Raw genomic sequence first — 54,236 nt, 5'->3', positions numbered from 1 at the left:
CGGCGACGACGACGTGGTAATAGGGACGCTTCTTCGAGCCCGCACGGGCCAGTCGGATTTTCAGTGGCATTTCTTTTCTCCTAAAAAGCTCTGATTTGGTTGATCGGTTGGTGGCTGGTCCTCAGCCGGTTTTCGTTATGCCGTTGGATGCGGCGATCTGCTCGTGATGGCGGATCACTTCGCGGACGACGAAGTTCAGGAATTTTTCCGCGAAATCCGGGTCGAGATGGGCGTCCTTCGCCAGTTGGCGAAGACGGGCGATCTGCTGCTGCTCGCGTGCCGGATCGGCAGGCGGCAGGCCATGCTCCGCCTTCAGCACGCCGACCGCCTTGGTGCAGCGGAAGCGCTCGGCCAGCATGTGGATCAGCGCCGCGTCGATGTTGTCGATCGAGGCGCGATAATTGACCAGCGCCGCGCGCGCGTCAGCCATGTCCTTTTCTTCGTTCATGGCGCCCTCATTTCTTCTTGCCGAGGCCAGGCAGCCCGCCGCCGGATCCCGGCAAACCAGGGAGCTTCATGCCGCCGGGCAAGCCAGGCAGGCCACCGCCAGCGGGAAAGCCGCCGGGCAGGCCCTTCATGCCGCCGAGCCCGGCCGCCTGTGCCTGCTTCTGCAAGGCCTCGAGCTGCTTGGGGTCCATCTTGGACAGATCGGGCATGCCGCCGCCCATCATGCCGCCTTGGCCGCCCATGCCGGGCATCATGCCGCCGAGCCCCATCTTGGAAGCGAGGCCGCCCATCATGCCGCGCATCAGGCCGCTACCTTTGCCCTTGCCGCCCATCGCCTTCATCATGTCGGCCATGCCGCGATGCATCTTCAACAGCTTGTTGATTTCGGCCGCGTCGGTGCCCGAGCCGGCGGCGATGCGCTTCTTGCGCGAGTGCTTCAGAATATCGGGATTGGCGCGCTCGGCCTTGGTCATCGACGAGATGATGGCGAGCTGGCGGCCGAACATCTTGTCGTCGAGACCGGCGGCGGCCATCTGGTCCTTCATCTTGCCCATGCCCGGCATCATGCCCATGATGCCGCCCATGCCACCCATTTTCGACATTTGCTGAAGCTGGCCGGCGAGGTCGTTCAGGTCGAACTTGCCCGACTGCATCTTCTTGGCCATCGCCGCCGCCTGCTCGGCGTCGATGTTCTCGGCTGCCTTTTCGACGAGGCTGACGATGTCGCCCATGCCGAGGATGCGGTCGGCGATGCGCTTGGGGTGGAATTCCTCCAGCGCGTCCATTTTTTCGCCGATGCCGATCAGCTTGATCGGCTTGCCGGTGACGGCGCGCATCGAGAGTGCTGCGCCACCGCGACCGTCGCCGTCCATGCGGGTCAGCACGAGGCCGGTGATGCCAACACGCTCATCGAAGCTTTTCGCCAGATTGACGGCGTCCTGGCCGGTCAGCGAATCGGCAACCAGCAGGATCTCGTGCGGCGACGACACCTTCTTGATGTCGGCCATCTCGACCATCAACGGCTCGTCGATGTGCGTACGGCCGGCGGTGTCGAGGATGACGATGTCATGGCCGCCGAGCTTTGCCGCCTGCACGGCGCGGCGGGCGATGTCGACTGGCGTCTGGCCGGCGACGATCGGCAGCGTCGCGACCTTGACCTGCTCGCCGAGCTGACGGAGCTGCTCTTGCGCGGCGGGACGCCGCGTGTCGAGCGAGGCCATCAAGACCTTCTTGTTCTGGCGCTCGGCCAACCGCTTGGCGATCTTGGCCGAGGTCGTCGTCTTGCCGGAACCTTGCAGGCCGACCATCATGATGACGACCGGAGCCGGCGCATTGAGGTCGATGGCGACGCCCTCGGCGCCGAGCATCTCGACCAGCTCGTCATGGACGATCTTGACGACCATCTGGCCGGGCTTGATCGACTTGACCACGGCGGCGCCGACGGCCTTCTCGCGCACCTTGTCGGTGAAGGAACGCACCACTTCCAGCGCCACGTCGGCCTCGAGCAGCGCGCGGCGCACCTCGCGCAGCGCCGCCGAGACATCCGCCTCCGACAAGGCGCCGCGGCCGGTGAGGCCGTTCAGGATCGAACCAAGACGTTCCTGTAGCGATTCAAACATTCTTTTTCCTTTTCCCTGGCACCCGGATGATGCCCGAGAGGTAATGCGTTCGCGCCAGCTGTCCAAGCAAAAGCCGGTCCGGGCAAAAGCCCAAAGCCAAAAAGCACCCGGGGGCGCACAGCGCTGCCGGGTGTTGGCCTCCGGGATCGATTTACAGCACTTCACCTCAAAGAGGTTTCGGCGTCCCGGTCGGTTTGCTCGGAGGAATACTCGTCGCGGAATTTCGCGGCGTGTAGACAGGAAATCGGCCGCGGAGTCAAGCTTTGGTCAGGCTTTGCGCCAAATATGCTCAGGACAACCAGGCAAGGCGCATCAGCGCACGCTGCTGGCGCGCGCCATATCCGGCTCGACCTTCAGCGGGGAGCGCGGATGCAAAAGCAGCAGAACGGTCAACAGGCTGCTGACGATGCCGATCGCGGCGATGAGGACGGCGTCTGAAGTCGTCCAGCCGGCGGCTTCGAGCGGCTTGGCGTTGAACAGGGCGAAGGAATTATAGCTTTGCTGGGTGCGAAATCAGCAGGAAGCCGGTCAGATTGTTGCCGAGATGGGCGCCGAAGCCGGCACCGAGATTGCCGGTTGCATAGACCAGAAGCGTCAGCAGCAGCGCAAAGGCGGCGATCGAGGCCAGCACGCAGGCATTGATCGCGGCGCTCGAGCCTGGGCTCCAATGTAGCGAGGTGAACAGCAATCCCGGCAGCAGCGCCCAGATGAAAGGGTTCTGGAACCGGCTCGCCAGGCCCCTGAGCAGATAACCGCGAAACAGCATCTCCTCCGACGAGGTCTGCAGAAAGGTCAGCGCAGCGATCGGGATCAGGAACAAAAGCCACGAGGACAGGCCGATCGTACCGCGCGCAATATCGGGCTGCAGGCCGTAAAGCAGGATCTCGGAAAGCAGCGAGGTGATCAGCACGGCGGCCAGCCCTTTCAGGAACCCCGACCATGAAATGCGCCGGCTGACGCCGATCAGGGCCGTCAGCTTCTCGCGATGGATCCAGCGCATGGCAGCCCAAAGGCCGAGCCAGATTCCGGCAAACGAAGCCAGCGCCGCGAGGATGCCCGCTGGAGAGGCCATGAAATCCTGCACCGCTCCTCCACCTGGCGGGGCGGTGCCAGACGACGCCTGCCAAACGGCAAAGGCATAGGTGCCGCCGAACAGCACGGCGGCAGTGATTCCGAGCCAGAACAGGATGACGACGACCGTTCCAAGCAGAAGGCGCGGCAAAGTGGTCTTCTCGTTGGCGGTGTGCCGGTACTGTTGGAAGGCGGTCGGGTCGATCGTCACGCGGGCTCGCTGGCTGGTGCTTCGGCTCGCATGATCTAGAGCATCGGACGCAAAAGTGGAAACCGGTATTGCAGCGGCAATGCCGGCTTGTGGCAATGTCGGGGTGTGAGCGGCCGCCATTACAGGGCGACCGCCCTGTTTTGCGCGTCAGCGCACGACGTACACGATACGCCGGCTGCTCGGATCGACCAGCGCCGGCTGGCCGTTCACATAGACGTAGCGATAATCATAATCGGGTATCTCGCGCAGCTCGACGGTGTCGGGCAACATCGCGCCGGTAACCACCTCGCCTTCGAGATAGACCGGATCGAGCCGGTTCGTTTCGACATAGGTGCGGATTTCCGCCGGCGGCCGCCGGATGGGCTCGATCGCCTCGCCGGCAACGATCGCTCCGGTATAGCTGTCGGAATATTCGGCGCTATCGGCAGGCGGTGTCACGACGGCAATGTCGGCGCCGGCCGGACGCTGTGTCAGGACCACACGGCTGCCGCCGAAATCGGCCGTCACATAGTCGGAATAGACCCAGCCCTGGCCGTTGGCCTCGGCGATGGTGCACCATTTGCTGTTGGCGATGCAGCCGTCGAGCGTCGCCGACTGGCCGGCCGCGAGTACCCCGATGACCGGATATTGCGGGCCGGGGCCGGCGCGTACATTGAGATCGGTGATGGCCGAGACGGCGGTTTCGGCCAAAGCAGAGCCCGACATCGCTATGAGCGCTCCGGCCACCGCCGGAAACAATATGCGTTTCATGGTTTTCTCTCCGTTTCACAGTCCCTCGGGACCGAAAACGAAGCAAAGCGGCATGCGTTCCGGCTAAAAAGCCTCCGCCGGCTCACGATTTGTTCCAATAGTTTTCGGCAGGTCAGTCAAAAGCTCGTGAACAAAAGCAAGCTTTTGCGCCGCCACGTCGGAGATTACGAAGGGATACAGATCGGGCAGGCCCATGCAGCGGTTGATCGAGTTGGAAGCTTCCGACAGCACCAGCCAGCGGTCGAGGATCTTTTCGAAAGGCTCCGGCCTGGTGGCGGGTTCCGATGGTGCCGGCTGCAGCTCGCCGCCGGTATCGGCGCGCGGCAGCTCGTTGGCTTCGACGGTCTCCAGCCGGCCGAGCGGGAAATTCAGCGCATGCACCATCTCCAGCGTGTCGGTGATGTGCATGTGATGCGCCCATGTCTCGGCCCAGTCCTCCCACGGGTGCGACGTCGCATAGGCCGAGATATGGCGCTGCTGCCAGTCGGGCGGCGCGCCATCGGCGTAATAGGTCTTCAGCGCTTGTTCGTAGCCGGCGCGTTCGTCGCCGAACAAAGCGCGAAAACCGGCAAGCTTTTGCGGATCGTCACGGATCAGGCGGTCCCAATAGTAATGGCCGAGCTCATGGCGGAAATGGCCGAGCAGCGTGCGGTAGTTCTCGCCCATCTCGACGCGCCGCCGCTCGCGCTCAGCCGAGTCCGCCTCGGCGACGTTGAGCGTGATCAGGCCGTTGTCATGGCCGGTCAGGATACGCTCGCCACCGGGACCGCCACCGATAGGATCGGCAAGAAAATCGAAAGCGAGGCCGATCTCGTCGCCGGGATTCTGCTTGGATGCGACCGGCAGGCCGAAGGCGAGCAGCGAATAGACGGCACGCTTCTTTGCCGCCTCGACACGGATCCAGCGGCGGCGATTGCCGTCGACCGACAGATCCGGGATCAGCTGGTTCAGCGTGCAGGCGCGGCAGAAGGCGTGGCCAGGCTCCGCCATCCAGTTGCAGGCGCATTCGTCGGCGTTGGTGCATTGGAAGATGTCGTCGATGCCGGACAGCACAAAACGCGCATGCTCGGGATCATAGAGCACGAGGCTGGCGCAGTTCAGGCATTGCGCGTTCTCGAAATAGAGACGGTGGCCGCAATGCGGGCAGTCGAAAAGCTTCATTGGCGTCTCAAATCATTCGAAATGCGGAGGACGAGGCGAACAGGACAAGGCCAAACGCCTGTCACCGGCCCACGTTCCTGCCGGCCGATGCTATTTTGCCGCAAGCTGGGCCACGACCTCCCTGGCCACTGCCTCGCCCGACAATCTGGCGCCGCCGCAGGTCTGCATCAGCGGACCGGCCAAATGCTCGCCGGCGAAGAAGATCTTTTCCGCCACCGGCTGCATCAGCGTGGCGCGCGCTTGCGAGCGGCCGGGCCGCGCCGCCGCATAGGCGCCGCGCACAAACCGCTCAGCGCCCCAATTGGTCATCATTGCGCGTCCGACATGCTTTCGTACGTCGCCGCCAAAGATGCCGCAGAGCCGGTCGACGACGAAGTCGATGCCGGCCGCCTCGCCCGCCGCCGACATCTCCCAAGCGAAATCGCCGCCGACGAAACCGACCATCAAATCGAAGTCGAAGGGAAAGCAGAGGAAGTAGATGTCGTGCCGGGCCAGCCGCTCGATCAGCAAATCGTCGAACGGCTCCAAGCCAAGCCTCGTGCCGGATATTTCGACCGGCAGCTTGGTCAGCATGCCCATCGGCAGATCGAAGAAGGCAGCGAAATGCCCATCGGGGAGTGCGGGCGAGAACGCAATCTCCTCGAAGGCGAGCACTGCCGGCGAGGCGGTGACGATGACAGCCTTGGCGCGGATGGTACCGCGATCCGTGACGCAGGCTACGCCCGGCCCATCCCAGAGGATCTTGCGCACCGGCGTCGACAGCTCCACCGGCACGTCGGCGCCGAAGCGCGCAACCAGCGTGCCGAAGCCTTCCCTGGTGAAATAGTTCGGATCGAGATCGGCGGCGGCCTGAAAGTCGCGGATCGATATCTCGTCCTCGTCGGCGCCGAAATCCATCGGCCCCGCGAAGGTTGCGGCGGCGCGCGGCGCGTGGCCTTTGGCGAGCAATGCCGAAAGGCGGTCATCGTCGCCTTCCCTCACCTGACGTGCCGCCACCAGTTCGAGCAGTCTTGCGTCGGCCACCTTCATCGCGGCCTCTTCGGCTTCGCTTGCCTTTCGCTCGCGGTAGTAGAGATGATCGACATTCATGTCGTGGTGATGAAGCGTCCAGGCGGCGGCTTTCGCCTCGGGAAAGTAGGGATTGCGGTCTGCCGCATGCAGCCAGGCGCAGCCGATGTCGAACGGCACGCCGAAATGCTGGTCGCTGGTCCAGGCGCGGCCGCCGACGCGGTTCATCGCTTCTAACAATTTGAAGGAAAAACCGGCGGCGCGCAGGGTCTTGGCAGCCGAAAGTCCGGCCGAACCGGCGCCGACGATCACGACATCAACGTCTTTCATGCTTATTCTGTCCCCGCCACAATAATTACTTGATCGTAGGCAAATTCCCGGGCATCCGCCAGTGTGGTGGATTTGAAGTTCCTGCTGTATTGAGTGCATCGGCGCAGCGCCGGGACAGTGACAAGCAGGTGTTTCGCTGGCAAATTCGCAATTGGGAACGTGATTCAGGCAACCAGGAGAGCAGCATGGCATTTCTTGCCAAGGGGAAGATGTTTGTAGTGGCCACGGTGGTGGCGGTGCTTGCGCTGGCGACGGGCGCGCAGGCGGCGGCCAGTTGTGGCAAAAACGGCGCCGGCTTCGAGGCGTGGAAACCGGAGTTTGCCGCGGAGGCCAAGGCCGACGGTGTCGGCTCGAAGGGTCTGGCCGCTCTGGCTCGCGCAACCTACGCGACAAAGACGATCTCCGTCGACCGCGCCATCCATAAGGCTTTCAGCGGCTCGGTCGAAGCTTTCATGAAGCGCCGTGGCGCGTCCGCGATCATTGCCAGGGGCCGTGCGCTGAAGAAGGCCAATGCGGCGCTGTTCGACAAGATCGAACGGAATTACGGCGTGTCGCCGGGTGTGTTGATCGCCATCTGGGGTATGGAGACGGGCTTCGGTTCCGCCATGGGCAACCAGAATACGGTCTCTGCCATTTTAACGCTCGCCTATGATTGCCGCCGTCCGGAGTTCTTCTATCCCCATGCCATTGCAGCCCTGAAGCTGGTCGATCGCGGAGCGTTGAGCGCCTCGTCGGTCGGTGCCGCACATGGCGAGATCGGCCACACGCAGTTCCTGCCCGGAAATGTTTTGACGTATGGCGTCGGCAACAAAAATCTGCGCGACAAGAGCACTGCGTTGGCTTCCACGGCCAACTTCCTCAAGGGCCATGGTTGGCGGGCCGGAGCGAGCGCGCAGGCGAATATGGGCGCAATCGCTGGCTGGAATTCCGCTAGCGTCTATCAACAGGCCATCGCCCGCATGGCCACAGCCATCGATGCCGACTGACAGAAATCTCTATTCGATAGAATGATTCGACAGAAAGCCCGGCCATGCGCCGGGCTTTCTATTTCACGTCGAGCGCGTAGGAGCAGCCGGCGAGAACCTTGCCGGGATGTGAATTAACGGTTGAGACATTGAGCGCAATGTGCGTGGAAAATGTCATGCCGTCGGCTTCCTCGCTGCTTTCGACGAGCACCTTCTCGCCAAGGAATTTGTCCGGTGTCGAGATTTGCGCTGTGACGCCGAGCGCTCGAGCGAGATCGGGCGCGGAAACATCGTCAAACACCGCCATCGGCCCGGTCGCGGTAAGGACGACGGCCGCCGTTTCGCGCCCGAAGACGCCGACCGTGGCCGGCAGCTCGTATTGCCTGAGGAAAGGATTGCCGGCGGTGACTTCCTTCCAGCCAAGTTTTTCCGCCGCGCCGGGCTCACCGCTCAGCCACAAGGCGAATCCGTTATAGGCCGGCACGTCGGCCCTGCATTCAATCAGCGCGGCGAGGTCGAGCGAGGTGGGATCGAATTCCTCCGCTCCGGCTGCTGCCAGGCCCGCCAGCAACATCAGCGGAAGTCGCGTGGCGCGTCGCAAACTAACCATCGCCGACCTGTCACTTGCCTTTGATGACCTTCCAGATGTCGGTGGATTGGTCGAGCTGAAGGCTGTTTATGTCGGAGAAGCCAATTCGGCCGCTGCGCACCGCATCGCCCAAGCGCCGGCAGAAGAGGCTCGGCATGCGTTCCTGAGAAACGCCCATGAAGGCTGCGATCTCATGTTTGAACGTAATGGTCCATGTAGCGACAGCGGCGATGCATCCCGCCTGGGGATCCTTCTTCGTGATGTCCTGTCCGGTCTGGCAGCCCGCCAGAATGCCGATCATCGCCGTCAAAATCAAAAGACCAAGTCGCATTATTACAGCCCCATTGCCCAAAAAAACAATTGGACAATCCGGCCATGAGGTCAAGCAAGAAAAGCTCTGCAGCTGTCATTAGAAACAACTACATTAGCTCACTAAGAGTATGGATCCAGGCTAAGCAGGATTTTCATGAATATATACTTAGCCTTTACGACCACGCGCCGCCAGCGTGCGCAGCCTCAGCGCATTGAGGCGGATGAAACCTTCGGCATCTTTCTGGTCGTAGGCGCCGCGGTCGTCCTCGAAGGTGACCAGCGCGTCGGAATAGAGCGTCTTCCTCGACTTGCGGCCGGTGACAATGACGTTGCCCTTGTAGAGCTTCAGCCGCACGATGCCTTCGACGTCTTCCTGGCTGTTGTCGATCATCGCCTGCAGCATCAGCCGCTCGGGCGCGAACCAGAAGCCGTTATAGATCAGCTCGGCATAACGCGGCATGAACTCGTCCTTGAGATGGGCGGCACCGCGGTCCAGCGTGATCGATTCGATCGCCCGGTGGGCCGATATCAGGATGGTGCCGCCGGGGGTCTCGTAGACGCCGCGCGATTTCATGCCGACGAAACGGTTCTCGACCAGATCGAGCCGGCCGATGCCATTGTCGCGGCCGAGATCGTTCAGCGCCGCCAGCATCGTTGCCGGCGACAGTTTCTTGCCGTTGAGCGCGACGGGATCGCCCTTGAGGAATTCGATTTCGATCTCTGTGACCTCATCCGGCGCATCCATCGGCGAGATGGTGCGCTGGTGGACGAATTCCGGCGGCTCGCTCCACGGGTCTTCCAGCACCTTGCCCTCGGAGGAGGAATGCAGCAGGTTGGCGTCGACCGAGAACGGCGCATCGCCCTTCTTGTCCTTCGGCACCGGAATCTGGTGCTGCTCGGCGAAATTGATCAGATCGGTGCGCGACTTGAACGACCAGTCGCGCCAGGGCGCGATGACCTTGATGTCGGGGTTGAGCGCATAGGCCGAGAGTTCGAAACGCACCTGATCGTTGCCCTTGCCGGTGGCGCCATGGGCGATCGCATCGGCGCCGGTCTCCCTGGCGATCTCGACAAGATGTTTCGAGATCAGTGGCCGGGCGATCGAGGTGCCGAGCAGATAGGTGCCTTCATAGACAGCGTTGGCGCGGAACATCGGAAAGACGAAATCGGATACGAACTCCTCGCGGACATCGACGATGCGAATATCCTTGATGCCCATCATCTCGGCCTTGCGCCTAGCCGGCTCCAGTTCGCCACCCTGGCCTAGATCGGCGGTGAAGGTCACGACCTCGGCGCCGAGCTCGGTCTGCAGCCATTTCAGGATGATCGAGGTGTCAAGGCCGCCAGAATAGGCGAGCACGACTTTCTTGACGGCTTTTGCTTTCGACATGGTGGGCGGTTCCGCGACAGGATTCTTGCGGGCGAGGTATCACGGCGTTTCGGGGCTGCGCAAGGGAGGAACAGGCGCCTGGGAGCCGCAAGCGCTGGACCGGACGCCGTGGCGGCGAGATGCTGGCGTCGGCGAGGCGCCTGCGCTATAGGCTGCGCCTTCTTGTCCGAGGCCGCCAATGTCCTTCATTCCCGACAACGCTACGCTTATCCAATTCGCCATCGCGACGGTGATCCTGGCGATTACGCCTGGGCCGGACATGACGCTGTTCGTGTCGCGCACGCTGAGCCAGGGCCGCGCCACCGGCTTCGCCTCGATGGCCGGCGCGCTGTGCGGCACGCTGATCCACACCACGTTGGTGGTGGTCGGCGTCTCGGCGCTGATCGTCGCCTCGCCGATGGCGTTCTTCGTGCTGAAGATTTTCGGCGCCGGCTATCTGGTCTTCCTGGCCTGGCAGGCGATCACAAAAGGGTCGGCGTTTTCACCGGAGAAGAAGAGCGGGCCGCAGATATCGCTGGTTCGCAGCTGGGCGGCGGGGCTCGGCGTCAATCTGCTCAATCCGAAGATCATCCTGTTCTTCATGACCTTCCTGCCGCAATTCGTCTCCGCGCATGATCCCAATGCGCCGGGAAAGCTGTTCTTCCTCGGCGCGATGTTCGTCGTGCTGTCGGTCCCGGTGACAGCGCCGATGGTGCTGGCGGCGGAAAAATTCTCGGCGGCGATGAAAGCCAGCCCGCGCGTGACGCGCGTCGTCGACTATCTGTTTGCCGGAGTTTTTTCGGCCTTCGCGCTCAAGATCCTGACGGCCCAGGCGAAATAGGGCGTCCGATTTGACGCCAGCTCCCAGCCGAGCGGCCGGCGCTCAGCCAGTAGAAAATACCGCCGACCATGCCGCAGCCGATCACCGCCAGCATGACGCTTGTGTTGGTAACCTCGAAATTGGCGTCGTTCGTCTGGTGGACGAAGCCGAGGAAGACCGCCGCCACCGCCGCGCCCGCCAGTGCATAGAACAGCCAGTCGCGCCGGCCGAGGATTTCGGAAACCAGGATGGCGATCGCCGCCGGCATGAAAGCGAAATAGGCGACGAACAGCGCGACGAAGGGGACGGAAAAATAGAGGGAAGCCGTCGCCGCCGGCGGTGCCTGCTCCGGCGTGTAGCCCAGGGACGCCAGAAACATGATATTGAGAAATGCGCTGGCCGCCAGCGAGGCGACGCCATAACCGATCAGGATGACGGCGAAGCGGATCAGATAGGCGACGACGCGATTCACGCCTCGCCGTGCCCTGCGATCATCATCGCTTCCAGCGCCAGCCGGTCGACTTTGCGCATGCGCTCGGAGTCCGATTTGAGCTGGCCGCAGGCGGCGAGGATGTCGCGGCCGCGCGGCGTGCGGATCGGCGAGGCATAGCCGGCATTGTTGATGTAGTCGGCGAATTTCTCGATCGTCTCCCAGTCCGAGCACTGGTAGTTGGTGCCCGGCCACGGATTGAACGGGATCAGATTGATCTTGGCCGGGATGCCCTTGAGCAGCTTGATCAGCGCCTTGGCGTCCTCGATGGAATCATTGACGTCCTTTAGCATCACATATTCGAAGGTGATGCGCTTGGCGTTGGACAGGCCGGGATAGGCACGGCAGGCAGCGATCAGCTCGTTGAGCGGATACTTCTTGTTGATCGGTACCAAAAGGTCACGCAGATCGTCATTGGTAGCGTGCAGCGAGATTGCCAGCATGACGCCGATCTCTTCGCCGGTGCGGAAGATTTCGGGCACGACGCCCGAGGTCGACAGCGTGATGCGCCTCTTCGACAGGGAAAGCCCGTCGCCGTCGGATGCAATCAGCAGCGCCTTCTTCACCGCCTCGAAATTGTAGAGCGGCTCACCCATGCCCATCATGACGACGTTGGACACTTTCCGGCCCTCGGCCGGCACGATGGCGCCGTCGGGCGTGTCGCGGTCGGGGAAATCGCCGAGCCGGTCGCGAGCTGTCAAAAGCTGGGCGAGGATTTCTTCCGCCGTCAGGTTGCGCACCAGCTTTTGCGTGCCGGTGTGGCAGAAGGAGCAGGTCAGGGTGCAGCCGACCTGCGAGGAGATGCAGAGCGTGCCGCGGCCTTCTTCGGGAATGTAGACGGTCTCGATCTCGACCGGCCGGCCGGCGCCGCGCGGCGGAAAGCGGAACAGCCATTTGCGCGTGCCGTCGGAGGAAATCTGCTCCTCGACGATCTCGGGCCTGGCAACGGTGAAATGCCTGTCCAGTGCGGCGCGCAAATCCTTGGAGATGTTGAACATGCCGGCAAAATCGGAAACGCCGCGCACATAGATCCAGTGCCAGAGCTGCTGGGCGCGCATCTTCGCCTGGCGCTCCGGCACGATGCCGGCGGCGACGAGGGCGGCCCCGAGTTCGGCGCGCGTCAAGCCGATCAGCGACGGCTTTTCAGGCGTCGTGCGGGTGCGCAACGCGTCACGCGCGCCTTCGGCGGTAAGATCGAATGAAAGGGTCATTGTTGCGCCAATATAAGCGATTTGGGGCCGATTACAGCATCGTGCCCGAAATGAAGCGCGGCGCATAGCACAGGTTGATGGCGGAGTCATGCAGGGGGTTCTTCCTTCTCCCCTTGTGGGAGAAGGTGGCCGAGCGAAGCTCGGTCGGATGAGGGGTGTTCCAGCTTGGCATCCCCTGCACTCCGTCCAGCACCCCTCAACCCTCTTGGCGCTGCGCGCCAATCCACCTTCTCCCACAAGGAGAGAAGGCAAGACCGCACGAACGCTGGTTCTTTACGTCGCTGTGTTAGGTGGTGAACGTCCCGGACGAGGACTTTACTTGCACTTGGCGATCGAGGCCAGCGCCGCCGAGATGCCCTTCAGCGAGAAGACGTAGGTGGTGGTATTGCCGCGGCCGGACTTGGCTGACACCTTCATGTCGGTGCCGGTCTTCATCGCGGCGATCAGCACCGGCTCCTCGGCGGCGTTCTCGACCCAGGCCGACTTGCCGCGCGTGAACATCGAAAAAGACTTCTTGTCGATGGTGACGGTGGCCTTGGAACCTTCCTGGAAGGTATAGCCGGCGATGAATTGCGGCTCGTAGGACACTTGCTGCCCCGGCCGCTGGCTGACGAAGAAGAACATGTCGCCATGATCGAGCGTCGGCGGCTGCTTGTCGGTTGGCACGGTCAGGACATAGCAGACCTTGCCGCCGCCCGACGCCTGGTAGCTGTAGGTGCCCCAGGCATTGTGCTGGCCGATCTTGGTTGCCGACTGCGCCAGCGCGGGCGCCGTCAAGGCCACCAGGGCCAGGCTGGAAACTATAGCAATCAATCCGCGCATCGCTTTTCCCGTATTCCACTGGTGCGGCGGCAGGCCGGCTCGGCGTCCTGCCCGTCGCTTCATTTTGATTTAATCTGGGTTACCAAACGGTGAATTTCCCCTGAGAAAAGGATGTTCACGCCAGGAAACCGCCGCCGTCTTCGCGCTGCCGCTTGAAAAAGCGGCTGGCGCAATGTCCCTGCCGCGACTTGGAGGCCACGAAAACGGCAAGAGTTTGACTTTTCAAGCAGCTAGGTCTTGCAGCGATTCTCGCTTTTCTGAGAGCTACGTGACGAATTTCCCGCCAGGCGGTATATGTCTGCGTTCGGCTCCACGGCACTCGGCCAGGGTGCCCTCCTTGGCGGCTTACGGGAGATTTGGCCATGGCCATTTCCGAGACAGTTCTGATCCTGGCGGGCGGCACAGTCGTCCTGGCGATCGTGTTCGGCATTCGTGTCGCCGTCCGCGCGGTGGCCAGCGGCGCGGTGCCCCGGTCGGATGGCGGAGAGGTGGCGGGCGGACCGGGCGCGCCCGACGTGGCGGGGGTCATTGCGCTGCCGCCTTTGATCTTCCTCGGCTTCCTGGCGGCGGCAACCGTGCTCGAGGTGCTCGCGCCGCTCTCGGTCATGGCCGGGCAGGCCCTCGCCCGCTATCTGGCCGGCGCCGTGCTCGCGGTGTGCGGCTTGGTGCTCATCTTTATGGCGGCGGGCCGCTTTCAGGCCGCTGGAACCAACATACCACCGACCTCGCCAACGACGGCGCTGGTCGTCGACGGTATCTATCGGTGGACCAGAAATCCGTTCTATCTGGGAGCGACCCTTATCTATCTGGGCCTCGGTGTCGCGGCCGGAAGTCTTTGGGGTATCGCGCTCGTCATTCCCTTGCTGTGGGTGATCAATACGGGCGTCATCGCGCCGGAAGAGCGTTATCTCGAGCGTAAGTTCGGAGACGCCTATCGCGCCTACAAGACGCGGGTGCGGCGGTGGCTTTGACGGCCGGAAAGTCGGTTCCCGCGCGATTTTTTGCGCCGTACCGGCTCAGCTCTTGTCGGCGATGGCCTGCCTGGCGGCGAGCCGGTGCGCCGGCGTGATGTGGGCGCTGACGGTTGTGATCGCCGCGGTCAGCACAGCGATGTCGTCGGTGAAGCCAAGCCCAAAGATGAAATCGGGGATGACGTCCGTCGGCAGCACGAAATAGCCGAGCGCAGCCAGCAATGTGCCCTTGGCGCGCAGCGGCGTCTTCTTGTCCATGGCGCAGTAATAGGCGGCGACCACCTCCTCCATGAACGGGATCTGCCGGGCAGCCTTCTTCGCCGTACGCCAGAACTTTTCGCGTACTTCGCTCTCATTGCCCAGCTTGCTGCCGAGGCCGAAGAAATCAAAACCGGATTTTTGCGCCATCAACCTCTCCTTGCCGCCGTCGCGTGACTTCACGCGTGACCGCGAGGCAAAATGTGGTGAAAGCCGAACCTCGCTGCAAGGTGCAGATAACGTCAGGTGCCGAAATAGCGGTTCATCTTCCTGGCCAGATCGAAATCCAGCGCGGTCAGGCCGCCGACGTCGTGGGTGTTGAGGGTCACGTTTACCGTCTTGTAGACGTTCGACCAGTCGGGGTGGTGGTCCATCTTCTCCGCAGCCAGGGCAACGCGGGTCATGAAGGCAAAGGCTTCCGAGAAATTCTTGAAAGTGAAGCTGCGGCTGATCGAACCACCATCCTTGGCCAGCGACCAGCCGTCGAGGCCGGCAAGTTCGGCGCTGATCGCCTCTTTTGCTAGTTTCTCCCTGGCCATGTCCGTCTACCGCATGATCCGCGAAGCGTCGGCGGCGCCGGCCAAACGGCTGGCGACGCGGTTGTCGGCACCTGAAAGCGGCCAAGCCTCCTCGACGACGTAAGGCCCGCCGCCGACCGAGTCGCGCGACGACATCAGCACGAAGCGGCCGACCCGGAACGGCAGCGTCGAAAAATTGCCGCGCGCCGACAGATACTGGGCGACGTCGAGCGGGCTCGCATTGCGCAGGCGGGCCAGCGTCACATGCGGCATGAACTTGCGCGGGTCGGCCGGGATGCCGAGCCGCTGGCAGATGCGCTCGATTTCGCTTTGCAGAGCGGAAAGATCGGGCGAAGCGGCGACCCCGGCCCACACCGCATGCGGCTTCTTCTGGCCGAAGGCGCCGACGCCGGACAGCGTCAGCGGGAAGGACGGGCGGTGAACGCGGTCGAGCGCGTTGGCGATTTCGTCGGCGACATGGCCCTCGACATCGCCAATGAAGCGCAGCGTCAGATGATAGTTTTCGACGTCGATCCAGCGGGCTCCGGGCAGGCCGCCCCTGAGCAGGGACAGCGAAAGAGCGGCATCACGCGGTATTTCGAGGGCGGTAAAAAGACGCGGCATGGCAAGCCTCCTGTCCTCGAATCGAACTCTTGCCCCTAGCGAATCATCGATATTCAAACGGGGCAAGGGGTTTGTTGGTCGCAGGCCTGCCTAAAAGCTTCCCCGCGGAAGGTGTTGCGGCGGCGAACCCTCGCCTTCAGGAATTGCCCCGGATCGCTTCAATGGTCTTCTCCACGCTGGGCAGGATACCCTCGACGATGCGGTCGACGCCTCGGGCGTTTGGATGAAGACCGTCTTCGAGCTGCAGGACGGATTGGCCGGCGATGCCCTCGAGAAAGAAAGGATAGAGCGGCACGCCGTATTTTTCAGCCAGTCTCGGAAAGGTCGCGTCGAAGGCCCTCTGGTAATCGGCGCCGAGATTCGGCGCCGCGCGCATCCCGGCCAGCAACACGGCGATCTTGCGCTGCTTCAGCTTTGCCAGCATGGCGTCCAGGTTCTTTTCCGCTATGGCGGGCGAAACGCCGCGCAGCATGTCGTTGGCGCCGAGCTCCAGGATGACCAGCTGCGTGCCGTCCGGCACCGACCAGTCGAGCCGCGACAGGCCGCCGCTCGTCGTATCGCCGGAAACGCCGGCATTGGCGACCGTGACATCGTAGCCCTTGGCGCGAAGCGCGGCCTGCAGCTTTTCGGTGAACCCCTGACCCGGCCCAAGGCCATAACCCGCCATCAAGCTGTCGCCGAAGCCAACGATGGTGAAGGGCTCGGCGCGCGCCGACGAAATGGCGCTGCAGATCGCGAGGAAAAGGGCGAAGGCTGCGGCAAAAGTGTGTTTGAAAGCCATGCGGCAGGCCCCATATGACCAGGAACATCTGTTGGCGAAGGCAGGTTTTCGTCTTTGTCGAGCATCGGATGCTCTAGCCCTCTTTCCCCCATATAGGACGATTTGATTTTGGAAGAAGCCGTCATTTCGCTGAAAGACGTATCGCTGACGCTCGGCGAAGGCGCATCCTCGGTGCATGTGCTGAAGGGCGTCAGCCTTGATGTGGCGAGCGGCGAAGCGACAGGCATCGTTGGACCTTCGGGTTCGGGAAAGTCGACATTGCTGATGGTTTTGGCCGGGCTTGAAAGGGTCGATTCGGGTGCGGTACGAATTGCCGGCGAGCTGCTCAACGGCAAAAGCGAAGACCAGATCGCATCGTTTCGAGGGCGAAACATCGGCATCGTGTTCCAGTCGTTCCACCTCATCCCCAATATGACGGCGCTGGAAAACGTCGCCGTCCCGCTTGAGCTTGCCGGCCATGCCGATCCGTTCGGCGTGGCGGCGCGCGAACTGGCGGCGGTCGGCCTTAGCGATCGCATCACCCATTATCCCGGCGAATTGTCTGGCGGCGAGCAGCAGCGCGTGGCGATCGCCCGGGCGCTGGCGCCGTCGCCACGCATCCTGATCGCCGACGAGCCGACCGGCAATCTCGACCAGGCGACGGGACGGCACGTCGCCGACCTGCTGTTCGCCAAGGCGGCCGAACGCGGCATGACGCTGGTGCTGGTCACGCATGACCCGGTGCTCGCGGCGCGCTGCTCGCGCCAGGTGTCGATGCGGTCGGGGCTGATCGAGGACGCATCCAAGCCGGCCTCCAGGGCCGGCAAGGTGACCGCCTGATGCCGCTGTCGCAAACGCTGAGGCTGGCCTTCAAGTTCTCGCTGCGCGAAATGCGCGGCGGGCTGTCCGGTTTCCTGATCTTCCTTGCCTGCATTGCGCTCGGCGTCGCGGCAATCGGCGGCGTCAATTCGGTGGCGCAGGCGATTTCCGCCGGTGTTGCCGACCAGGGTCAGACGCTGCTCGGCGGCGATCTCCGCTTCCAGATCAACCAGCGCGATCCGACCAGAGCCGAACGCAGCTTCCTCGGCCGGCTTGGCACGGTTTCGCACAGCGCCAACATGCGCTCGATGGCGAGGCTCGAGGACGGCTCCGACCAGGCGCTGGTCGAGGCCAAGGCGGTCGACGGCGCCTATCCGCTCTATGGCGCGCTGGAGACCCAGCCGGTGCTGTCGCGAGAGGATTTGTTCGGCGAAAAATCCGGTGTCTTCGGCGCCGCCGCCCCGGACCTTCTGTTCGAGCGGCTGAACCTTGGCATCGGTGACCGGTTGAAGCTCGGCAGCGCGACATTCGAGCTGCGCGCCAAGCTGGTCAACGAGCCAGATGCGGTGTCGGATGGCTTCGGTTTTGCGCCGCGGCTGATGGTGTCGACCGACGGGCTTGCCGCTTCAGGCCTGATCCAGCCGGGCAGCCTGGTCGAGAACGCCTATAAGGTCCGCCTGCCCGGCGGCACCACTGAAGTACAGATCAAGGCGATCCAGGAGCAGGCCGCGAAAGAGTTCCCGCAGGCCGGCTGGTCGATCCGCACGCGCAGCAACGCAGCGCCGGCGCTGTCCTCGAACATCGAGCGGTTCTCGCAATTCCTGACGTTGGTCGGGCTGACGGCGCTGGTGGTCGGCGGCGTCGGCGTGGCCAATGCGGTGCGTGCCTATCTCGACGGCAAGCGCGGCGTCATCGCCACCTTCAAGAGCCTGGGGGCTTCGGGCGGGTTCGTCTTTGCCGTCTACCTGGTGCAGATCCTGATGATTGCCGCCCTCGGTATCACGCTGGGCCTTGTGCTTGGCGCGCTGATGCCGTTCGCGGCCAGCGCGGCACTCCAGTCGGTTATTCCGGTGCCGGCGGAAGGTGGGTTCTATCCCGGCGCCCTCGGCATGGCAGCGCTGTTCGGGCTGCTGGTGACGCTGGCCTTCGCCCTGCTGCCGCTCGGCCGTGCTCGCGACGTGCCAGCGACGGCGCTGTTTCGCGAAATGGGTTTTGAGGGCCGCGGTTTTCCCCGCCCGCTCTATGTCGCCGCGGCAATGGCCATCGCGCTGCTGCTCGCGGTGCTGGCGATCCTGTTTTCCGGCGACCGCCGTATTGCCTCGATCTTCGTCGGCGCCACGGTCTTTTCGTTCCTGGTGCTGCGTGTCGTCGGTACGCTGGTGCAGTGGGCGGCGAAGAGAAGTCCGCGTGTGCGCTCGACGGCGCTCAGGCTCGCCATCGGCAACATCCATCGGCCTGGCGCCTTGACGCCGTCCGTGGTGCTGTCGCTGGGTCTCGGGCTGACGCTCCTGGTGACGCTGGCGCTGATCGATGGCAATCTCAGGCGGCAGATTTCCGGCAGCCTGCCGGAACGGGCGCCGAACTTCTTCTTCGTCGATATCCAGAGCGGCGACGTCGATGCCTTCTCCGCGCTGGTCGGCAAAGAGGCGCCGCAGGGCACGCTGATCAAGGTGCCGATGCTGCGCGGCCGGGTGATGGCGCTCAACGGCGTCGATGTCGACAAGGTCAAGGTTCCGGCCGAAGGCGCCTGGGTGCTGCGCGGCGACCGTGGGCTGACCTATGACGCACAATTGCCGGAGAATGCAACGCTGACCGAGGGCAGCTGGTGGCCGGGGAATTATTCCGGCGAACCGCTGGTCTCGTTTTCCGCCGAGGAGGGCAAGGAGATCGGGCTGAAGCTCGGCGACACCATCACCGTCAACGTGCTCGGCCGCAATATCACGGCCAAGATCGCCAATTTCCGCCAGGTCGAATGGGAAACCATGGGCATCAATTTCGTCATGGTGTTCTCGCCCAACACATTCGCCGGGGCGCCGCATGGCTGGTTGGCGACGCTGACCGAGACGAATGCGTCGGCGGCCGACGACGCGCATCTTCTCAATGCCGTCACCCGGGCTTTTCCCGCGGTGACGACGGTCAGGGTCAAGGACGCGCTCGACATCGTCAACCGGCTGGTGGTGCAGCTCGGCACCGCGATCAGGGCCGCGGCGGGCGTGGCGTTGATCGCCTCGGTGCTGGTGCTGGCCGGGGCGCTCGCCGCCGGCAACCGGGCCCGCATCCACGACGCGGTGGTGCTGAAGACCCTGGGTGCGACCAGGAAAACGCTGATCGCGGCCTTTTCGCTGGAATACATGCTGATCGGCCTTGCGACCGCGATCTTCGCGCTGGCGGCGGGCGGTGTGGCGGCGTGGTACGTCGTCGCGCGCATCATGACGCTGCCATCGCACTTCATGCCCGAGGTAGCGGTGGCGACCATCGGCTTTTCACTGGTGGTCACGGTGGGTATCGGCCTGGCCGGCACGTGGCGGGTGCTGGGCCACAAGGCGGCGCCGGTGCTGCGGAATCTTTGAGCCAGAGCCGGTTTTGATTAAATCTCGTTAATGTTTCGACCGGCAAGGCCAATAAAACCGGATCTCCGGCACTTCACGGAGCATTACGTCCGGTTACGGTCTTGTCCTTTACGCCAAGAACCATCATATTTCGGCGCAGGCATGCTGGAGCCCCGCCAGCGGCGCCTGGGTTCAAAAGGACCTGACACCGGACGGGGCAGAAGCAATATGAGGATTTCCATGGCTGATCCCGTTCGCAATTATCAGACGCGCGCCGTGCCCGGCGCCGGCGTCGATGCTGCCATCGACCAGGGCCTGCGCGCCTACATGATCAAAGTCTACAACCTGATGGGGCTTGGCCTCCTCATCACCGGCCTTGCCGCGGTCGGCACAATCATGCTGGCCACCACCAGCGATCCCGCCTCGGCGGTTGCCACGTTGCCAAGCGGCGAGATGCTGACCTCGTTCGGCTACGCGATCTTCGGCTCGCCGCTGAAATGGCTGGTGATCTTTGCCCCGCTGGCAGCGGTGATGTTCCTGTCGTTCCGGGTCCAATCGATGAGCGTTTCGGCGGCGCAGACGACGTTCTGGGTTTACGCCGGCCTTGTCGGCCTGTCGCTGTCGTCGATCTTCCTGGTCTACACCACCGCCAGTATCTCGCAGACCTTCTTCGCCACCGCCGCCGCGTTTGGCGGGCTGTCGCTCTACGGCTACACGACCAAGCGCGACCTTTCCGCGTTCGGCTCGTTCCTGGTCATGGGCCTGGTCGGCCTGATCATCGCGATGGTGATCAACATCTTCCTGCAGTCGTCGGCGCTTTCCTTCGCCGTTTCGGCGATCGGCGTGCTGATCTTCGCAGGCCTCACCGCCTATGACACGCAGAACATCAAGGAGATGTATTTCGAGGGTGACGAGACTGATGTCGCCGGCCGCAAGGCGATCATGGGCGCGCTGAGGCTCTATCTCGACTTCATCAACCTGTTCATGTTCCTGCTGCAGTTCATGGGCGACCGTCGCTAGTACGGCGTTCTTTGTTGACCATGATCTGTTCCGAAAACCGGTTTCCACTTTTCGGGATCATGGTCTGACTCCAGCGAGTTTGGAAAGGGCGGCCCAATGGCCGCCCTTTTCTTTTGTGCCGGCTTTTGCTGTGATATAGGGCAGATGAACGACGTGCATAAATTATGAGCAGCATCACCTTGCGGGCCGCGACGTCGGCCGATCTCGACCGGATCACGGAAATCTATGCCGACGCGGTGACAAACGGCACGGCGAGCTATGAACTCGACCCGCCAAGTCGTATCGAGATGGGAGCGCGCTTCGACAGTTTGGTAGCGGGTGGCTTTCCCTATCTCGTGGCGGAAAAAGGCGGCATTGTGCTCGGCTATGCCTATGCCGGCGCTTTCCGGCCGCGCCCGGCATACCGCTTCGTGGTTGAGGATTCCGTCTATGTCGCGCCCGACGCCAAGGGGCAGGGCGTCGGGCTGCTCCTGATGCAAAGGCTGATCGAGGCAGCCAAGGCGGCGGGCTTTCGCCAGATCATCGCGGTGATTGGCGATGGCCGGCCCGACAGCGCCTCGGTGCGGTTGCACGAGAAGCTCGGCTTTCACCATTCCGGCCGCCTGGAAGGCTCCGGCTACAAGCACGGACGCTGGCTGGACACGGTGTTCATGCAACTGCCGATCAACGGTGGAGCGTCGGTCCCGCCCGATCCGAAATCGCTGCCCGAGCGGAAGTTCCGAAAACAAAAATAAGGGGTTACGCCTCGACCAGCTTCAGCGTTCGGTCGAACACGCCAAGCACCCGGCCGAGTTCCTGGCCACGCTTGAGGATGCGTCCGCCGGCGGCGATGACGGCGAATGCGCCTTGCCGGCGCGCCAGCTTCGGATCCTTGACGATCTGGAAAAGCGGCACTTCGCTGGTGCGACGGAAGACGGAAAAAACGGCGCGGTCGGTGAGATGGTCAATAGCATAGTCGCGCCATTCATTGGCGGCGACCATACGGCCGTAGAGCCTGAGGATCTGGTCCAGTTCGCGGCGGTCGAACCGCACCGGCTGGTCGAGGCGTTCGTGTCTTGCCTCGTGCAGCGGGATCAATATTGCGGATGCGTCCCCATCCTCCGTCCCGCTGCTGCGATCAGTCATGCCTGGATCCTCGCAATGAATCGTACGCCGACCAAAGTTGGCGCTTTCGTTGCCGAATTGCAAGGCCCGGCCGGGCAACGGCAGCACCGCGCGGTTTCTCCAACGTCCAGTCACGTTTGCGAAACGCCTGTTGGAATTGGTGATGCTTCGCCACAATCCTGCCTTTTTTTATCCGTGCTCATGCCCCAATGTCCGACGAATTTACCGGCGTTGCCTGAGACGGTTCGGTCCGGCACCGGCTCGTAAACCCCAAGCCCCCCGCCCACGGGTCTGCGTCGGATCGAACCAACCTCGGTCTTTCCTTGGAAAGATCGGGTGCGACGATCCCAAAACCTAAATGACCGGCGTCAGAAGCAAGCTGACGCCGGTTTTTTATTGGCTGGAGCCGTGGCGGCGCGATCCATCCGGATAGGCTGTCGTCGGAGGCTTGAGCGCGGCTATCCCTTCTCCCCTTGTTGTGGAAGAAGGTGGATCGGCGCGCAGCGCCGAGACAGATGAGGGGTGTTGGACGGAGTGAGGCGTTGGCGTTCCCTGGAACACCCTCATCCGTCGCCTTCGGCGACACCTTCTCCCACAAGGGAGAAGGGAGAGCGCTCCATCTAAGGCTTGCGGATAAAGGCTGCACCCAGGATCGGACCGGGCACGCCGTCCTTGCCGACCGACTGCAGCAGCACGGCGCAGCCGCCCTTCTTGGCGATCTCGCTCATCGGCAGTTCGTAGCGCTGCGCCTTGCCGTGCCACATGCCGGCGGTCTGGATGCTGGAGACGGCGTTCCAGTAGGTCATGCTGCGGCCGGTGTTTTCACCCTTGCCGATCTTGATCGTCTGCGGCGGGTTGAAATAGACGATGACGACATGCGCGTCGGCGGGGCCGGTCACGGCGTCGCCGGCATCGATCATGACGCGATCGCTGGTCCGGCTGACCTTGATGCCGACGCGCATGCCTTCGCCGACCCTCTCCATGCGGGCCAGCGCGCCGTCGACTTCCTTGCGGCTGGCGCCATTGACATGGCTGCGGCCGTTGATGACGGCTTGCGGGGTGTAGACGGAACGGCTGCCGAAGGCGCGCATATACTCATATTGCCGCTCGGTATTTTCCTTGCGGCTCAGCGTATCCTGCCAGCCGAGGTAATCCCAATAGTCGACATGATAGGCGAGCGCGACGATGTTCTCCTTGGCGGCGAGCTCGGCGAAGAATTCGTCGGCCGGCGGACAGGAATTACATCCCTGGCTGGTGAAGAGCTCGACGACGCCTAATGGCTTGTCGGCCTGCTCGGCGAAGGCGCTTCCGGCAAACGCCGAGAGAGCCAGCGCAACGGCCGCAAGCCGCAATGGTCTTCGAGATGACATGGCCGTTCCGATCCCGCCGGTGATGCCGGCTTTGTTCTGATTGTCGAAATATGTGGCAGAAGCGGCAGTCAACGGGAAGTCACGTTGCGGTGAAATTTTGCCGTTGCAACCGCTGGCAAGGGCGCAATAGGTGGACGCGCACTTCACGATGGAAGCGATTCGGGCGGCAATCAGCATGTGGCAATCTCTCCTGGCGCCGGTCGACCTCTATTGCGAACGGACGGGGCCGGAATTCTGGGCTGAACCGCTCAATGCGCTGAACAATCTGGCTTTTTTTGCCGCCGGGCTATGGGGTGTCTGGCAGGTGCGCAAGCGCGGCACCGGCGCCTTCGCCGAAGTGCTGGCCTGGTGGGTGGTGGCGATCGGCGTCGGCTCGTCGCTGTTCCACACCTTTGCCACAAGGGGAATGATCCTGGCCGACGTGCTGCCGATTGCAGGGTTCACGCTGGCCTACACGCTGTTCAACCTGCGACGTTTTCTCGGCATGAAATGGGGCAAGGCGATCGTCATCTTCGTCGCCTTTTTACGCCGTTGCCGGGCTGGTGACCTTTGCCGTGCCGGACTGGCTGCGCCAAGCGTCGAACGGCACGACCGGCTACCTGCCGCCCTTCCTGGCGCTTGCCTTCTTCGGCGCCTGGGTGGCGGCCAGCGGCAATCGTGCCGGCTGGTACAATCTGGCGGGTTCGGCGATCTTCGTCGTGTCGGTCGTCTGCCGGATGATCGATCCGCTGGTCTGCGGCGGCTTTCCGCTCGGCACGCATTTCCTGTGGCACATCCTCAACGGGCTGATGCTCGGCGTGCTGCTGGCGGCGACAGCGCGGTTTGGAAAGCCAAAGTAGGGCAGTAGGGCAGTAGGTGCTTGTCCTTGCTTCCCCTACTGCCCTACTCCCTTATTGCCCTACTCCCTTAAGCCGCAAGGTCGCGCAGCACGTATTGCAGGATGCCGCCATTCTTGAAGTAGTCGAGCTCGTCCAGCGTATCGATGCGGCAGATGATCGGAACCTCTTTGACGCTGTCGTCGCCATAGGTGATCCTGGCGATCATCTTCTGCCGCGGCTTGATGTTGCTCAGTCCGTCGATCTCGACCAGTTCGTCGCCCTTGAGGTTGAGCGAGGCCCACGAGGTGCCTTCCTCGAAGACGAAGGGGATTACGCCCATGCCGACCAGGTTGGAGCGGTGGATGCGCTCGAAGGACTGGGCGATGACCGCGCGGACACCGAGCAGATTCGTACCCTTGGCCGCCCAGTCGCGCGACGAGCCGTTGCCATATTCGACGCCGGCGAAGATGACCAGCGGCACGCCCTCCTTCTTGTAGTGCATGGCGGCGTCGTAGATCGATTCCTCTTCCTTCGACGGGTAATGGATGGTGTAGCCGCCCTCGCGGCCGTTCTCGCCCAGCATGTGGTTGCGGATGCGGATGTTGGCGAAGGTGCCGCGCATCATCACCTCGTGGTTGCCGCGGCGCGTGCCATACTGGTTGAAATCGGCGACGCCGACGCCGTGGTCGGTGAGGTACTTGCCGGCCGGGGAGGCCGCCTTGATCGAACCGGCCGGCGAAATGTGGTCGGTGGTGATCTTATCGCCGAACAGACCGAGCACACGCGCGCCCTTGATATCGCCGATCTTGCCGAAGCCTGATGTCATGCCGGCGAAATAGGGTGGGTTCTGCACATAGGTCGAATTGTCGTCCCAGGCATAGGTCTGGCCTTCCGGCGCCTTGACGTTCTGCCAGTACTCGTCGCCCTTGAAGACGTCGGCATATTTGCGGGCGAACAATTCGCGCGTGACATTCTTCTCGATGAATTCCTGGATCTCGACTGAACTCGGCCAGATGTCCTTGAGATAGACCGGATTGCCGTTGCGATCCTCGCCGAGCGGCTCGGTGGTCAGATCCTTGGTCACGGTCCCGGCCAGCGCGTGGGCGACGACCAGCGGCGGCGAGGCGAGATAGTTCGCCTGCACGTCGGGCGAGACGCGGCCTTCGAAATTGCGGTTGCCGGACAAGACTGCCGCAGCAATCAAGCCCTTATCGTTGATGGTCTTGGAGATCGGCGCCGGCAGCGGGCCGGAATTGCCGATACAGGTGGTGCAGCCGAAGCCGACCAGGTTGAAGCCGATCTGGTCGAGCTCCTTCTGCAGACCGGATTTCTCCAGATATTCGGCGACGACCTGGCTGCCCGGCGCCAGTGAGGTCTTGACCCACGGCTTCTGCTTGAGGCCGAGCCGGTTGGCGTTGCGCGCCAACAGCCCGGCGCCGATCAGCACGCTCGGGTTCGAGGTGTTGGTGCAGGAGGTAATGGCGGCGATGACGACATCGCCATGGCCAAGATCGTAGTCCGTGCCCTCGACGGCATAGCGCTTGTCGATTTCGGCGGCCTTCTTGTATTCGGTCTCCATGGCCTTGTCGAAGCCGGCCGGAATGTCTTCAAGTGCCACGCGGCCTTCCGGCCGCTTCGGGCCGGCCATCGACGGGACGACACTGCCGAGATCGAGCTCGAGCAGATCGGTGAAGACCGGATCGGCCGAGCCGACGTCGCGCCATAGGCCTTGCGCCTTCGAATAAGCCTCGACCAGGGCGATGCGGCTTTCGTCACGGCCGGACATGGTGAGGTAGCGGATGGTTTCGCTGTCGACCGGGAAGAAGCCGCAGGTGGCGCCATATTCCGGCGCCATGTTGCCGATGGTGGCACGATCGGCCAGCGTCATGTTGGACAGGCCCGGACCGAAGAATTCGACGAACTTGCCGACGACGCCCTTCTTGCGCAGCATCTGCGTGACGGTGAGCACCAGGTCGGTGGCGGTGACGCCCTCCCTCAGCCTGCCGGTGAGGCGAAAGCCGATCACTTCGGGCAACAGCATGGAGACGGGCTGGCCGAGCATCGCGGCCTCGGCCTCGATGCCACCGACGCCCCAGCCGAGAACACCAAGGCCGTTGATCATGGTGGTGTGCGAATCGGTGCCGACGCAGGTGTCGGGATAGGCGGTGGTCTCGCCATCTTCGCTGTTGGTCCACACGACCTGGCCGAGGTACTCAAGGTTGACCTGATGGCAGATGCCAGTGCCGGGCGGCACGACGCGGAAATTGCGGAACGCCTGCTGGCCCCATTTCAGGAATTTGTAGCGTTCCTCATTGCGCTCATACTCAAGCTCGACATTGCGGGCGAAAGCCAGCGGCGTGCCGAATTCGTCGACGATGACCGAATGGTCGATGACCAGATCGACCGGCACCAGCGGGTTGATCTTTTGCGGGTCGCCGCCGAGCGAGGCCATGGCGTCGCGCATGGCGGCAAGGTCGACCACAGCCGGAACGCCGGTGAAATCCTGCATCAGCACGCGGGCCGGGCGATAGGCGATCTCGACGCCGGCAGTGCCCCGGTCGGTCAGCCAGCCGGCGACCGCCTGGATGCTCTCCTTGGTGACGGAACGGCCGTCCTCGTTGCGCAGCAGGTTCTCCAGCAGCACCTTCATCGAATAGGGCAATTGAGCGATGCCGGTGAGGCCGTTCTTTTCGGCCTCGACAAGGTCATAGTAGATGTACTCGGTGCCGCCGGCGGTCAGCGTGCGGCGGCAATTGAAGCTGTCGAGTGATTTGGACACGTGCGATCCCTAACTGTCGGTTGCCGGGGAGGGAACGGACGCCAGTGGGCATGCAAATCACGCGCAAAGGTGCGGGTACGGCCATTTCCGCTATCCGTTCCCAAGCGTCCGGGCCGTTCAAGGCGGCACGCGCGCTGGTTCGGCGCAAATTCGGTTCCCGTGCCGACCGCTGGCACGGATGATGCGGATATAGAGAATTTTCTGGAATAGTTCTAGACACGGAATTGCCATTTTTGCTGCGGCGCACCGAAGCCGCGCTTGAACTTTCGGCGAAGGGGAACGGATGCGGCTGATCGCCGAAAATCTGGGCGGCGAACGCGGCGGCGAGACGGTATTTTCCGGCATCGAATTCGCGCTGGGGGATGGCCAGGCGCTGGTCGTCACCGGGGCTAACGGCGCCGGCAAATCGACGCTGCTCAGGATCATCGCCGGACTGTTGCCGGTGGCGGCAGGCCGTGTGCGGTTCGAAGGTGGTGGCGAAGACTTTCCGTCGGCCGCCTCGGCCTGTCACTATCTCGGCCACCTCGACGCAATGAAGAGCGCACTCACCGTTAAGGAGAATCTGTGCTTCTGGCGCGATTTTTCGGGCGCCGGTTCCAGGGGTGTTGAAGAGGCGCTGGAGACCGTCGGGTTGGGCGGCATCGGCCATCTGCCGTTCGGCTATCTCTCGACCGGCCAGCGCCGCCGCGCCGCGATCGCAAAACTGCTGGTCAGTCATCGGCCATTGTGGCTGCTCGATGAGCCGACGGCGGGACTGGACAAGGCTTCGGAGGAGAGATTCGGCGGGCTAATGCGGAAGCATCTCGATGGTGGGGGGATCGTGGTTGCGGCCACGCATTTGCCGCTGGGGCTGGAGGGGGCGAGGGAGCTTGTGATGGGGATGGTTGGGTGATGCCGGCGCTCTGTCGCACCCCCCTCTGTCCTGCCGGACATCTCCCCCGCAAGGGGGGAGATTGGCGGTTTCAACGACTCGCCCTCTCTTTCACGTTGAAGACTGACGAAAGCCGAGGCGACATCCAATCTCCCCCCTTGCGGGGGAGATGTCCGGCAGGACAGAGGGGGGTGCCTGGGCGAAAGCATCTCACATCATGCTAGCCCTCTTCCTGCGCGACATCCGCTTAAGTATCCGCGCCGGCGGCGGGGCGCTTACCGGCGTGATTTTCTTTCTCGCCGTTATCGCGACCATCCCCTTCGGCGTCGGTCCCGACCTGAAGCTGCTGGCCCGCATCGGCCCGGCGATCCTGTGGATCGCCGCCTTGCTGGCCTGCCTGCTCGGCCTCGACCGGCTGTTCCAGGCTGACCGCGAGGACGGCTCGCTCGATCTTCTGGTGCTTGGCAACGACCGGCACATGCTGGCCCTGACCGTGCTGACGAAATGCCTGGCGCATTGGGCGGGAAGCGTGCTGCCGCTGGTCGTCGCGGCTCCCCTGCTCGGCCTGTTCATGAACATGGAGCCGGCCGGCATCGGCGCCACGGCGCTGACGCTTCTGGTCGGCACGCCGGCGATCACCTTCATCGGTGCTGCCGGTGCCGCGGTGGCGGTAGCGTTGCCGCGCGGCGGACTGCTGATCTCGGTGCTGGTGCTGCCGCTGACCATTCCCGTACTGATCTTCGGCGTATCGGCAAGCTATGGCGCGGTGGCGGACCCCGATCCCTTCCTGCATCCCTTCCTCATTCTTACCGCGCTGACCCTGTTTCTTGCCGTGCTCGGGCCGGTGGCAGCGGCGCTGGCGCTGCGGCACGGAACGGATTGATGTGGCCGCTGCGCATAGAGAACCCGATCTTTCTCCAGACCATCTACGGCAACTACCCCGATCTGTCCTCCGTCGAGGTTACCGGGGCCAAGATGGACCGCAACGGGCCTAGCATGCACCTTTCCTTCATCTCGACCGTCCTTCCCTACCGGCCCCCCGCCAAATGGGCGGCGTTCAATGCCGTGTCTTTCGGGCTTGAGTTCATCGCGGTCGAATCCATTAGCCTTCGCAAGTTCCAGAGCCATGGCTCCAGTGCAATCAGGATGTGGGATGACGCCGGTAGAATCCTGCTTACCTGCGAAGGGGCTGTCAGGCTGTCCCTGACGTGCCAATACATGCGTATCAAAAACATATCAGGTGTTTTGCTTTCGCAGTGACCTTCGGCTTGCGATAACCGCAAATCTGCCGCAGACCCGTTCATTGCGACAAACGGCCGGTGAGGCTATGAATTTCGCCGTGAGAAGCCTTGGATCGGGAAAATGAGCATGCATGCCCTTTATGTCACCGCCGCCTATGCCATTACGGCCGTGGTGCTGGCCGGGCTGGTTGGCTGGATCCTGCTCGACCAGCGCGGCCGCAAGCGAGAGCTCGCCGAGCTGGAGGCGTCCGGCGTGCGCCGGCGCTCCGACAAGGCAGCAAAATCATGAGCACGGAAACGGAAACACCGGCGCGTCGCCGCCTGATCGTGCTGGTGCCGCTGCTGGTCTTTCTCGGGCTGGCGGGATTGTTCCTGGCGCAGCTGTTGTCCGGGCGCGACGTGTCGGAAGTGCCGTCGGCGCTGATCGGCTTGCCGGCGCCGCAGACCAACCTGCCGGCGCTCGAGGGCACCAATTTGCCGGGCCTCGATTCAAAACAGTTCGCCGGCAAAGTGACGCTGGTCAACGTCTTCGCGTCCTGGTGCGCGCCATGCCGCGACGAGCAACCGGTGCTGCTGGCGCTGTCGCAGGACAGACGCTTCGTCATGGCAGCGCTGAACTACAAGGACCAGCCGGAAAACGCCCGTCGGTTCCTTGGCGATCTCGGCAATCCGTTCCAGGCGATCGGCGTCGACCAGGCCGGGCGCACAGCGATCGACTGGGGTGTCTACGGCGTGCCGGAGACCTTCGTCATCGGCAAGGATGGCAAGATCGCCTACAAGCATGTCGGGCCGCTGACGCCGGACTCGGCGCAGACGCTGCTGCTGCCGGAGATCGAGAAGGCGCTGGCCGTGCCGGGCTGATGCCCGCCGATCGTGATAGGTCGACCGAAGACTCAGCCGTAGATCTGCTTGTGGACCTGATAGAGCATTTCTGAGCGGTCGGCGCGCATGTCGGCGAGGTCGCGGCTGCTGAAGCTGTCGATTTCGGCGACGAGGCGGTTGTAATGCCGGCGCTTGGCGATGCTGGCGCGAGCGCGGCTCATGAGGCTGTCGATGATCATAGCGAGTTTCCTTTTGCGCCGCATTTCGCGGCCAGTTGTTCCTCCCTTGATCGATACGAAGCATGACATAGTTATGGTGCGTTGCAAAAATAAGATGTTGCAATGCACCATTGCGCTGGGCGCATAGCCGGTTAACGGGATGTGACCTGCCGTCCGGCCCAGCATTCGCTCCCCTAATGCTTCTGACGCATCATCGATCTTGCCATATCGATCGCAGGCTGGCTTGATCGCGGCTCGCCAAGCGACTGATACCGGGAGGAACCATGACCAGCGAATTCTACGAAGTTCTCGATCCGCGCTTTTCGCGGCTGTTCAACGGCAACGCACAGGTCGACAGGCTGTTTACCGGCTGCCGATGGGCGGAGGGGCCGGCCTGGTTTGCGGCCGGGCGCTATGTGGTGTGGTCCGACATTCCGAACAATCGCATGCTGCGCTACGACGACACCGACGGCAGCGTCAGCGTGTTCCGTCAGCCGTCCGGCAATTCCAATGGCAACACCGTCGACCGGCAAGGCCGGATGGTCACTTGCGAGCACTCCGGCCGCCGCGTCAGCCGCACCGAGCATGACGGCTCGGTCATCACCATCGCCGACAAATGGCGCGGCAAGCGGCTGAACTCGCCCAATGACGCGGTGGTCACGTCCGACGGCTCGATCTGGTTCACCGACCCGAGCTACGGCATCGATACCGATTACGAGGGCGACAAGGCCGAAAGTGAGATCGGCGCCTGCCATGTCTACCGCGTCGATCCCGGCACCGGCGAGACCGAGGCGGTGATCACCGACATGGTCAGGCCCAACGGGCTCGCCTTCTCGCTCGACGAGAGCAAGCTCTACGTCGCCGACACCGGCCGCACGCATGGCGCCCAAAACCCGGCGCACATCCGGGTTTTCACTGTTGGCCAGGGCGGCAAGACGGTCTCCGGCGAAAAGGTCTTTGCCGACTGCACCGCCGGCCTGTTCGACGGTTTCAGGCTGGATGCGGACGGCCGCATCTGGACCAGTGCCGCCGACGGCATCCATTGCTACGATCCAGACGGGACGCTGATCGGCAAGGTCAAGGTACCGGAAGTCGTCGCCAATTGCGTGTTCGGCGGCAACAAGCTGAACTGCCTCTACATCGCCGGCACGACCTCGCTCTACATGGTCCGGCTCATGGTCAACGGCGCCAAAACCTATTGAACGGCCGCCAAGCATATCCAAGGGAGGGCACCATGCCATTCGTGAATATCCGCCTGGTCAAGGAGGTGATTGCCGATGACCCGGCCGGCAAAAAGGCCGCGATCGCCGCCCAGGTGACGGCGGCCATCACCGGCGCCACCGGCCTGACCAGCAACGATGTCTGGGTGGTGTTCGAGGAAGTCGCTGCACGCGACTGGTTCGTCGGCGAGACCGACGTCGAGACGCGGAGGGGCAAGGGCTGATTTCTCGACGAGCACAGCGGCAGTGCGGAAGTTTGCGAGAGGCCTGCGGGACAGCGCCCCCCTCTGCCCTACCGGGCATCTCCCCCACTTGGGGGGAGATCGGCAGCTTCGCCGCATGGCCCTTCTTTCAACGTTGGAGATTGGCGAAAGCAGGGATGACGGCCAATCTCCCTCCTTGTGGGGGAGATGTCCGGCAGGACAGAGGGGGGCGCGAAGGATCGCCGACGCTCGCTTCGCGTTCGCTCTGCCCTGGGATACGACAGCACGATGGCCGCCACTTAACGCGAGCGGATGAAGCCCGCGAAGGCCGAAACGGCGCTGCGCATCGCCAGCCGGTTTTCCGGTTCCGCCAGGATTTTCTCCACCTCCGGCGGCTTCTTGCCGAGCAACGCGATTTCGAGCGCTGCTTCCTCATAGAGCGCGAAAGACATTGTCCGCATGATCTCGGCAAGTGCGGCGCGGGCAAACAGCGAGCGCGGCGAGGCATGTACCAGCATGGCCGGTTTGCCGACGGCTGCATCGCGCGACACCAGCCAGTCGAGCGCGTTCTTCAGGCCGCCTGGCACACCATGGGCATATTCCGGGCAGGAGACGATGACGCCGTCAGCGGCGGTGACCGCGTCGATCAGCGCCGCTGCTTGCGGTGGCGTTCGCTCGCCTTCGTCGTCGGGGTTGAAGATCGGCAGCCGCCCAAGCCCATCGTAGACGGCGACGTGACAGTCCGGCAGCGCGTTTTGCGCGAGTGCCGCGACCAGGGCCGAATTGGTCGAGGCGGCGCGCAGGCTGCCAGAGATGGCGAGGATGTTGAGCAAGGAAATGGAGACCGGCTCGAGCGATTCGTCGCCGGGCACACTACCACATGGTCTCTCTGTATTCCTCGTCCAGCCAGCGGTCGGTCGCCTCGGCCGAATCGGCGAGCGCCAACTGGTCGCGCAGGATCTGGCCGAGCGTCGGCAGCGTCGCGCGGTCGTACCAGCTCTCCGGCTTCCACAATTCGGAGCGCATGAAGGCCTTGGCGCAATGCATGTAGGCGGCCTTGACCGTCACCACGACGACGCTTTGCGGTGCCTTGCCGTCGACCGCCAGCCGCTCACGCAATGACGCATCGACGGTGATGCGGGCATCGCCATTGACACGCAGCGTTTCGTTCATGCCGGGAATGAGGAAGAGCAGCCCGATCGAGGGATTGAGAAGGATGTTCTCCAGCGTGTCGAGCCGGTTGTTGCCGGGCCGGTCGGGGATGGCGATGGTCTTCTCGTCAAGCACTGTTACGAAGCCCGGCCTGTCGCCCTTCGGCGTCACATCGGCATTGCCGGCGCCGTCGGACGAGCCGATCAGCACGAAGGGGCTCTTGCCGATGAAGGAACGGCAGTGGCCGTCCAATGCCTTCAGTTCCTTGCGGATCGAACCGTCGGTCGGCCGAGGCGTCTTGTAGATCGTCCTCAACTCGTCGCGCGTGGTGATGAATTCCATGCCCCTCTCCTCCTATTCTGACGCAATTCCCTAGGGAAAGCGCTACGCGCTTTTCCCCGGAAAACCGCTACACACTTTTCTTGGAATTGCTCTATTTGCCGGCTTTCTCTTCCTTGGCGGCCTTGTCCTCGAGCGAGTGGCGCAGGATCAACGGCATTTGGCTTAACGTGAAGACAAGGGTAATGGGAATCGTGCCCCAGACCTTGAAATAAAGCCAGGTTTCCTCAGAAAAATTGCGCCACACGACCTCGTTCAGCACAGCCAGAAAAAGGAAGAAAAGCCCCCATCGGAAAGTGAGCTTGCGCCAGCCTTCGGCGTCGAGATTGAAGGCGGAATCAAAGACATAGCCCAACAGCGATCTGCCAAACGCCAACCCGCCAAGCAGCGTGATGCCGAACAGGCTGTTGATGATTGTCGGCTTCATGAAAGCGAAGGTCTTGTCCTGCAGCCACAGCGCCAGCGCACCAAACACAAACACGACGATGGCCGAGACCAGCGGCATGATCGGCCAGCTGCGCGTCAAAATCCACGAAACGCTGAGCGACAGCGCCGTCGCCACCATAAAGAACGCTGTGGCAATCAGGATAGGCTCGCCGATATGGCTGAGGATCGGGAATTTCCCGACAAGCCACGCGCCGCGGATGGTGGTGAAAAAGAACACCAGACCAGGCCCGAGTTCGAGCAGGAATTTCAGGCCGGAGTTCAACGCCTTGCGTCGCGGATCGGACAGGTCGCGTTCGAGGATGGGTGGGTTCATGGGATCCTTCTTACGCACGATCCAATCCAAAAAGTCTGCAACTTTTCGGGATCATGCTCGTCAAGCCACGCCAGCGATCGCCCTGGCGAACTCGCTTGCGGAAAAGGGTTCGAGGTCGTCGACCTGTTCGCCGACGCCGATGAAGTAGACCGGCAATTTGTGCTTTGCCGCGATCGCCACCAGAATACCGCCGCGCGCCGTGCCGTCCAGCTTGGTCATCACCAGGCCGTTGACGCCGGCGACATTGCGGAAGATCTCGACCTGGTTGAGCGCATTCTGGCCGGTGGTGGCATCGACCGTCTGCAGCACGGTGTGCGGCGCTTCCGGATCGAGCTTGCCCAGCACGCGGACGATCTTTTCCAGTTCCGCCATCAGTTCGGTCTTGTTCTGCAGCCGCCCGGCGGTGTCGATGATCAGCACGTCGGAGCCGGCCTCCTTCGCCCGCTCGAAGGCGTCGTAAGCGAGGCCGGCGGCGTCGGCGCCGAGCTTCGAGGCAATGACCGGCGAGTTGGTGCGCTCGCCCCAGATCTTCAACTGCTCGATCGCGGCGGCGCGGAAAGTGTCGCCGGCGGCGAGCATCACCGAGAGGCCGCCATCGGTCAGCTTTGCGGCGAGCTTGCCGATGGTCGTGGTTTTCCCCGTGCCGTTGACGCCGACGACCAGGATGACATGCGGCTTGTGGCTGAGGTCGAGTTCCAGCGGCATGGCGACATGGGTCAGCACCTTCTCCACCTCCGCCGCCATGATGGCGCGGACTTCCGTCTCGGAGACATCCTTGCCGTAGCGGCTGGCGGAGAGCGCGTCGGTAACGCGCAAAGCCGTCTCCATGCCGAGATCGGCGCGGATCAGCACATCCTCCAGGTCCTGCAGCGTGTCCTCGTCGAGCTTGCGCTTGGTGAAGACGCCGGCGATGTTGCCGGACAACTCCCTGGAAGAGCGGGCAAGCCCGTCTCGCATGCGCTGGAACCAGGAGCGCCTCGGCGCCGGTTCGGGCGCTCTTTGCGGCTCGGCCTTCTGCTCGACCTTCTTGGTTACGGTCACCTTGCCGGGGGCAGGTTTTGGCTCCGGCGATGGTTGCGGAATGGCCTCTGGTTCGGGCGCAATCTCGGTCAAGACCGGTTTCGTTTCGACCGGGGCGGGCTGGCGGAGCGGAGGCGGGATTTCGGCCGGCGGCGCTTCGGGCGCTGCGGAGGGGCTCTCGGCGGGCGGTGCGGTATCTTGCAGAGGTTCGCGCTGCCCCTCACCCTTTCCCGTTCCGGGGCGAGCCGCTTGTCTCGCCGGTCCTTCGGACCCCCGTGAAGGACGGAGAGAGGGGGACGTCAGCGTTGCAGCTTCTTCTTCATCGCTTTCAAAAGGAGGCTCGGCCTGCCGATCAGCCCCCTTCTCCCCGTCACCATACGGGGAGAAGGTGCCGGCAGGCGGATGAGGGGCAGCGCCAGCTTCCGATGACCGAGGCTCAGTCTGGACAATCTCCGGCTGCTCCGGCTCGGGAATAACAAGCTCGGCCGGGATTTCTTCCGGCTCCTCAGCAGGCGTTTCCGACTCCGGCTGGATCTCTGGCTCGGGCGGAATGGTTGGTGCGGGTTCGAGCGGTGGCTGCGGCGCGGGCGGCGCTTCCGTCTCGACAGACGGCGGAGGCGCAGTGTCTGCCTCGGGCCGCGACTCTTCGCGTTTCAAAAACTCCGGGACGGCCTGCTCGGCCGCCGGCTTCAGCGCCTCCAGTTCGTCCCATTTGATCGGCGGCAGCGGTGCGGTCTCGTCGGGCCGCTCCTCGACAACTTCCTTCTTGCCGAACGAAAATATCTTCTTGAAAAACCCGGCCATGTCTTGCGCTCTCAGGCGGCGCGGGCGGCAAGCGGCGCGGCGATCAGTCTGATACCGTCATTGCCGGCGATATCAGCCTCGACGATGTCGCCCGGCGCCCCGGCTGACAACACGGCCAGCGTAAACCCTTCGGTGCGGCCGAGCCCATCGCGCTCGACCAGGATCGACTGGCGTGTGCCAGCGAGCGAGGAAAGGTGACGGCGGTAGGCGACCTCGCCGGCGGCGCGCAACCGTGCGGCGCGCTGCTTGACCATTTCGCGGCGAAGCTGCGGCATGCGCGCGGCGGGCGTGCCCTGGCGCGGCGAAAACGGGAAGACATGGAGATGCGTCAGGCCGCATTCCTCGACGATCTCCAGCGAGTTTTCGAACATGGCATCCGTCTCCGTCGGGAAGCCGGCGATGATGTCGGCGCCGAAAACGATGCCGTGGCGCAGTTTGCGCACATCCTCGCAAAAGCGGATCGACTGGTCGCGGCTGTGCCGGCGCTTCATCCGCTTCAGGATCATGTCGTCACCCGATTGCAGCGACAGGTGCAGATGCGGCATCAGCCTCGGCTCGGTGGCGATGGCGTCCAGCAGATCGTCGTCGGCCTCGATCGAATCGATGGAAGAAAGCCGCAGGCGTTTCACGTCTGGCACCTGCTTCAGGATGGTCTTGACCAATTTGCCGAGCTTCGGTGCGCCCGGCAGATCGGCGCCAAAACTGGTCATGTCGACGCCCGTCAGCACGATCTCGGCATAACCATTGCCGGCGAGTCGCTTGACCTGCTCAACCACGGCGCCCATCGGGACCGAGCGCGAATTTCCGCGACCGTAGGGAATGATGCAGAAGGTGCAGCGGTGGTCGCAGCCGTTCTGCACCTGGACAAAAGCGCGCGCCCGGCCCTCGATGGCGTCGACCATGTGGGTGGCCGTTTCGCGCACCGAAAAGATATCGTTGACGCGCGCCTTTTCGGTGTCGTTGACGCCGAAATCCGGCAGCGCGCGATATGAATGCGCCTTCAGCTTCTCCTCATTGCCGAGGACGAGATCGACCTCGTCCATGGCGACGAAATCCTTCGGGCCGGTCTGCGCGGCGCAGCCGGTGACGATGATGCGGGCGGCCGGGTTCTCACGGCGGGCTTTTCTGATCGACTGCTTGGCCTGGCGCACCGCCTCGCCGGTGACGGCGCAGGTGTTGAAGATGATAGCGCCGCCTTCGAGCCCGCCGAGGCCCGCACTTTCGGCTTCACGCCGCATCACCTCGGATTCATAGGTGTTCAGCCGGCAGCCGAAGGTGACGACGTCGATACCCCTGTTGCCACGAGGAGCCATCAGGCGGCGCTTTCGGTGTCGCGCGCCCACGCCCCGGTCGACGGATCGAAGCTGCCGGAAAATTCCCATTCGGCGGCACCGGTCAGGATGACGTGGTCGTCGTCGCGCCACAGGACGTGCAGCGAGCCGCCGCCGGGCGTCATCAGCGTGACGCTGCGGCCGGTGCGCCGGGTGCGGGCCGCGGCGACCACGGCGGCGCAAGCAGCCGAGCCGCAGGCCTTGGTCAGTCCGGCGCCGCGCTCCCAGGTGCGGATGGCCATGGTCTCCGGCGAAGTCACTTGCGCGATGGTGATGTTGGCGCGCTCAGGGAAGATCGGGTGGTTTTCGAGCAGCGGGCCGAAGCGCTCGAGTTCATAGGACCGGACGTCGCGGTCGACCCAGAAGATGGCGTGCGGATTGCCCATCGAGACGACCGACGGCGAATGCAGTACCGGCGCATCGATCGGGCCGATCTGCAGTTCGATCATGCGGGTGTCGCGAAACTCCTCGGCCAGCGGGATGTCCCGCCAGCCAAAGCGCGGCTTGCCCATGTCGACCGAGATCATTCCGTCGGCATGTTCCTCGGCATTGAGGATGCCGGCGACTGTTTCAAAGGCAAATGTCTTCTGGCCCGTCTCGGCGGCGAGCGCCTGGACGACACAGCGCATGCCGTTGCCGCAGGCTTGCGCACTGGTTCCGTCGGAATTCAAGATGTCGATGAAAAAGGCGGTGCCCGGCGTCCTGGGATCGTGGATCGCCATGATCTGGTCGAACCTGGTCGCGGCGTCGGCATTAAGCGCGACGGCTGCCGCAGGCGTTACGCGATCGGCACGGCCACGCATATCGGCAACGATGATTTCGTTGCCGATACCGTTCATCTTGGCGAAAGGGGCCGCGCTTGCCATGGATCGAAAGGTCTCTTGCCGATTTGGCGCCTATATGGCGGATACCGGCCGAAATTACCAGTGCGGCATGCTTTTCAGGTCACCGCGAATACGCCAAGCACGATCAGCAGGAAGATGATCAGCACGATGCCGATGAGGATGCGGGCGCCGGTTGCGGCGGCTCCAGCCAGTGCCGGCATGCCGAGCAGGCTTGCCGCGGCCGCGATAATCAAAAGAATGATGATCCACCTGATCATGAGAGACACCTCGCAGCCGGCAGGTTTGAACACCTACAAACGCTTCTGCGAGGGCTTGGGTTCCCTGCGGTGGCTGGGCGGGTCGAGGACCTGGCTGTGATATGCAGCTACGGATGCAATGTTGTCATGGTGTTGAATGAACGCTACCGTTGTGTCGATTTGACGTCCGGGAATGGATATTTCGCTGCTAAGCAATCTTGGATCCCTTTTTTCGTCTTACCCAAGATCTTCACCGCACCGAGACCGTAAGCTGACGACGTGTTTGGCGGGCCGGCGATAGAGTTTTCCAATGACTGAGCGTTGGGACACGATCATTATTGGTGGCGGCCAGGCGGGGCTCGCCATGAGTTACTATCTTCACCAACATGAACGTGAGCATGTCGTGTTGGAACGCGCGCGTATTGCCGGACGCTGGCGGACTGAGCGTTGGGATTCGCTTCGGTTTCAATTCATCAACCAGGCAATAGAGCTTCCTGGGGTTTCTTATCAGGACCCTGAACCGGAAGGATTCGCCCACCACACCGCCATCACGCGGTTCATCGAGCACTATGCGGCAAAAATTGCAGCTCCGGTTCGCGAGGGTGTGGAGGTCACGAAGCTCCGACACAGGGATACCGGCGATTATGCGTTGGAGACAAACGCCGGCAGCATGACGGCCCGCAATGTCGTTGTGGCGACGGGCCCTTTCCAGCGTTCGATGGTACCGGCGGCGGCCAAGGATTTGCCTCGATCCGTTTACCAGGTTCACGCTTCGAGGTACCGCAACCCCGACGAGCTTCCCCCCGGAGTGGTGCTGGTGGTGGGCAGTGGTGCATCCGGTAGCCAGATTGCGGATGAACTCCAGCAATCCGGGCGCGATGTCTATCTTTCGGTCAGTCCGCATCGTCGGGTGCCGCGGCGCTATCGCGGCCAGGATGTCTTGTGGTGGTTCGACAAAATGGGACGTTTCGAGATCACTATCGATAGTTTCCCGGAGCGGCGGTATCCCCCCTCGACCGTCGTAACCGGTGTCAACGGCGGTTACGATATGAACGTCCGCCGTTTTGCACGCGATGGTGGAGTGGTGCTGGGACGTGTACTCGGATGCGCCGATGGAAAACTGTTGGTGGCCGGGGATGCCTCGCAGATATTGGCTGAAGCCGATAGGTCCTATGACGATTTTGTCTCCGCGGCAGAGGCGCTGGCAGAGAAACCTGAAGTCGCGGACCACATCAGCGATGGCAATGAACGCTCAGCAACGCCAATCCTGGCGGAAGTCGGCGGCGCCCGGTCAGTGGATATCTCCGGTGAGAACGTCGGCTCGGTCATCTGGGGAACGGGATATCGCTTCGACTATAACTGGATCGATTTACCAATTTTCGATTCGCGCAACGCACCTATTCAACAGCGTGGCGTGACAGCCTTTCCCGGCCTGTACTTTCTTGGCCTTCATTGGATGCATACCTTCGGCTGCGGCCTTCTTTCATATGTGGGCCGCGACGCCGCCCATATAGCCAGGCATATGGAAGCTTTGCAGCCGCCTTCGCCGTCAGGCCAGCCGCCGCGCTAAACCTCTGGCACGTCCCAGACTTCGCCCGGCTGCAAGGCACGGAAACGATCCCGCGGCAGACCGGCGGCTCCAAGCGCTTCGCCGAGCTTTCTGGCCGGCTCGTCGATCGGCTCGTTGGTGAGCCGGAATGTGCCCCAGTGGCAGCCGGCGGCATAGCCAGCGTTGCACAAAAGCATGCCTTGCACCGCCTCCTCCGGATCCTGGTGATGCGGCGCCATGAACCAGCGCGGCTCGTAGGCGCCGATCGGCAGGATGGCGAGGCGGAAGCCGCCATGCTTTTCAGCCATCAGCCGGTAGTTGATACCGCCGTGGAAGCCGGTATCGCCGGCAAAATAGATCTTTGCACTTGGCGTTTCGACGACGAAACCCGCCCACAGCGCCATGCGCCGGTCGCGAGTACCGCGGGCCGACCAGTGGTGCACCGGCTCGACATGCACGGCGACGTCATCGCCGATATCGACCCGATCGCCCCAGTCATGCGCGGAAAGCCGCATACCGGGAACGGCAGCGCCGATGATGGCGTCGTTGCCGAGCGGCGTCAGCAGTAGCGGGTCGTGCGTTGCCTTCAGGCGCTTCAGCGTGGCGAGGTCGAGATGGTCGTAATGGTTGTGGCTGACCAGCACGAGGTCGATCGGCGGCAGATGGGAAAAGGCGATGCCCGGCGGATTGACGCGTTTCGGCCCGGCGAACGAGATTGGCGAGACACGCCGCGACCAGACCGGATCGGTAAGGATGTTCAGGCCGGCTGTCTGGACGAGCAGCGAGGAATGGCCGACCATGGTGAGGCGGAGCGCTGCACCATCGATCCGCTCGACCGGTCTTGCCGGTGGAAACGGACTCGGATTCGCCGCCGGCCATTTCGAGCGCTCGCCGCTCAATTGCCATTTCAACAGATCGGCAAAGCGACCCGGCGGCCGGCCGTCGGGATTGAAGAACAAGGTGCCGTCGAAATGATCGCTGGGCGGGCCGCTGTAATAGCGGTTGGCGGCTCTCTTTCTCGCGGCCAAGAAATCGGCTCCCTGCAGTTTGCTGATCGCCAAGAGATAATGCCGGAGCCAGCTGGCGCAAGCATTTGAGGTGAACGTCAAGGATTTGGAGCCGGCGCGCCGTATCGCACCGACCCGGAGGTATCAGCCAGGCAATGTGCATTTTGCGATAAATTTGCAACATTAGCGGCGCAAACCGTATTTTAACCATATCGGGTTGAAATTTCGCCACCTTCTCCATCTTGGTGAGAGGGACATTGCGCGGACGGCACCCCCCAGCCGGATCCGACGGAGGTTGAAGAATGAGATTTTCGAAAACCGGCCTGCTGGCCGTATCGCTGGCCGCGCTCGTTGCGAGCGGCTGTTCAACCTCGCGGTTCTCATCAATGGACGAGCAGCAGCCGGCGCCGCTGGAAGCTGCGCCCGCCGGCAAGGTGACTGCAAACCAGCTGCCGCCCCCGGCGACACCCGGCCCGGCCGATCCGTCGAAATTTCCAACCGCGCCGCAGAACACCCAGGTCGCCTCGTTGCCGCCCGACGGGACGGCGCCGGCCGGCGCGGCCGACCTGACCGCCTCCAGCGTCGCCGGCGTGTGGAAGGCAAGCGTGTCCGGCCAGAGCTGTCAGGTGGCGACGCCGCAGACCAAATTCGGCTCGGGCTATCGCGCCGGACCGCTGCATTGCCCGGCGCCGCTCGACGGCATCAAATCCTGGAACGTCGCCGGCAAACAGCTGACGCTCTTTGACGAGAACGGCGGCACGCTGGCACGGCTGTATTCCTCGGGCGGCGAGAAATTCGACGGCCAGACTTCCAACGGCCTGCCGATCTCGCTTACAAGGTAATCGAACCGCCCCTATTGTTACGCAATTCCGGACAGAAAACCGCTACACACTTTTCTTGGAATTGCTCCGGAACGACGTGACCGATGCATCTGCGTGACGGCCTCCAGACCCATGCGACCGTCAAGCAGCGCTACGACCATCTGGTCGAGACGGGCGCCATCGGGCGCGACCCGGCGCAGGAGCGGATCGCCGCTGCGCTCGACCGGCTGATCGACGAAATATCGGCAAAGCGGCTGGCGCATAAATCAAGCGCACTTGGGTGGCTGTTCGCCCGCAAGCGCGAAGTGCACGAGGCAGTCAAGGGCCTCTACATCCATGGCGGCGTCGGCCGCGGCAAAACCATGCTGATGGATATGTTCTTCGAGCTGCTGCCGGTGCGGCGCAAGCGCCGCGTGCATTTCAACGATTTCATGGCCGACGTGCAGGATCGCATCCAGAAGCACCGGCAGGCTCGCAAGAACGGCACGGCCAAGGAGGACGATCCGATCCCACCGGTGGCGCGCGCGCTGGCCGAGGAAGCCTGGGTGCTGTGCTTCGACGAGTTTTCGGTCACCGACATCGCCGATGCGATGATCCTGTCCAGGTTGTTTTCGGCGTTGTTTGCCAATGGCGTGGTGCTGGTCGCCACTTCCAATGTCGCGCCGCAGGAGCTCTACCGTGACGGCCTGAACCGTCAGTTGTTCTTGCCGTTTGTTGCTATCTTGGAGCGCCACGCGCAGGTGCTGGCGCTGGACGCCGACAAGGATTACCGCCTCGACAAGCTCAGCCGCATGCCGGTCTACGTCACCCCGGCCGATGCCGCCGCCGACCATGCGCTCGACGACGCCTGGGCGGTGATGACGCATGGCAGGCCGACGGCCGAGACGATGCTGTTGGTGAAGGGCCGGCATGTCGTAGTGCCGCGTGCTGCCGGCGAGGCGGCGCGGTTTTCCTTCGCTGATCTCTGCGAGAGGCCGCTCGGCGCCCGTGACTATCTTGCCATCGCCGGCCGTTTCTCGACCATCTTCATCGACCATGTGCCGGTGCTCGGCGAAGGCAAGCGCAACGAAGCCAAGCGCTTCATCCTGCTGGTCGATACGCTCTACGATCATCATGTGCGGCTGGTGATGAGCGCCGCAGCACCGCCGCCGCAGCTCTATACGGCCAAGCGCGGCAACGAGGTCTTCGAGTTCGAGCGCACCGCATCGCGGCTGATCGAGATGCAGAGCCACGACTGGCTGGAGGATTGGGTGGAAAGGCAGAAGGCGCGGGGATCATCGACAGAGGCGCGGCAGGCTTAGGGCTAGGAGCCCGATGCCCAGCAGGCTGATCTGCAGCGCTCCTTCACACCTGTCCAGCCATCGTTAAAAGGGTCCGTCCCGCCGCGTCTATAATCGATAAACATACATCACAAAATCCTCCGCCGGCCCATGCGGCACCTTTCGCGACTCGTAAAGTGCGCGAGCAGCAACATTGTCCGGCTCGGTGCCGACCCAGGCCTCCTCACAACCATGCTCGCGACCGAGTGCGAACATGGCGTCGAGCATCCTCGTCGCAATGCCCTGGCGTTGAAAGGCCGGCGCCACGCCGACCTCGTCTATGTAGAGTTCGCTCACCTTGTCCGGGTGCCGGTGGACGATCGCGGCGCATTGGCCGATAACGACGCCGTCGGCGAGGGCCACGATCATGAAATGGCCGGGCGCCGCGAGATAGGCAGAGAGTCGATCCGGCCTGACCGGCTCATCGAGAACCTCGTCGGCAACCCGCATCACAAGGGCGTCATCGCCCGGAAATAGCCTTCTGATTTCAGATGCCATTGTGTAGAATTCCTCTAGCCGGCTTCAGAACTTTTACGTTTACGTAAGTCCCATTGTTTCTAACCGATTGAAATTACTCACTCCAAAATAATCGTTTGAATTTTTGCACGGCCGGGGCTATTGCGTGCGGCGAATTTCGCGGTTCCGCAGCATTCCGGCCTCTTCCTCCGACGCCGTCATCAAATCGTCAAGGATTTGGGCGCCGTCATAGTCAAAGGGAAAACATCCTGACATGGCACGCAACAAGATAGCGCTCATCGGCTCGGGCATGATCGGCGGCACCCTCGCCCACATGGTCGGCCTCAAGGATCTCGGCGACGTCGTGCTGTTCGATATCGCCGAAGGCATCCCGCAAGGCAAGGGGCTGGACATCGCGCAGTCGTCGCCGGTCGATGGGTTCGACTCCAGGCTGACCGGCGTCAACGACTATGCCGGCATCGAGGGCGCCGACGTCTGCATCGTCACCGCCGGCGTGCCGCGCAAGCCCGGCATGAGCCGCGACGATCTTCTGGGCATCAATCTGAAGGTGATGGAGCAGGTCGGCGCCGGCCTCAAGAAATACGCGCCGAAGGCCTTCGTCATCTGCATCACCAATCCGCTCGACGCCATGGTCTGGGCGCTGCAGAAGTTTTCCGGCCTGCCGAAGAGCCATGTCGTCGGCATGGCCGGCGTGCTCGACAGTTCGCGCTTCCGTTATTTCCTGGCCGAGGAATTCAAGGTCTCGGTCGAGGATGTCACCGCCTTCGTGCTCGGTGGCCACGGCGATTCCATGGTGCCGATGATCCGCTATTCCACCGTTGCCGGCATCCCGCTGCCCGACCTCATCAAGATGGGCTGGACCTCGAAGGAGCGGCTCGACCAGATCGTGCAGCGCACCCGCGACGGCGGCGCCGAGATCGTCGGCCTGCTCAAGACCGGTTCGGCCTTCTACGCGCCCGCCGCCTCGGCCATCGCCATGGCCGAAGCCTATCTCAAGGACAAGAAGCGGGTGCTGCCCTGTGCTGCCTTTCTTTCCGGCCAATATGGCGTCAAGAACACCTATGTCGGCGTTCCCGTGGTGATCGGCGCCGGCGGCGTCGAGCGTATCATCGAGATCGAACTGGCGAAAAGCGAACAGAAGATGTTCGACAGTTCGGTCGCCGCGGTGCAGGGTCTGTGCGACGCCTGCGTCAAGATCGCTCCGCATCTCGCGGCCAAATAAGCCGGCAACCAAGCCCGCCAAACAAGCTGGAGATATAGCGCATGAACATCCATGAGTATCAGGGCAAGGCGCTGCTGAAAGGTTTTGGCGCACCAGTGGCCGAGGGCGTGCCGGTGTTCAAGGCGAGCGAGGCGGAAGCCGCCGCCAAGGCGCTGCCCGGCCCGCTCTATGTGGTCAAGAGCCAGATCCATGCCGGCGGCCGCGGCAAGGGCAAGTTCACGGAGCTCGGCGCCGATGCGAAGGGCGGCGTCAGGCTGGCGAAGTCGGTGGCCGAGGTCGTCGCCAACGCCAAGGAGATGCTCGGCCATACGCTGGTCACCAAGCAGACCGGCCCGGCCGGCAAGCAGGTCAACCGGCTCTACATCGAGGACGGCGCTGACATCGAGCGCGAGCTCTATCTGTCGATCCTGGTCGACCGCTCGGTCGGGCGCGTCGCCTTCGTCGTCTCGACCGAGGGCGGCATGGACATCGAGGCGGTCGCCCACGACACGCCGGAAAAGATCATCACCGTCGCCATCGACCCGGAAAAGGGCGTGACGGCCGACGATGTGAACACGCTCAACGCCGCACTGAGGCTCGACGGCGACGCCGCCAAAGATGGTGGCACGCTGTTTCCGATCCTCTACAAGGCATTTGTCGAGAAGGACATGAGCCTGCTCGAGATCAACCCGCTGATCGTCATGAAGAGCGGCCGGCTGCGCGTGCTCGACGCAAAAGTGTCGTTCGACAACAATGCGCTGTTCCGCCACCCGGACGTGCTCGAATTGCGCGACACCACCGAAGAGGACGAGAAGGAGATCGAGGCGTCGAAATACGACCTGGCCTATGTCGCGCTCGACGGTAATATCGGCTGCATGGTCAACGGCGCCGGCCTTGCCATGGCGACGATGGACATCATCAAGCTCTACGGCGCCGAGCCGGCCAACTTCCTCGATGTCGGCGGCGGCGCGTCTAAGGAAAAAGTGACGGCGGCGTTCAAGATCATCACCAAGGATCCAGCGGTCAAAGGCATTCTTATCAATATCTTCGGCGGCATCATGAAGTGCGACATCATCGCTGAGGGCGTCATCGCCGCGGTCAAGGAGGTCGGCCTGCAAGTGCCGCTGGTTGTGCGGCTGGAAGGAACCAATGCCGAGCTCGGCAAGAAGATCATCAACGACAGCGGGCTGAACGTAGTGTCGGCCGATGATCTCGACGATGCGGCCAAGAAGATCGTGGCGGCGGTGAAGGGCTGAGTCTGTGCCTCCGCACAAGATAAACCTCGTCGAGGCGGCGGATACGAAGATCAAGAAGGTCTTCGATCCGCATATTGCCGGCGACGTCAACGATTCCCAGGTCAAGATCGCCAAGTTCGGCGACGTCTTCGACTGGCACGCGCACGACAATGAAGACGAGGCCTTCCTGGTGCTGCGCGGCCGCATCGCCATCGATTTCCGCGACGGCACGGTGGAGCTTTCCAGCGGCGAGTTCATCGTCGTGCCGCGCGCCGTCGAGCACCGGCCGCGCTCGCTGAGCGAAGAACCTGTTGTGCTGATGTTCGAGCCGGCGACGACGCTCAACACCGGCAACGCCAAGAGCGACCTGACCGTCGCCGAGCTGAAGCGGTTGTGACGATGAGCGCGCGGCCTTCCCCGATCAACGGTTTTTGAAAAGGACCACCATGTCCATTCTCGTCGACAAGAACACCAAGGTGCTGGTGCAGGGCCTGACCGGCAAGACCGGCACGTTCCACACCGAACAGGCGCTGGCCTATCACGGCACGAAAATGGTCGGCGGCATCCATCCCAAGAAGGGCGGCGAGATCTGGACCGGCGCCAAGGGCGAGGCACTGCCGATCTTCGCCACCGTAGCCGAAGGCAAGGCGAAGACCGGCGCCAACGCTTCGGTCGTCTACGTGCCGCCGGCGGGTGCCGCCGAAGCGATCCTGGAAGCGATCGAGGCCGAGATCCCGCTGATCGTCTGCATCACCGAGGGCATACCGGTGATGGACATGATCAAGGTCAAGGCGAGGCTCGACCGCTCGAAATCGCGGCTGATCGGGCCGAACTGCCCCGGCGTGCTGACCCCCGACCAATGCAAGATCGGTATCATGCCCGGCAACATCTTCCGCAAGGGCTCGGTCGGCGTTGTTTCGCGCTCGGGAACGCTTACGTATGAGGCGGTGTTCCAGACCACCAATGTCGGTCTCGGCCAGACCACCGCCGTCGGCATTGGCGGCGATCCGGTCAAAGGCACGGAGTTCATCGACGTGCTGGAGATGTTCCTTGCCGACGATGAGACCAAGTCGATCATCATGATCGGTGAGATCGGCGGCTCGGCCGAGGAAGGCGCCGCGCAGTTCCTCAAGGATGAGGCAAAGCGTGGCCGCAGCAAGCCGATGGCGGGCTTCATCGCCGGGCGCACGGCGCCGGCGGGCCGCACCATGGGCCATGCGGGCGCGGTCATCTCGGGCGGCAAGGGCGGCGCGGAAGACAAGATCGCGGCGATGGAATCGGCCGGCATCAAGGTATCGCCGTCGCCAGCACGGCTCGGTACGACGCTGGTCGAGGCGATCAAAGGATAAGTGAGTAGCGAGTAGTGAATAGCGAATAGGAAAAACAGAGTAACGGCGCGAACCAGGGAAATCCTTACTCACTACTCTCTATTCGCTCTGAAAAGGAGACGGAGCAGGCGCTCCGCGGAAAAAAAATGGCAAGACAAGATCAGGCCAACGACCAGTTTTCGCTTACCTCGTTTCTCTATGGCGGCAATGCCGACTATATCGACGCGCTTTATGCCGCTTATGAGGACGATCCCGCGTCGGTCGATCCCGAATGGCAGGACTTTTTCGCGGCGCTGAAGGACGACGCTGGCGACGTGCGCAAGAATGCCAAGGGCGCCTCATGGGCCAAGCCCTCCTGGCCGATGCAGGCCAACGGCGAGCTTGTCTCGGCGCTGGACGGCAATTGGGGCCTGGTCGAAAAGCACATCGAAAAGAAGGTCAAGGACCGAGCAGCCGGCAACGGCGCAGCGCTTTCCGACGCCGACGTGCATCAGGCGACGCGCGATTCCGTCCGCGCCATCATGATGATCCGCGCCTTTCGCATGCGCGGCCACCTGCATGCCAATCTCGATCCGCTCGGCATTGCCAAGCCGCTCGAGGATTATAACGAGCTGTCGCCGGAGAATTACGGCTTCACCGAAGCCGATTACGACCGGCCGATCTTCCTCGACAATGTGCTCGGGCTGGAATTCGGCACCATCCGGCAGATGCTCGACATCCTGACCCGGACCTATTGCTCGACGCTCGGCGTCGAATTCATGCATATCTCCGATCCCGAGGAGAAGGCCTGGATCCAGGCGCGCATCGAGGGCGCCGACAAGGAGATCTCCTTCACCGCCACCGGCAAGAAGGCGATCCTGCAAAAGCTGGTCGAGGCCGAAGGCTTCGAGCAGTTCATCGACGTCAAGTACAAGGGAACCAAGCGCTTCGGCCTCGATGGCGGCGAGTCGCTGATCCCGGCGCTGGAGCAGATCGTCAAGCGCGGCGGCCAGCTCGGCATGAAGGAGATCGTGCTCGGCATGGCGCATCGCGGCCGGCTGAACGTGCTGTCGCAGGTGATGGCCAAGCCGCACCGCGCCATTTTCCACGAGTTCAAGGGCGGCTCGGCCGCGCCCGACGAGGTCGAAGGCTCGGGCGACGTGAAGTACCATCTCGGTGCCTCATCCGACCGCGAGTTCGACGGCAACAAGGTGCATCTGTCGCTGACCGCCAACCCATCGCATCTGGAAATCGTCGATCCGGTGGTGATGGGCAAGGCGCGCGCCAAGCAGGATTATCTGTTTGGCCGCAGCCGCGAGGAGATCGTGCCGCTGGAAGAGCGCGCCAAGGTGCTGCCGCTGCTGCTGCATGGCGATGCCGCTTTTGCCGGCCAGGGCGTGATTGCCGAAATCCTTGGCTTGTCCGGCCTGCGCGGCCACCGCGTCGCCGGCACGCTGCATTTCATCATCAACAACCAGATCGGCTTCACCACCAACCCGCGCTTTTCGCGTTCGTCGCCCTATCCGTCCGACGTGGCCAAGATGATCGAGGCGCCGATCTTCCACGTCAATGGCGACGATCCGGAAGCCGTGGTCCATGCCACCAAGGTGGCGATCGAATTCCGCATGAAGTTCCACAAGCCTGTCGTGGTGGACATGTTCTGCTACCGCCGCTTCGGCCACAATGAGGGCGATGAGCCGGCCTTCACCCAGCCGATCATGTATCGCAAGATCCGCAACCAGAAGACGACCATGCAGATCTATGCCGACCGGCTGATCGCCGAAGGCCATATCAGCCAGGCCGAGCTCGAAAAGATGAAGGCCGACTGGCGGGCGCATCTCGAGCAGGAATTCGAGGTCGGCCAGCACTATAAGCCGAACAAGGCGGACTGGCTGGACGGCGCCTGGTCCGGCCTGCGCTCGGCCGACAACCAGGACGAACAGCGGCGCGGCAAGACCGCGGTACCGGTCAAGACGCTGAAGGAGATCGGCAAGAAGCTGACCGAGGTGCCGAAGGATTTCGAGGCACACAAGACGATCATCCGCTTCCTCGACAACCGCCGCCAGGCGATCGAATCGGGCGAAGGCATCGACTGGTCGACGGCCGAGGCGCTGGCCTTCGGCGCCATCCTGCTCGACGGCAATCCGATCCGGCTGTCCGGACAGGATTCGGAGCGCGGCACCTTCTCGCAGCGCCATTCCGTGCTCTACGACCAGCGCGACGAGACCCGCTACATCCCACTCAACAATCTGTCGGCGGCGCAGGCCGGGTTCGAGGTCATCAACTCGATGCTGTCGGAAGAGGCCGTGCTCGGCTTTGAATATGGCTACTCGCTGGCTGAGCCGAAGGCGCTGACGCTGTGGGAAGCGCAGTTCGGCGACTTCGCCAATGGCGCCCAGGTGGTATTCGACCAGTTCATCTCGTCGGGCGAGCGCAAGTGGCTCAGAATGTCGGGCCTCGTCTGCCTGCTGCCGCACGGCTATGAAGGCCAGGGGCCGGAGCATTCGTCGGCCCGGCTCGAGCGCTTCCTGCAGCTTTGCGCGGAAGACAACATGCAGGTCGCCAACGTCACGACGCCGGCCAACTACTTCCACATCTTGCGCCGGCAATTGAAGCGGGACTTCCGCAAGCCGCTGATCCTGATGACGCCGAAGTCGCTGCTGCGCCACAAGCGGGCGGTGTCGACGCTGCCGGAAATGTCGGGCGAAAGCGCCTTTCACCGGCTGTTGTGGGACGACGCCCAGCTGCTGTCGGGCCAGGCCATCAAGCTCACCAAGGATTCGAAGATCCGCCGTGTCGTGCTCTGTTCGGGCAAGGTCTACTACGACCTCTACGAAGAGCGCGAGAAGCGCGGCATCAACGACATCTACCTGCTGCGCGTCGAGCAGCTCTATCCGTTCCCGGCCAAGGCGCTGATCACCGAACTGTCGCGCTTCCGCAATGCCGAGATGGTGTGGTGCCAGGAGGAGCCCAAGAACATGGGCGCCTGGTCGTTCATCGATCCGTATCTCGAATGGGTGCTGGCGCATATCGACGCCAAGCACCAGCGGGTACGCTATACCGGCCGGCCGGCCGCCGCCTCGCCGGCGACCGGATTGATGTCGAAGCATCTCGCCCAGCTTGCCGCCTTGCTCGACGACGCGCTTGGTGAATAGAACAGAACTGGGCGGATAAAATAGAACCGAAAGAAACGGACAGGCACAATGGCAACCGAAATCCGCGTCCCGACACTTGGTGAATCCGTCACCGAGGCGACCATCGGCAAATGGTTCAAGAAGGTCGGCGACGCGATCGCCGCCGATGAGCCGCTGGTCGAACTCGAAACCGACAAGGTGACGGTGGAAGTGCCGGCCGCCGCCGCGGGCACGCTCAGCGAGATCGCCGTCAAGGAAGGCGAGACGGTTGGCGTCGGGGCGCTGCTCGGCACGATTTCGGCAGGCGCCGGCGCAGCAGCCAATGCTGCCGCCGCTCCGGCAGCGAAGCCGGACGCGGTGTCGCAGGCCTCGGCTCCGACCGCGGCCTCGAGCGTCCAGCAGGCCGCGGCCGAGACGGCCAAGATCGCCGGCGACGCCGGCGCGATTGAGACACGCACAATGCCGCCGGCGCCGTCGGCGGCAAAGCTGCTGGCCGAGCACAATCTTGCGGTCGACCAGGTCTCGGGCTCGGGCAAGCGCGGCCAGGTGCTGAAAGGCGACGTGCTCGACCTGATCGCCAGGGGCGCGCCGTCGCAGCCGGCCGAAATGCCAAAGGCAGCACCTGTGTCGGCACCTGTCGCCGCGCGCGCGCCGTCCTCGGCCGACGATGCGTCGCGCGAGGAGCGCGTGCGCATGACCAAGCTGCGCCAGACCATCGCGCGCCGCCTCAAGGAAGCGCAATCGACCGCCGCGATGCTGACCACCTTCAACGAGGTCGACATGAGCGCGGTGATGGCGCTGAGGAGCAAATACAAGGACGTGTTCGAGAAGAAGCACGGCGTGAAGCTCGGCTTCATGGGTTTCTTCACCAAGGCCGTCACCCATGCGCTGAAGGAGATCCCGTCCGTCAACGCCGAGATCGACGGCACCGACATCATCTTCAAGAACTACGCCCATATCGGCGTCGCCGTTGGTACCGAAAAAGGCCTTGTCGTGCCGGTCGTGCGCAATGCCGACCAGATGTCCATCGCCGAAATCGAGAAGGACATCGGCAGGCTCGGGCTTGCGGCGCGCGACGGCAAGCTATCGGTTGCGGATATGCAAGGCGGCACGTTTACGATTTCCAACGGTGGCGTTTACGGGTCGCTGATGTCGACGCCGATCCTCAATGCGCCGCAGTCGGGCATTTTGGGCATGCACAAGATCCAGGAGCGGCCGGTGGTGGTCGGCGGCCAGATCGTCATCCGGCCGATGATGTATCTGGCGCTGTCCTACGATCACCGCATCGTCGACGGCAAGGAAGCGGTGACGTTCCTGGTGCGGGTCAAGGAAAGCCTGGAGGATCCCGAGCGGCTGGTGCTCGACCTCTAGGGGCGGCCCGAGTGAGCCGGAGAATGGATCTGCGCCACCGGATTGGTTCCTCTCGTTTCCGGTCCGGTTTGTTTGTCACGATCTCCGCACTCGGCGTGCAGACGGTCTCCGCTGCGCTTGCCGCCTGCCCGCTCGAACTGGCCGTCTACGGCGACACTGAAAACGCAGCCGAGATCGATTTCAGGCCAACCGGCGAATCGGCCGCCGTCACCAACAGTTTCAAGATGGTGCTCGACAAGGGCGTCGTTCTCGACGGAATCGTCATGTGGACGGAGGGCGTGGCGCGGCCGCATGGCTCACTGATGTACAAATGCCCGGCCGGCGACGTCACCGGCGACGAGCTCGCCGCCTGCACTGTGTGGGAGGGGGTCATCTATACGGCCGACGACCAGGGCAATATCGCGTTGCTGCCGGGCGAAGGAAAGGATGCGCCGAAGAAGCTGATCCTGCCCGATCTGGGGGCGTCGTTGCAGATGTCGGCGGCCTATGGCGCCAACGGCTTTTCCAAGGTGCCCTGGGACGTCTTTGCCCTGAAAGGATGTCAGGAATGAGCGGAAAAATCCTGCTGGTGACCGGCGGCAGCCGCGGCATTGGCGCCGCTACATGCAGGCTTGCCGCCGAGGCCGGCTACCGCGTTGCGGTCAATTACGCGTCGAATGCAAAAGCGGCCGAAACGGTGGTCGCCGACATCGAGGCCGGCGGCGGAGAAGCCTTTGCCCTCAAGGCCGATGTCGGCAGCGAGACGGATGTGCTGGCCATGTTCGAGGCGGTCGAAGACCGCTTCGGCGGGCTTGATGCGCTGGTCAACAATGCCGGTGTCGTCGACAGCCTGTCACGGGTCGACGAGATGTCGTTCGCGCGGCTCGAGCGCATGATGCGGATCAATGTGATTGGGCCGATGCTTTGCGCACGCGAAGCGGTGAAGCGCATGTCGACCAGAAATGGCGGCAAGGGCGGCGCCATCGTCAATTTGTCTTCGATCGCGGCAAGGCTTGGCGGGGCAGGTCAATATATCGACTACGCAGCCTCCAAGAACGCGATCAACGCCTTCACTGTCGGCCTGGCGCGGGAAGTGGCCGAGGAAGGCGTCCGTGTCAACGCGGTCAGCCCGGGCATCATCGACACGGAAATTCATGCCTCCGGCGGGCAGCCGGATCGCGCCGAGAAAATGGGCCGGGTGGTGCCGATGCAGCGCGCAGGCACTGCCGAGGAAGTCGCGGCCGCAATTCTCTGGCTGCTGTCGGACGAGGCCTCCTATACGACAGGCGCCAATCTGGAAATCGGCGGCGGCCGCTAAAGCAAAGGGACAGTATCATGGCCTATGACGTCGTTATCATCGGATCGGGACCGGGCGGCTATGTCTGCGCCATCAAGGCGGCACAGCTCGGCCTGAAGACGGCGGTGGTCGAAAAGAACCCGACCTTCGGCGGTACCTGCCTCAACATCGGCTGCATCCCGTCAAAGGCGCTGCTGCATGCGTCCGAGCTGTTTGCCGAGGCCGGCCATTCCTTCGACGCGCTCGGCGTCGAGATCGGCGCGCCCAAGCTCAATCTCGGCAAGATGATGGCACACAAGGATGCGACGGTGACGGCCAACGTCAATGGCGTCGCCTTCCTGTTCAAGAAGAACAAGATCGACAGTTTTCGCGGCACCGGCAAAGTAGTTGCGGCTGGCAAGGTGTCGGTGACCTCCGATGACGGCAAGGTCGAGGAGATTGAGACCAAGAACATCGTCATCGCCACCGGCTCCGACGTCGCCGGCATTCCCGGTGTCAAGGTCGATTTCGACGAGAAGGTGATCGTGTCGTCGACCGGCGCGCTGTCGCTGGACAAGGTGCCGGGCCATCTGGTGGTGGTCGGCGGCGGCGTCATCGGGCTGGAGCTCGGCTCGGTATGGGCGCGGCTCGGCGCCAAGGTCACCGTGGTCGAGTTCCTCGACACCATCCTGGGCGGCATGGATGGCGAGGTCTCCAAGCAGTTCCAGCGCCTGCTGTTGAAGCAGGGCTTTGAGTTCAGGCTGGGCGCCAAGGTGACCGGCGTCGCCAAGGCCAAGAAGGGAGCGACGGTCACCTTCGAGCCAGTCAAAGGCGGGGCGGCCGAGACGATCGAGGCCGACGCCGTGCTGATCGCGACGGGACGACGGGCCTATTCGGACGCTCTCGGGCTTAAGGAGGCAGGCGTCGACGTCGACGAGCGCGGCTGGGTCAAGACCGACGGCCATCTCAGGACCAAAGTCCCCGGTATCTACGCCATCGGCGATGTCATCGCCGGCCCGATGCTCGCCCACAAGGCCGAGGACGAGGGCGTGGCGGTGGCCGAAACCATTGCCGGCCAGGCCGGGCATGTGAACTATGACGTGATTCCAAGCGTCGTCTACACCACGCCGGAAATCGCTTCGGTCGGCAAGACCGAAGAAGAATTGAAGAAGGCCGGCGTCGACTACAAGGCGGGAAAATTCCCGTTCAGCGCCAATGGCCGGGCGCGCGCCATGCTGCACACCGACGGCTTTGTGAAAATCCTGGCCGACAAGGCCAGCGACCGCGTGCTCGGCGTCCACATCGTCGGCTTCGGCGCCGGCGAGATGATCCACGAGGCGGCGGTGCTGATGGAATTTGGCGGCTCGTCGGAAGACCTAGCCCGCACCTGTCACGCCCATCCGACAATGTCGGAGGCGGTCAAGGAGGCGGCACTGGCGACGTTCTTCAAGCCCATCCATATCTGAGCAAACGCGGTGAATCGCAAAGCTTAGAGATTGGCTGAAACAGCCGCGATTCGTCATCCCAGGGCGGAGCAGGAGCGGAGCGATGTCGCGGAGACCCTGGGATCCATGCCGTTACCTAAGCGGCAGTGTTCCGGCGAACCAGAATCGAGTGCCTCTTCGCATCGGCTGGTAACCGGTGATTCAGTTGTGTGCGTCAAGTTCTGCAAAAATGGCGTGGCAGTAGCTGTGACGTCGGCGTGTCCGCCGCGCAGCCCCCGTGTTTAGCGG

Annotated in this window: 56 protein-coding genes and 1 pseudogene (1 of these 57 running past the window's edge); 27 read left to right on the top strand and 30 right to left on the bottom strand. The window is 63.1% G+C overall.

The window, feature by feature from the left end; all coding sequences use genetic code 11:
* From rpsP to NKI50_RS24925, 7 genes are all read right to left on the bottom strand, one after another.
* Positions 1-70: the 5' portion of a 30S ribosomal protein S16 gene (rpsP, locus tag NKI50_RS24955; RefSeq protein ID WP_023721913.1), read on the bottom strand. It extends 332 nt beyond the left edge of the window; 70 of the gene's 402 nt are visible here — the first part of the coding sequence; its start codon is at positions 68-70; its stop codon lies off the left edge, out of view.
* A gap of 51 nt (positions 71-121) precedes the next feature.
* Positions 122-448 carry a chorismate mutase gene (locus tag NKI50_RS24950; protein WP_023721912.1) on the bottom strand — a complete coding sequence of 109 codons (327 nt, stop codon included), beginning with the start codon at positions 446-448 and terminating at the stop codon, positions 122-124.
* Between the two features lie 7 nt (positions 449-455).
* A complete protein-coding gene (gene ffh / locus NKI50_RS24945; protein ID WP_352481079.1) occupies positions 456-2,066 on the bottom strand; it encodes a signal recognition particle protein in 1,611 nt (536 codons plus the stop codon).
* 490 nt (positions 2,067-2,556) lie between these two features.
* The gene (locus NKI50_RS24940) at positions 2,557-3,348 is read right to left on the bottom strand and encodes a CPBP family glutamic-type intramembrane protease (RefSeq protein ID WP_352717877.1); all 792 of its coding nucleotides are present in this window, start codon (positions 3,346-3,348) and stop codon (positions 2,557-2,559) included.
* 147 nt (positions 3,349-3,495) lie between these two features.
* The gene (locus tag NKI50_RS24935; protein ID WP_023721909.1) at positions 3,496-4,098 is read right to left on the bottom strand and encodes a DUF1236 domain-containing protein; all 603 of its coding nucleotides are present in this window, start codon (positions 4,096-4,098) and stop codon (positions 3,496-3,498) included.
* A gap of 63 nt (positions 4,099-4,161) precedes the next feature.
* Complete coding sequence (locus tag NKI50_RS24930) at positions 4,162-5,259, bottom strand: zinc-binding metallopeptidase family protein (protein ID WP_352481078.1); 1,098 nt, start codon at positions 5,257-5,259, stop codon at positions 4,162-4,164.
* 90 nt (positions 5,260-5,349) lie between these two features.
* A complete protein-coding gene (locus NKI50_RS24925; RefSeq protein WP_352495992.1) occupies positions 5,350-6,597 on the bottom strand; it encodes a flavin monoamine oxidase family protein in 1,248 nt (415 codons plus the stop codon).
* A 185-nt stretch (positions 6,598-6,782) separates the two neighbouring features.
* On the opposite strand from NKI50_RS24925, the gene NKI50_RS24920 reads away from it, so the two are divergent.
* Positions 6,783-7,583 carry a lytic murein transglycosylase gene (locus NKI50_RS24920; RefSeq protein WP_023721906.1) on the top strand — a complete coding sequence of 267 codons (801 nt, stop codon included), beginning with the start codon at positions 6,783-6,785 and terminating at the stop codon, positions 7,581-7,583.
* Positions 7,584-7,641: 58 nt separating this feature from the next.
* Here the strand turns inward: NKI50_RS24920 and NKI50_RS24915 are convergent, their stop codons facing one another.
* The 3 genes from NKI50_RS24915 to NKI50_RS24905 all read right to left on the bottom strand — a co-directional run bounded on the left by NKI50_RS24915 (position 7,642) and on the right by NKI50_RS24905 (position 9,853).
* On the bottom strand, positions 7,642-8,136 hold the full coding sequence (locus tag NKI50_RS24915) for a hypothetical protein (RefSeq protein WP_352495991.1): 495 nt from the start codon (positions 8,134-8,136) through the stop codon (positions 7,642-7,644).
* 46 nt (positions 8,137-8,182) lie between these two features.
* Entirely contained in the window at positions 8,183-8,482 is a 300-nt protein-coding gene (locus NKI50_RS24910; protein WP_352481075.1) for a hypothetical protein, read from the bottom strand.
* 147 nt (positions 8,483-8,629) lie between these two features.
* Positions 8,630-9,853 carry an argininosuccinate synthase gene (locus tag NKI50_RS24905; protein ID WP_352481074.1) on the bottom strand — a complete coding sequence of 408 codons (1,224 nt, stop codon included), beginning with the start codon at positions 9,851-9,853 and terminating at the stop codon, positions 8,630-8,632.
* A gap of 178 nt (positions 9,854-10,031) precedes the next feature.
* Between NKI50_RS24905 and NKI50_RS24900 the strand changes: the two genes are divergently transcribed.
* The gene (locus NKI50_RS24900; RefSeq protein WP_023721902.1) at positions 10,032-10,673 is read left to right on the top strand and encodes a LysE family translocator; all 642 of its coding nucleotides are present in this window, start codon (positions 10,032-10,034) and stop codon (positions 10,671-10,673) included.
* Here NKI50_RS24900 and NKI50_RS24895 read toward each other — a convergent pair.
* The 3 genes from NKI50_RS24895 to NKI50_RS24885 form a co-directional block, all read right to left on the bottom strand.
* Positions 10,645-11,124: a hypothetical protein gene (locus NKI50_RS24895; protein WP_023721901.1), complete on the bottom strand. Its 480-nt coding sequence runs from the start codon at positions 11,122-11,124 to the stop codon at positions 10,645-10,647. The genes NKI50_RS24900 and NKI50_RS24895 overlap by 29 nt on opposite strands.
* The gene (gene rlmN / locus NKI50_RS24890) at positions 11,121-12,353 is read right to left on the bottom strand and encodes a dual-specificity RNA methyltransferase RlmN (protein WP_352481073.1); all 1,233 of its coding nucleotides are present in this window, start codon (positions 12,351-12,353) and stop codon (positions 11,121-11,123) included. Before rlmN ends, NKI50_RS24895 begins: the two co-directional genes overlap by 4 nt.
* 315 nt (positions 12,354-12,668) lie before the next feature.
* Complete coding sequence (locus NKI50_RS24885; RefSeq protein ID WP_023721899.1) at positions 12,669-13,175, bottom strand: invasion associated locus B family protein; 507 nt, start codon at positions 13,173-13,175, stop codon at positions 12,669-12,671.
* Positions 13,176-13,537: 362 nt separating this feature from the next.
* Here NKI50_RS24885 and NKI50_RS24880 point away from each other — a divergent pair, with 362 nt between their 5' ends.
* Positions 13,538-14,146, top strand: a complete 609-nt coding sequence (locus NKI50_RS24880) for a methyltransferase family protein (protein WP_352641052.1) — start codon at positions 13,538-13,540, stop codon at positions 14,144-14,146.
* Positions 14,147-14,191: 45 nt separating this feature from the next.
* Here the strand turns inward: NKI50_RS24880 and NKI50_RS24875 are convergent, their stop codons facing one another.
* From NKI50_RS24875 to NKI50_RS24860, 4 genes are all read right to left on the bottom strand, one after another.
* Entirely contained in the window at positions 14,192-14,554 is a 363-nt protein-coding gene (locus NKI50_RS24875; protein WP_023721897.1) for a YkvA family protein, read from the bottom strand.
* A 92-nt stretch (positions 14,555-14,646) separates the two neighbouring features.
* Positions 14,647-14,943, bottom strand: a complete 297-nt coding sequence (locus tag NKI50_RS24870) for a 4a-hydroxytetrahydrobiopterin dehydratase (protein WP_352481071.1) — start codon at positions 14,941-14,943, stop codon at positions 14,647-14,649.
* A gap of 6 nt (positions 14,944-14,949) precedes the next feature.
* Positions 14,950-15,546 carry an RNA 2',3'-cyclic phosphodiesterase gene (gene thpR / locus NKI50_RS24865; RefSeq protein ID WP_352481070.1) on the bottom strand — a complete coding sequence of 199 codons (597 nt, stop codon included), beginning with the start codon at positions 15,544-15,546 and terminating at the stop codon, positions 14,950-14,952.
* Positions 15,547-15,682: 136 nt separating this feature from the next.
* Entirely contained in the window at positions 15,683-16,327 is a 645-nt protein-coding gene (locus NKI50_RS24860) for an arylesterase (RefSeq protein ID WP_023721894.1), read from the bottom strand.
* Positions 16,328-16,435: 108 nt separating this feature from the next.
* Here NKI50_RS24860 and NKI50_RS24855 point away from each other — a divergent pair, with 108 nt between their 5' ends.
* From NKI50_RS24855 to NKI50_RS24840, 4 genes are all read left to right on the top strand, one after another.
* Positions 16,436-17,146 (top strand): ABC transporter ATP-binding protein, encoded by a 711-nt coding sequence (locus NKI50_RS24855; RefSeq protein ID WP_023721893.1) that lies wholly within the window; start codon positions 16,436-16,438, stop codon positions 17,144-17,146.
* Positions 17,146-19,695, top strand: a complete 2,550-nt coding sequence (locus tag NKI50_RS24850; RefSeq protein WP_352481069.1) for an ABC transporter permease — start codon at positions 17,146-17,148, stop codon at positions 19,693-19,695. The genes NKI50_RS24855 and NKI50_RS24850 overlap by 1 nt, the downstream gene beginning before the upstream one ends.
* A 219-nt stretch (positions 19,696-19,914) precedes the next feature.
* Positions 19,915-20,694, top strand: a complete 780-nt coding sequence (locus NKI50_RS24845; RefSeq protein WP_254817871.1) for a Bax inhibitor-1/YccA family protein — start codon at positions 19,915-19,917, stop codon at positions 20,692-20,694.
* A gap of 164 nt (positions 20,695-20,858) precedes the next feature.
* Positions 20,859-21,428 carry a GNAT family N-acetyltransferase gene (locus NKI50_RS24840; protein WP_352481068.1) on the top strand — a complete coding sequence of 190 codons (570 nt, stop codon included), beginning with the start codon at positions 20,859-20,861 and terminating at the stop codon, positions 21,426-21,428.
* 4 nt (positions 21,429-21,432) lie between these two features.
* On the opposite strand, the gene NKI50_RS24835 is transcribed toward NKI50_RS24840, so the two are convergent.
* On the bottom strand, positions 21,433-21,819 hold the full coding sequence (locus tag NKI50_RS24835) for a DUF2794 domain-containing protein (RefSeq protein WP_023721889.1): 387 nt from the start codon (positions 21,817-21,819) through the stop codon (positions 21,433-21,435).
* A gap of 599 nt (positions 21,820-22,418) precedes the next feature.
* The gene (locus NKI50_RS24830) at positions 22,419-23,168 is read right to left on the bottom strand and encodes a DUF1223 domain-containing protein (protein ID WP_023721888.1); all 750 of its coding nucleotides are present in this window, start codon (positions 23,166-23,168) and stop codon (positions 22,419-22,421) included.
* A 175-nt stretch (positions 23,169-23,343) separates the two neighbouring features.
* Between NKI50_RS24830 and NKI50_RS24825 the strand changes: the two are divergent.
* Positions 23,344-24,007, top strand: a pseudogene (locus NKI50_RS24825) (ceramidase domain-containing protein).
* A 67-nt stretch (positions 24,008-24,074) separates the two neighbouring features.
* Here NKI50_RS24825 and acnA read toward each other — a convergent pair.
* Positions 24,075-26,765, bottom strand: a complete 2,691-nt coding sequence (gene acnA, locus NKI50_RS24820; RefSeq protein ID WP_023721886.1) for an aconitate hydratase AcnA — start codon at positions 26,763-26,765, stop codon at positions 24,075-24,077.
* Between the two features lie 283 nt (positions 26,766-27,048).
* Here acnA and ccmA point away from each other — a divergent pair, with 283 nt between their 5' ends.
* The 5 genes from ccmA to NKI50_RS24795 all read left to right on the top strand — a co-directional run bounded on the left by ccmA (position 27,049) and on the right by NKI50_RS24795 (position 29,738).
* On the top strand, positions 27,049-27,657 hold the full coding sequence (gene ccmA / locus NKI50_RS24815) for a heme ABC exporter ATP-binding protein CcmA (RefSeq protein ID WP_023721885.1): 609 nt from the start codon (positions 27,049-27,051) through the stop codon (positions 27,655-27,657).
* Positions 27,658-27,853: 196 nt separating this feature from the next.
* Positions 27,854-28,519 (top strand): heme exporter protein CcmB, encoded by a 666-nt coding sequence (gene ccmB / locus NKI50_RS24810; protein ID WP_023721884.1) that lies wholly within the window; start codon positions 27,854-27,856, stop codon positions 28,517-28,519.
* Positions 28,519-28,896 (top strand): Imm50 family immunity protein, encoded by a 378-nt coding sequence (locus NKI50_RS24805; RefSeq protein ID WP_352481064.1) that lies wholly within the window; start codon positions 28,519-28,521, stop codon positions 28,894-28,896. Before ccmB ends, NKI50_RS24805 begins: the two co-directional genes overlap by 1 nt.
* Before the next feature lie 102 nt (positions 28,897-28,998).
* Complete coding sequence (ccmD, locus tag NKI50_RS24800; RefSeq protein WP_023721882.1) at positions 28,999-29,166, top strand: heme exporter protein CcmD; 168 nt, start codon at positions 28,999-29,001, stop codon at positions 29,164-29,166.
* Entirely contained in the window at positions 29,163-29,738 is a 576-nt protein-coding gene (locus tag NKI50_RS24795) for a DsbE family thiol:disulfide interchange protein (RefSeq protein WP_352641048.1), read from the top strand. The genes ccmD and NKI50_RS24795 overlap by 4 nt, the downstream gene beginning before the upstream one ends.
* Positions 29,739-29,770: 32 nt before the next feature.
* On the opposite strand, the gene NKI50_RS24790 is transcribed toward NKI50_RS24795, so the two are convergent.
* The gene (locus NKI50_RS24790; protein WP_023721879.1) at positions 29,771-29,938 is read right to left on the bottom strand and encodes a hypothetical protein; all 168 of its coding nucleotides are present in this window, start codon (positions 29,936-29,938) and stop codon (positions 29,771-29,773) included.
* Between the two features lie 263 nt (positions 29,939-30,201).
* On the opposite strand from NKI50_RS24790, the gene NKI50_RS24785 reads away from it, so the two are divergent.
* Entirely contained in the window at positions 30,202-31,119 is a 918-nt protein-coding gene (locus NKI50_RS24785) for an SMP-30/gluconolactonase/LRE family protein (RefSeq protein ID WP_352481062.1), read from the top strand.
* A gap of 32 nt (positions 31,120-31,151) precedes the next feature.
* Complete coding sequence (locus tag NKI50_RS24780; protein ID WP_352481061.1) at positions 31,152-31,361, top strand: tautomerase family protein; 210 nt, start codon at positions 31,152-31,154, stop codon at positions 31,359-31,361.
* A 278-nt stretch (positions 31,362-31,639) separates the two neighbouring features.
* Here NKI50_RS24780 and NKI50_RS24775 read toward each other — a convergent pair whose 3' ends face one another.
* The 7 genes from NKI50_RS24775 to NKI50_RS24745 form a co-directional block, all read right to left on the bottom strand.
* Positions 31,640-32,173: an NADPH-dependent FMN reductase gene (locus NKI50_RS24775; protein ID WP_352481121.1), complete on the bottom strand. Its 534-nt coding sequence runs from the start codon at positions 32,171-32,173 to the stop codon at positions 31,640-31,642.
* 40 nt (positions 32,174-32,213) lie between these two features.
* The gene (locus NKI50_RS24770) at positions 32,214-32,834 is read right to left on the bottom strand and encodes a pyridoxamine 5'-phosphate oxidase family protein (RefSeq protein ID WP_352481060.1); all 621 of its coding nucleotides are present in this window, start codon (positions 32,832-32,834) and stop codon (positions 32,214-32,216) included.
* Between the two features lie 91 nt (positions 32,835-32,925).
* Positions 32,926-33,591, bottom strand: a complete 666-nt coding sequence (locus NKI50_RS24765; protein ID WP_023721875.1) for a septation protein A — start codon at positions 33,589-33,591, stop codon at positions 32,926-32,928.
* 60 nt (positions 33,592-33,651) lie between these two features.
* On the bottom strand, positions 33,652-35,415 hold the full coding sequence (gene ftsY / locus NKI50_RS24760) for a signal recognition particle-docking protein FtsY (RefSeq protein ID WP_352588007.1): 1,764 nt from the start codon (positions 35,413-35,415) through the stop codon (positions 33,652-33,654).
* An 11-nt stretch (positions 35,416-35,426) separates the two neighbouring features.
* Positions 35,427-36,728 (bottom strand): tRNA (N(6)-L-threonylcarbamoyladenosine(37)-C(2))-methylthiotransferase MtaB, encoded by a 1,302-nt coding sequence (mtaB, locus tag NKI50_RS24755; protein WP_352494045.1) that lies wholly within the window; start codon positions 36,726-36,728, stop codon positions 35,427-35,429.
* Positions 36,728-37,612, bottom strand: a complete 885-nt coding sequence (gene dapF / locus NKI50_RS24750) for a diaminopimelate epimerase (RefSeq protein WP_352641044.1) — start codon at positions 37,610-37,612, stop codon at positions 36,728-36,730. Before dapF ends, mtaB begins: the two co-directional genes overlap by 1 nt.
* 74 nt (positions 37,613-37,686) lie before the next feature.
* Positions 37,687-37,848 (bottom strand): DUF1328 family protein, encoded by a 162-nt coding sequence (locus NKI50_RS24745; RefSeq protein WP_031195454.1) that lies wholly within the window; start codon positions 37,846-37,848, stop codon positions 37,687-37,689.
* A gap of 289 nt (positions 37,849-38,137) precedes the next feature.
* Between NKI50_RS24745 and NKI50_RS24740 the strand changes: the two genes are divergently transcribed.
* Complete coding sequence (locus NKI50_RS24740; protein ID WP_352641043.1) at positions 38,138-39,397, top strand: flavin-containing monooxygenase; 1,260 nt, start codon at positions 38,138-38,140, stop codon at positions 39,395-39,397.
* On the opposite strand, the gene NKI50_RS24735 is transcribed toward NKI50_RS24740, so the two are convergent.
* Entirely contained in the window at positions 39,394-40,404 is a 1,011-nt protein-coding gene (locus NKI50_RS24735; protein WP_352588018.1) for an MBL fold metallo-hydrolase, read from the bottom strand. The genes NKI50_RS24740 and NKI50_RS24735 overlap by 4 nt on opposite strands.
* Before the next feature lie 281 nt (positions 40,405-40,685).
* Between NKI50_RS24735 and NKI50_RS24730 the strand changes: the two genes are divergently transcribed.
* Both NKI50_RS24730 and zapE read left to right on the top strand, forming a co-directional pair.
* A complete protein-coding gene (locus NKI50_RS24730; protein WP_023723103.1) occupies positions 40,686-41,225 on the top strand; it encodes a protease inhibitor Inh/omp19 family protein in 540 nt (179 codons plus the stop codon).
* A gap of 83 nt (positions 41,226-41,308) precedes the next feature.
* Positions 41,309-42,505, top strand: a complete 1,197-nt coding sequence (gene zapE, locus NKI50_RS24725) for a cell division protein ZapE (protein ID WP_352717870.1) — start codon at positions 41,309-41,311, stop codon at positions 42,503-42,505.
* Positions 42,506-42,592: 87 nt separating this feature from the next.
* Here zapE and NKI50_RS24720 read toward each other — a convergent pair whose 3' ends face one another.
* Positions 42,593-43,021, bottom strand: coding sequence for a GNAT family N-acetyltransferase (locus tag NKI50_RS24720; RefSeq protein ID WP_352717868.1), 429 nt, complete (start codon positions 43,019-43,021; stop codon positions 42,593-42,595).
* Between the two features lie 232 nt (positions 43,022-43,253).
* On the opposite strand from NKI50_RS24720, the gene mdh reads away from it, so the two are divergent.
* From mdh to lpdA, 9 genes are all read left to right on the top strand, one after another.
* Entirely contained in the window at positions 43,254-44,222 is a 969-nt protein-coding gene (gene mdh / locus NKI50_RS24715) for a malate dehydrogenase (protein WP_023723107.1), read from the top strand.
* 41 nt (positions 44,223-44,263) lie between these two features.
* Positions 44,264-45,457 carry an ADP-forming succinate--CoA ligase subunit beta gene (gene sucC / locus NKI50_RS24710; protein WP_352481052.1) on the top strand — a complete coding sequence of 398 codons (1,194 nt, stop codon included), beginning with the start codon at positions 44,264-44,266 and terminating at the stop codon, positions 45,455-45,457.
* A 4-nt stretch (positions 45,458-45,461) separates the two neighbouring features.
* Positions 45,462-45,833 (top strand): cupin domain-containing protein, encoded by a 372-nt coding sequence (locus tag NKI50_RS24705; protein WP_023723110.1) that lies wholly within the window; start codon positions 45,462-45,464, stop codon positions 45,831-45,833.
* Positions 45,834-45,882: 49 nt separating this feature from the next.
* Positions 45,883-46,785, top strand: coding sequence for a succinate--CoA ligase subunit alpha (sucD, locus tag NKI50_RS24700; RefSeq protein ID WP_352717865.1), 903 nt, complete (start codon positions 45,883-45,885; stop codon positions 46,783-46,785).
* A gap of 125 nt (positions 46,786-46,910) precedes the next feature.
* Entirely contained in the window at positions 46,911-49,898 is a 2,988-nt protein-coding gene (locus NKI50_RS24695) for a 2-oxoglutarate dehydrogenase E1 component (protein ID WP_352717863.1), read from the top strand.
* Positions 49,899-49,946: 48 nt separating this feature from the next.
* A complete protein-coding gene (gene odhB / locus NKI50_RS24690) occupies positions 49,947-51,248 on the top strand; it encodes a 2-oxoglutarate dehydrogenase complex dihydrolipoyllysine-residue succinyltransferase (RefSeq protein ID WP_352481049.1) in 1,302 nt (433 codons plus the stop codon).
* 23 nt (positions 51,249-51,271) lie between these two features.
* Positions 51,272-51,799: a hypothetical protein gene (locus NKI50_RS24685; protein ID WP_352481048.1), complete on the top strand. Its 528-nt coding sequence runs from the start codon at positions 51,272-51,274 to the stop codon at positions 51,797-51,799.
* On the top strand, positions 51,796-52,545 hold the full coding sequence (locus NKI50_RS24680; RefSeq protein ID WP_502900377.1) for an SDR family oxidoreductase: 750 nt from the start codon (positions 51,796-51,798) through the stop codon (positions 52,543-52,545). Before NKI50_RS24685 ends, NKI50_RS24680 begins: the two co-directional genes overlap by 4 nt.
* 17 nt (positions 52,546-52,562) lie before the next feature.
* On the top strand, positions 52,563-53,969 hold the full coding sequence (gene lpdA / locus NKI50_RS24675) for a dihydrolipoyl dehydrogenase (protein ID WP_352717859.1): 1,407 nt from the start codon (positions 52,563-52,565) through the stop codon (positions 53,967-53,969).
* Positions 53,970-54,236: the final 267 nt, after the last annotated feature.

It is taken from the genome of Mesorhizobium sp. M0563, assembly GCF_040321065.1.
In the GTDB taxonomy this organism is placed as follows: Bacteria; Pseudomonadota; Alphaproteobacteria; order Rhizobiales; family Rhizobiaceae; genus Mesorhizobium.
This window is presented reverse-complemented; position numbering and strand designations above follow the sequence as displayed.

What these genes read in the sequence shown, in the direction of transcription:
- NKI50_RS24950 (WP_023721912.1), bottom strand. Translation starts at nt 448, where the DNA reads ATGAACGAAGAAAAGGACATGGCTGACGCGCGCGCGGCGCTGGTCAAT.
- ffh (WP_352481079.1), bottom strand. Translation starts at nt 2,066, where the DNA reads ATGTTTGAATCGCTACAGGAACGTCTTGGTTCGATCCTGAACGGCCTC.
- NKI50_RS24935 (WP_023721909.1), bottom strand. Translation starts at nt 4,098, where the DNA reads ATGAAACGCATATTGTTTCCGGCGGTGGCCGGAGCGCTCATAGCGATG.
- NKI50_RS24930 (WP_352481078.1), bottom strand. Translation starts at nt 5,259, where the DNA reads ATGAAGCTTTTCGACTGCCCGCATTGCGGCCACCGTCTCTATTTCGAG.
- NKI50_RS24925 (WP_352495992.1), bottom strand. Translation starts at nt 6,597, where the DNA reads ATGAAAGACGTTGATGTCGTGATCGTCGGCGCCGGTTCGGCCGGACTT.
- NKI50_RS24920 (WP_023721906.1), top strand. Translation starts at nt 6,783, where the DNA reads ATGGCATTTCTTGCCAAGGGGAAGATGTTTGTAGTGGCCACGGTGGTG.
- NKI50_RS24915 (WP_352495991.1), bottom strand. Translation starts at nt 8,136, where the DNA reads ATGTTGCTGGCGGGCCTGGCAGCAGCCGGAGCGGAGGAATTCGATCCC.
- NKI50_RS24910 (WP_352481075.1), bottom strand. Translation starts at nt 8,482, where the DNA reads ATGCGACTTGGTCTTTTGATTTTGACGGCGATGATCGGCATTCTGGCG.
- NKI50_RS24905 (WP_352481074.1), bottom strand. Translation starts at nt 9,853, where the DNA reads ATGTCGAAAGCAAAAGCCGTCAAGAAAGTCGTGCTCGCCTATTCTGGC.
- NKI50_RS24900 (WP_023721902.1), top strand. Translation starts at nt 10,032, where the DNA reads ATGTCCTTCATTCCCGACAACGCTACGCTTATCCAATTCGCCATCGCG.
- rlmN (WP_352481073.1), bottom strand. Translation starts at nt 12,353, where the DNA reads ATGACCCTTTCATTCGATCTTACCGCCGAAGGCGCGCGTGACGCGTTG.
- NKI50_RS24885 (WP_023721899.1), bottom strand. Translation starts at nt 13,175, where the DNA reads ATGCGCGGATTGATTGCTATAGTTTCCAGCCTGGCCCTGGTGGCCTTG.
- NKI50_RS24880 (WP_352641052.1), top strand. Translation starts at nt 13,538, where the DNA reads ATGGCCATTTCCGAGACAGTTCTGATCCTGGCGGGCGGCACAGTCGTC.
- NKI50_RS24875 (WP_023721897.1), bottom strand. Translation starts at nt 14,554, where the DNA reads ATGGCGCAAAAATCCGGTTTTGATTTCTTCGGCCTCGGCAGCAAGCTG.
- NKI50_RS24870 (WP_352481071.1), bottom strand. Translation starts at nt 14,943, where the DNA reads ATGGCCAGGGAGAAACTAGCAAAAGAGGCGATCAGCGCCGAACTTGCC.
- thpR (WP_352481070.1), bottom strand. Translation starts at nt 15,546, where the DNA reads ATGCCGCGTCTTTTTACCGCCCTCGAAATACCGCGTGATGCCGCTCTT.
- NKI50_RS24860 (WP_023721894.1), bottom strand. Translation starts at nt 16,327, where the DNA reads ATGGCTTTCAAACACACTTTTGCCGCAGCCTTCGCCCTTTTCCTCGCG.
- NKI50_RS24850 (WP_352481069.1), top strand. Translation starts at nt 17,146, where the DNA reads ATGCCGCTGTCGCAAACGCTGAGGCTGGCCTTCAAGTTCTCGCTGCGC.
- NKI50_RS24845 (WP_254817871.1), top strand. Translation starts at nt 19,915, where the DNA reads ATGGCTGATCCCGTTCGCAATTATCAGACGCGCGCCGTGCCCGGCGCC.
- NKI50_RS24840 (WP_352481068.1), top strand. Translation starts at nt 20,859, where the DNA reads ATGAGCAGCATCACCTTGCGGGCCGCGACGTCGGCCGATCTCGACCGG.
- NKI50_RS24835 (WP_023721889.1), bottom strand. Translation starts at nt 21,819, where the DNA reads ATGACTGATCGCAGCAGCGGGACGGAGGATGGGGACGCATCCGCAATA.
- NKI50_RS24830 (WP_023721888.1), bottom strand. Translation starts at nt 23,168, where the DNA reads ATGTCATCTCGAAGACCATTGCGGCTTGCGGCCGTTGCGCTGGCTCTC.
- ccmA (WP_023721885.1), top strand. Translation starts at nt 27,049, where the DNA reads ATGCGGCTGATCGCCGAAAATCTGGGCGGCGAACGCGGCGGCGAGACG.
- ccmB (WP_023721884.1), top strand. Translation starts at nt 27,854, where the DNA reads ATGCTAGCCCTCTTCCTGCGCGACATCCGCTTAAGTATCCGCGCCGGC.
- NKI50_RS24805 (WP_352481064.1), top strand. Translation starts at nt 28,519, where the DNA reads ATGTGGCCGCTGCGCATAGAGAACCCGATCTTTCTCCAGACCATCTAC.
- ccmD (WP_023721882.1), top strand. Translation starts at nt 28,999, where the DNA reads ATGAGCATGCATGCCCTTTATGTCACCGCCGCCTATGCCATTACGGCC.
- NKI50_RS24795 (WP_352641048.1), top strand. Translation starts at nt 29,163, where the DNA reads ATGAGCACGGAAACGGAAACACCGGCGCGTCGCCGCCTGATCGTGCTG.
- NKI50_RS24790 (WP_023721879.1), bottom strand. Translation starts at nt 29,938, where the DNA reads ATGATCATCGACAGCCTCATGAGCCGCGCTCGCGCCAGCATCGCCAAG.
- NKI50_RS24785 (WP_352481062.1), top strand. Translation starts at nt 30,202, where the DNA reads ATGACCAGCGAATTCTACGAAGTTCTCGATCCGCGCTTTTCGCGGCTG.
- NKI50_RS24780 (WP_352481061.1), top strand. Translation starts at nt 31,152, where the DNA reads ATGCCATTCGTGAATATCCGCCTGGTCAAGGAGGTGATTGCCGATGAC.
- NKI50_RS24770 (WP_352481060.1), bottom strand. Translation starts at nt 32,834, where the DNA reads ATGGAATTCATCACCACGCGCGACGAGTTGAGGACGATCTACAAGACG.
- NKI50_RS24765 (WP_023721875.1), bottom strand. Translation starts at nt 33,591, where the DNA reads ATGAACCCACCCATCCTCGAACGCGACCTGTCCGATCCGCGACGCAAG.
- ftsY (WP_352588007.1), bottom strand. Translation starts at nt 35,415, where the DNA reads ATGGCCGGGTTTTTCAAGAAGATATTTTCGTTCGGCAAGAAGGAAGTT.
- mtaB (WP_352494045.1), bottom strand. Translation starts at nt 36,728, where the DNA reads ATGGCTCCTCGTGGCAACAGGGGTATCGACGTCGTCACCTTCGGCTGC.
- dapF (WP_352641044.1), bottom strand. Translation starts at nt 37,612, where the DNA reads ATGGCAAGCGCGGCCCCTTTCGCCAAGATGAACGGTATCGGCAACGAA.
- NKI50_RS24745 (WP_031195454.1), bottom strand. Translation starts at nt 37,848, where the DNA reads ATGATCAGGTGGATCATCATTCTTTTGATTATCGCGGCCGCGGCAAGC.
- NKI50_RS24740 (WP_352641043.1), top strand. Translation starts at nt 38,138, where the DNA reads ATGACTGAGCGTTGGGACACGATCATTATTGGTGGCGGCCAGGCGGGG.
- NKI50_RS24730 (WP_023723103.1), top strand. Translation starts at nt 40,686, where the DNA reads ATGAGATTTTCGAAAACCGGCCTGCTGGCCGTATCGCTGGCCGCGCTC.
- zapE (WP_352717870.1), top strand. Translation starts at nt 41,309, where the DNA reads ATGCATCTGCGTGACGGCCTCCAGACCCATGCGACCGTCAAGCAGCGC.
- NKI50_RS24720 (WP_352717868.1), bottom strand. Translation starts at nt 43,021, where the DNA reads ATGGCATCTGAAATCAGAAGGCTATTTCCGGGCGATGACGCCCTTGTG.
- mdh (WP_023723107.1), top strand. Translation starts at nt 43,254, where the DNA reads ATGGCACGCAACAAGATAGCGCTCATCGGCTCGGGCATGATCGGCGGC.
- sucC (WP_352481052.1), top strand. Translation starts at nt 44,264, where the DNA reads ATGAACATCCATGAGTATCAGGGCAAGGCGCTGCTGAAAGGTTTTGGC.
- sucD (WP_352717865.1), top strand. Translation starts at nt 45,883, where the DNA reads ATGTCCATTCTCGTCGACAAGAACACCAAGGTGCTGGTGCAGGGCCTG.
- NKI50_RS24695 (WP_352717863.1), top strand. Translation starts at nt 46,911, where the DNA reads ATGGCAAGACAAGATCAGGCCAACGACCAGTTTTCGCTTACCTCGTTT.
- odhB (WP_352481049.1), top strand. Translation starts at nt 49,947, where the DNA reads ATGGCAACCGAAATCCGCGTCCCGACACTTGGTGAATCCGTCACCGAG.
- NKI50_RS24685 (WP_352481048.1), top strand. Translation starts at nt 51,272, where the DNA reads ATGGATCTGCGCCACCGGATTGGTTCCTCTCGTTTCCGGTCCGGTTTG.
- NKI50_RS24680 (WP_502900377.1), top strand. Translation starts at nt 51,796, where the DNA reads ATGAGCGGAAAAATCCTGCTGGTGACCGGCGGCAGCCGCGGCATTGGC.
- lpdA (WP_352717859.1), top strand. Translation starts at nt 52,563, where the DNA reads ATGGCCTATGACGTCGTTATCATCGGATCGGGACCGGGCGGCTATGTC.